A 51,999-nucleotide genomic window follows, 5' to 3' on the forward strand; every position below is an offset into this window, starting at 1 on the left:
CTGGGGGGGCCCCACGCACGCCGCCGGCCGGCCACGGCCGGACCGGTCGGCGGGGCCGCCCCGGCACGCCGCGCGACTCCGCTCCTCCCGGACCGGGACGCTCAGGACCAGGAGGCCGTCACCAGGAAGCGCTCGGCGGCGTCCAGATGGACCGCCGAGGCCAGCCAGGCGCGGGCGTACGCGTCGGAGGAGGCGTCCGTCAGCCGGCCGAAGGAGTCCCGCGGCCTGCGGTCCGCCTCGGCGGCCAGGCGCTCCGCGAGGTCGGCGGCCCCGGTGAGGCCCGCCCGGCGCATCGGCACCGCGAGGGCCGCCCGGTCCGCCGCCCGGGCCGCCTCGGCGACGGCGCGCCGCCCGCCCGCGACCCCGGCCTCCAGCAGCCGCCGGACCCGCCACAGCGGAGCGTCGGCCAGCGGGTCCGGCCCGACCGGCACCGGGGCGCCGCCGGCGGCCGGCTCCGGACGGGGGAAGTGGGCACCCTGGAGACGGTCGTAGCCCAGGTCCGCGCGGCCCCGCCACTCCTCCGGCAGCCGCAGCGAGTACGCCGCGTCCGGCACCGGCCCCACCGCCAGCGGGCGGAGCGTCGCCGCGCGCTCCGGGTCGGGGCGGCCCAGGACGCGCAGGGCGAGCCCGGCGTACCCGCCGATCCGGCGCAGATTGGCCGCGTGCGGCAGTTCCGGATGAGGGTGGGCCACGGCCAGCCGTACCACCGGGCCGCCGCCGAGGACCCGGGCCACCAAATGGTCGCCGGCCGCGCCGAGCACCTCCACGTCACAGCCGAGCAGGCCCGGTGCCGCGTCGCCCCCCGCCGCCGCGTCGAGCGCGGACGCCACCGCCTCCCGCACCGGCCGGGCGAAGAGCGCCGCGACGGGCTCCTCCGACCAGTCCACGCCCCGCACCGGCGTGGCGCGGACGCCCCGGCCGGCCCCGAGCCGCCCGTCGGCGGAGACGGTCGCACCGGCGATCAGCAACCCCCCGCGCGCCAGCCCGGCGTGATCGAGCACGGCCCCGCCGAGCGCGACCGACGCCGTCCCCGCCCCCTTCGCCCGGGAGACGCCGCCCGGCCGCACGTCGGACAGGGTGTGGAAGCCGCCGTCGGGACCGAGCAGATGGGTGGTCACCCCTCCGTAGCCGGTCGCGGAGAGCACCGGCTCCCGGCACAGCCCGAGCACGCGCAGGCTGCCGCCCTGCTCGTAGGCCCGGCGGGCGGTCCCCGCCATGTCCGGCCCCGCCGTGCCGGAGGCGAGCCCGGCGACCCCGGCGAGCAGCTCGCGGAAGGCCGCCGTCAGGTCGGAGAGCCGCTGCCCCCGGCTCTGTTCGCGCGCGTTCCGCAGGCCCCGTACGACCCTGAGCGCGGCGGCCTCGGCACGGGGGAGCCCGGCGATCCGCGCCGAGTGCGCGGCGCGCAGCAGTTCGGCCTGGACGACCGTGCCGCCGGCGGTGACGCCCGCCGCGAGGGCCTCGGCGGCGGCCTGCCAGAGGGCCGACACGGCACCGGCCTGGGCGGGCGTGAGCGACGGCGGGACCTCCCCGGAGGCGACCGCGATTGGACGGGGAGCCGCGCCGGACGCGGCCGCCGGGGACGGCGACCCGTCCGGCGGCTCCGGCGCCGGGGCCGGCGGTCCGGACTCGGGCGGGGCCGGCGCGTCGGCCGGGAGCGGGGCGCCCGGGGCCTCCGGATCCGCGAGCGGGGCCGCGCCCAGGACGGCCGCGCGGTGCAGGCAGCGCGGGGCCAGGAGACAGCTGCAGACCGCCTGGGCGGCCTCGGTCACCGCGCCCGACGGACCCGGCCGCAGGGTCACCAGCGTGTCCTCGCCGAACCGCACCTCCACCGCGCCGCCGGGACCCGCCACGGCGCGCCCGGCGCACTCGGCGACGGCGGCGTCGAGTTTCCCGCGCAGCCGCGCGGTCAACTGCTCGACGGCCTCGGCGAGGACCTCGGGGGCGACGGGCGGCAGGGGTTCGGGACTCAACGGGCTTCTCCTCGGAGGCGGTCGCCGACCCAGCGGGCGAGGGCGAGGGGGCTGAGGGCGGCCACCGGCATCCCGGCGGCGACGAGCCGGCGCGCCACCGGAACCGAGTAGCGGGGGGCTCCCGCGTCGTCGAGGGCGGCGCAGCCCAGCAGGTGCGCCCCGGAGGACGCCAGGGCGCGGACCTCGCCGAGGAGCCCGGAGAGCGGCGCGCCCTCCTCGAAGTCGCTGACCACGACGACGAGGGTGCGACTGGGCACGGTGATCAGCGTCCGGGCGTGCGCGAGGCCCGCGGCGATGTGGGTGCCGCCGCCGACCCGTACCTCCAGGAGCAGGGACAGCGGATCCCCGACCCGGTCGGTGAGGTCCACCACCTGCGTGGAGAAGGCCAGGAAGTGCGTGGACAGCGTCGGCACGCCGCCGAGGACCGCGGCCGTCAGGGCGGACCAGACGACGGACGCCTCCATCGAGCCCGAGACGTCGACCACGAGGATCAGCCGCCAGTCCGCCTCCTTGCCCGAGCGGGTGCCGAACACCGGGCGCTCCGGGACCACCACCACCCGCCCGTCGTCCAGCCGCCGGGTGTGCGCCAGGTTGGCCCGCAGGGTGCGGGCCAGGTCGAGGCGGCCACCGGGACGCCGGGTGGGCCGGGGCGAGGCCAGCCCGGACAGGGCCGGACGCACCCGCGTGGCCAGCTCCCTGGACAACTCGTCGACCAGCCGCTTCACCAGCGGGCGCAGCCGCGCGAGCCGGGCCTCGGGCATGCCGCCGGCCAGCGACAGCACGGAGGCGAGCAGCTCCACCGACGGACGCACCGCGGCGGGGTCCAACTGGGCCAGGACGTCGGAGCGGCCCGCGTCGGCCGCGTCCGCGAGGACCTCCTCGCGGACATCGGCCCCGAACAGGGCCTCCAGCTCCTCCGCCCACTCGCGGGCGGTCGGGAACGACGCTTCCCGGCCGCCGCCCGGCCCGCCCGCGCCGCCGTCGAGCCCGTCGGCGCCCTCGCCGCGGCCGTGGCCGTACAGCTCGTCCAGCGCGCGGGCGTAGCGGCGGGCCCGGTCGCTCAGCCGGTCCTCGTGGCGGCCGAGGAGCAGCCGCCACCGGTCGGCGGCCGCGAGCCCCCGTTCCGGCACCGGGAGCACCGGCCCCGCCGGGCCACCGGCGGACGGAGCCCTCCCCGGCGCGGAAGCCGGTACGGGAGCCGCCTCCACGGACGTCGGTACGGAGACGGTCTCCGCCGGCGTCGGTACGGGGGCGGTCTCCGCGCCGGGCGGCGCCAGGGCCTTCAGGGCCGCCAGGCCCGCCGCGTCCGCCGCCGCCCACAGCGAGAGGAGCTCGGGCGGGGCGTCCAGGGAGAGGTCGGGACGGTCGCCCAGCCGCTCGGTGACGGTGGCCAGCAGACGGTCGCGGGCGGCCGGCGACAGCACGTCGAAGCCGCCCCGCAGGGCCGGCAGACGATCGAGGAACTCCTCGTCGGCCAGCGTCTCGACCCGGTCGAGCAGCGGGTCGAGGGCGTCCGGGGACACCTGGAGCAGCGGCCCGGCGGCGGTGAGCAGACCGGTCAGCCGCTGCGCGAGCGCACGGCGCGCCCCGGGGCCCGCGGCACCGTCGATCCACCCCGCCGCCCGCTCCCCGAGCCCGGCGGCCGGGTCCAGGTCCAGCAGGACGCGGACCGCGAGGGCCGCGCCCTGGACGAGCGGCGAACCGTCCGCGGCGAGTCCGGTCAGCGCCCGGTCCAGGCGGAGGCCGAGCTGCCGCGCGGCCGTCCGGTCGGCGAGCGCGACCAGGGCCGCGGCGTCCGCGGGGGCGTCGCTCCCGGCGAGTCCGGGCAGCGCGCGGACGGCGGCCTCGACGAGTGCGCCGGCCAGCTCGCCCGCGGCGTCGCGGGTCTCCCGCGTGGTGCCCGGGTGGTGCCCGCGCCGGAGCGCCTCCAACAGGTCGAGGGCGCCGAGGAGTTCGGGCAGGCTCGCCGCCTCGGGCAGCACCGCCGAGGCTTCCCGCAGCCGCTCCTCGACCAGCTCGGGCAGGTCGCAGCGGGCGGCGGCGGCGAGCCCGGCGAGCACCTGCGCCGGGGTCGGCCCGCCGTCGGCCGCCTCGCGCCGCGCGGTCTCGCCCAGGGCGCCCGCGGCCGCCTGGGCAGCCGTCACCCCACGGGCCCCGGCCAGGTCGAGCCGCGCGGGCACCGAAGGCGTCCACGCCAGACGCCACTTGGTGCCCAGCGCCGTACCGTCCCCGGTCGTGGCCACGGCGACCGGCTCGCCGTACGAGGCGCCGATGACGAGGAGGCGCTGGAGCAGCACCTCGCGGCGCGCGTCCAGCGGCGACCGCAGGGGGTCCAGCCGCACCTCGCGGGGCTCGGGGTCGTCAGGGCGGGGCAGCCGCAGCCGGGCCAGCTCGTCCTCCACGGACGGGCCGAGGCCGGACCGGGGCGCGCGCGGGGTGAGCCGGCCCCGCCGGGTGCCGACGAACCCGGCCTCCAGGGCACGGGCCAGAGCCCGGCCCCGGCCGAGCGGTTCACCCTGCCCGAACACGGTGGTGACGGCCTCCAGCAGTTCACCGCGGCCCGGCGCGGGCAGCCCGCGCAGGGCGGCCAGGTCGCAGGCGACCCGCAGGGCCTCGGCGGCCTCGCCCGTACCGGCGGTGTGCCCCGCCCGGCGCAGCTCCCGGCACAGCCCCGTCAGCGCGGCGGCCGCCGCCTCCCGCAGCCGGTCCGGCGCGCCGCCCGCCTCGAACACGGCCTGCTGCCAGCGCGGGTCGCGGATGCCCGCCGGATACCCCGAGCGGGAATCCAGCAGGTCGAAGGAGTACGGGACGAAGGAGGTGACGGCCCTCCCGCCCGCTCCGTCCCCCGCGCCCGCCGGTCTCCCCCCGGCGGGTCCTCCTCCGGTCGGGTCACCTTCGGTCGGGTCGCTTCCGGCCGGCCCGCCCTCCTCCGTCTCCGCGAACGCGGCGGTCAGGGCCGGGGCGTGGAAGGCGCCGATCACGGCCGCGACCCGCCGGCCGCCCGCCCCCGCTCCGGCGATCACCCGGCGCATCCCGGCCTCGCGCGCCAGGTCGGTGGCGGGCACGGCGGCGTCGGCGCGCAGCGCCCAGCCCACGCCGAGCGCCGCCCGGCGCACCGCCTCGGGGGAGCAGCCGGGGGCGAGGACCTCGACGGCCCGGTCCCACAGGTCGTCGCCCTCCCGCCCGGTGCCGGCGGCGGTCAGCGCGTCGGCGAAGGAGCGGCGCCCCGGTCCGCCCGGCTCGGGGCGGTCCGCCCGGCCCGCCTCCGCCGACCAGCCGGGGTCGCCGAGGGGCAGGTCGCAGCAGACGACCTCGGCGCCCCGGGCCCGGGCCCACCGCACCGCCGCCAGCTCCGGCGAGAAGTCCGCGAACGGGTAGAAGGACAACCGCCCGCCCTCACCCGTCCCGGCCAGCGCGACCGGCGCGACCGTCTCGGGATCGGCGAGGTGCTCCAGCCACGGCTGGAAGTCGGCGGGCAGCTCCACGCAGACCACCTCGGCGTCCGCCGCGTCGAGCAGGGCGGGCACCACCGCGGCGAGCGCCGGGCTGTGGTGCCGCACCCCCAGCAGGTACGGCGTGCGCGACGCGGCCAGCGCGTCGACGGCCGCCCTGGGGTCGGGGAGGGTCAACGCAGGCTCCCGCGGAGGTCCCAGAGGCGGCGCCACATGGCCGAGCCGGTCTCGGCACGGCGGCGGACCGGTCCGTCCCAGTAGCCGAGCAGCCGGGCGTGGTCGGCCGGATCGTCCTTGCGGACGACGCCCAGGAGGTGGCCCGGCAGCAGGTCGAGGACGTCCCCGCCGGGCAGGTAGGCCGCCGAGAGCCCCAGCGAGGCCGCCACCTGCACCGCCTCGGCGGTGGACATGACGGTGCCCGGACGCTCCACGTCCCAGCCCTCGGTGGAGCGGCCCGAACGCAGGTCGCGGAAGACCGTCACCAGGGCGTCCAGGACGGCGTCGTCGACCCCGAACTCCGCCCCGGCCCGCCGCACCGCCGCGACCGCCTGACGCCGGATCAGGGTCGCCTCGGCGTCGGCGTCGGCGATCGGCTCCACGGTCTCGAAGTTGAAGCGGCGCTTGAGCGCGGCCGACATCTCGGAGACGCCCCGGTCCCGGAGGTTGGCGGTCGCGATCACGGTGAAGCCCGGCGCGGCGCTCACCACGGCGTCCTCGGTGGCGGTCAGCTCGGGGACGGTGACGCGGCGGTCGGACAGCAGGGACACGAGGGCGTCCTGCACCTCGGGCAGACAGCGGGTGATCTCCTCGACGCGCACCACCCGGCCGGTCCGCATGGCGGACAGCACGGGGGAGTCGACCAGGGCCTGCGGGGTGGGGCCCTGGGCGAGCAGCAGCGCGTAGTTCCACCCGTACCGGAAGGCGTCCTCGGTGGTGCCCGCCGTGCCCTGGACGGTGAGGGCGCTGGTGCCGCAGACGGCCGCGGCGAGCAGTTCGGACAGCATCGACTTGGCGGTGCCCGACTCACCGGTCAGGAGCAGACCGCGCTCACCGGCCAGGGTGACGACGCAGCGCTCCACGAGGGCCCGCTCGCCGACGAACTTCGGGCCGATCGCCAGCTTCGCGGGCAGCCCCTCGCGCCGCTCGGGCAGCGCGAGCTCGACGCCGTCGCTGCCGCAGACGAAGGTGACGACGGCACGCGGGGTGAGCAGCCAGCCGGGCGGACGGGGGCCCGGGTCCTGGGCGGCGAGGAAGGCGAGCTCGGCGGCGTGGCGCTCCTCGGCAGGCCGGACCTGCCGGGCGGGGGCGGACTCTTCGGTGACGGTCATGCGCGGTTCCTTCGGGACGGTGAGGGGGGGGAGGACGTGATCGGGTACGGGGGAGGGGCGGGGGCCCGAGAAGAGGGGGCGGCCCGGGCGGTTCGCGGGGACACGCGCGGGCACGGGGACACGCGCGGGCACGGGGGCTCGTGCGGGCACGGACCGGGGCCGCACGGGCCCCGTGTCCCTTGCCGCGGGCCCGCCGCGGCGGGCCCGGCGCGCCCGTCTCCGGAGGCGCCGGGTCCGCCGTGCGGCGGCGGCCCGGTCAGCGGCGCCGGCGGGTGCGCTTCACCTTCAGCTCCTCGAAGCGCGGCAGGTCGCCGTCGACGATCCGCCGCCACGCCCGGGCGTACAGCTCGGCGACCGGCTCGGCCGGCACCAGCAGCCCCAGCGCGGGCCGGCCGCCGGCCGGCACGCCGAACAGCGACAGCTTCCACTGCTCGACGGGGAGGACGGGCGCCGTCTGGTCCGCCCAGGCGCCCGGCAGGAACAGCGAGCGCCCCGCGCGGGCCCGGACCGCGGACACCACCAGGTCGGTGGCCGCGAGCTCGGCGCGCGCCGCCTTCAGCCGCGCCGGCTTCCACCCCGTCCACCGGGCCGTGTTCCGGTCGGTCGGGTCGGGCAGGGCCAGCAGCATCAGGTACAGCGTCGCCGCGTCGGCCCCCAGGCCGTACGCCTCCGCGGCCTCCGCCACGAGCGCGGGCACCGAACGCGACGGGTCCTGCGGCCACCACGTGCCGTCCTCGTCCGTCCCGCCCGCGGCGGGCGCGCCCGGGTCGGCCAGCAACCGGGCGAACGCCGGATCGTGGCAGCGGCGCAGCGCCGCCTCCACCGACGTCGGCCCCTGGTCCGGATCGCGCAACGCCACCAGGTACGGGTCCGATCCGGTGGAGTCCAGCAGCGACGTCCGCAGCGCCGGCAGCGGCTGCCCGTCGTGCGTCGCCATCAGCACCGCCCCGTACCGCTCGTGGTCGGGCGCCGTCTCCGTCGGGGCGCCCGCCACCCTCCGGAACTCCGCCAGGCTGGTGTAGCGCCCGACCGCGACGAGCAGATCGGGCGAGGCCAGCCGCTGCCGCACCGCCGTCAGCGCGCCCGGCAGCGCCGCCCGCAGCGGATCGCCCGCGGGCAGCCGGTGCGCCAGCCACGTCATCAGGCCCAGGGCGCCCGTCAGCACGGCTTCGGTGAAGGGATGCCCGGCAGGCTCCACCGGCTCCGGCCGGTCGTTCCGGATCCGCCACGCCACGTCCGTGCCCAGCTCGGGGGAGCCGGCCGGGTCCAGCAGCGCGGGCAGCGCCCGGGAGGCGGGCCAGCCGCCGCGCACCGCCCGCGTGGCCTCGGTCGTCAGCCAGTCGGGTACCTGCGCCCGGCGGCCGACGCGCGCGTTCCACACCTCCGCCGCGGCCGCCACGTCCGGGCCGTCGGTCCACAGCCGCGCCGGATCCTCGGGCAACAGGGCGGCCACGACCTCCTGGCGCACCTCCACCGGGAGGGCCCGCAGCTCGTCGCGGGCGTGCCCGGCCTCGACGACCTTCAGGCCGAGGGTCTTGCGCAGCTCCGCGGGCAGGAAGTTGCTCTCGTAGCGGTCGATCGCGGGCATGCCGGCCAGGACGAGCCCGGCGAGCGCCCGGGAGGCCCCGGTGAGCCGCCCGAACTCCTCGGCCGCCGCCGGCAGGAACGGCGCCTCGCCCCGCGCCCGCGCCTCCCTCAGGAACGCGGCCGCCCAGTCTGCACCCCGCGCGCGGTCACCGACGGGCCCGCTGCCGCGCACCGTGTACGGGCCGGGGACCTCGAACCGCCCGGCCGGGTCGTACAGCAGGGCGCCGAACTCCCGTCCGTCGGGGACGTCGTGGCTCTGCTCGGTGAGGCCGAGGGCCGCCCCGCCGCCGAGCGGGACCACGCTGCGGTGCGACATGTTCCGGTTCTGGCCGTCGGCGGTGGTCAGGTGCGGCTCGGCCAGGTGGAGCAGGACCCGCCGCCACTGGCCGGCGGATCCGGCCGCCGACAGGAGGCCGAGGGCGTCGGCCCGACCGAGCATCCCGAGCAGCGCGTCGCGGTGGCAGGGGTCCGTGCCGGGCGCGACGGCCCGGTAGGCGATCGCGGCGGGCCGGTCGAGGAGCGGCGTGAACGGCAGCCCGGACCAGGGCAGCGACGGCAGGTCGAAGTGGAGACGGCCGGGCACGGCCACCGCGTCCGTGTCGCCGATCGCCGCCGCCAGCCGCTCCAGGTACTGGTGGGCCACGTCCGAACCGGGGCCCGTCCGGTGGCGGCCGGAGCCCAGCACGCCGCCCAGCGCCTGGGCGAGGACCTGGTCGGCCGGACCCTCGACGCGCCGCGCCGCGACGGGCTCGGCCGCCGGGTCGAGGCGGGCGGCGATCGCGTCCAGGGCCTTCTGCTGCCGGACGGCGAAACGCAGCGCCTGCACCACGCCGGCGACGAGCTCGGGCGCGGTGATCCCCGGGAACGCGGCGCCCACGAGGGCGGTGACGTCCTCCGCGCGCTCCACGCCGACGGCCGCCTTCAGCAGGGCGCCGACGGTCTCCGCGTCGGCGTGGCGCAGCACAGCCGACCCCTGCGGGTCCCGGGCGCGCAGCGCGTACAGGAAGGGCAGCGGCGGGAGCACCGACGTCGCGGTCCGGAACAGTTCGCCCCGGCCGCTGTCGCTCGTCGCCGTGACGACGCCGTCCGGGTCGGTGAGCGACAGCGTCCGCCACTCCCGGGTCAGCGCGCGCGGACGGTCGTCGCCGGGGAACGTCAGGGCCGCGAGCGGCATGTCGGCCCCCTCCGGCAGGACCACCTCGCGCCCGGCGAGGTCGCCCGCGTGCCAGCCGTTCTCCGGCAGCCGCACCACGCGCCAGCCCAGCAGGCCGTCGACGGGCGCGCCCAGGGCGGAGCCCTCGACGGCCGGGGCGGGCCGCAGCCACGAGGAGAACGCGCCGAGCGTGGCACCCGGGGCGTGCGGCCGCAGCGCGTCGGCCAGGAAACCGGGCTGCGAGCGCCGCCCGTAGGTGCCCTCGACGGGGTCGTACTCGACCCAGCCGCTCTCGTCGGGACCGCTGCCGTTCTCGTACACCCAGTACGACGTCCCGTCGGAGATCACGGAGGCCTCCTCCGGGAGCCGCGTGTCCCCGGCGTGCAGGACGCCGCGCCCGGTGGTGCGGCCGCCGCCGGGCAGCGGAAGGCTGATCTGGGCGGACCGCAGCGACCAGCGGTTGACGCTCTCGTCGAGCGTGATCAGCCGGTCGGGCTCGGTGTGCCAGTACCCCTGGACCACGCCGCTGCTGTACACGCTCCAGAACACGAACAGGGCGCCGTCCACGTAGTGGAAGCCGAGGGAGCGGACCGAGGACGCGGCCGCGGCCGGGATGCGCAGGTCGTGCGTGAGGACGGTGGAGTCGGCGTCGATCACCCGGACCTGGGAGGCGTTCGCCACGATCAGGTACGGCCACGCCTCGACCACGGTCAGCCCCTCCGCGCCGGCCCGGCTCGGCGGCACCTCGGCCACCGTCCGCTCCCACTCCGGCCAGTGGAACTCCTCCCACAGCCCGCCGCGCAGGGTGCGCGCCAGCGTCTCGCCGAGGTCGGCGCCCGCCGCGGCCGCCACCTCGTCCGGCGCCAGGGCCAGGGCCTCGGACGGCAGCCACGACAGCGTGGACAGGGCGTGCGGTACGGCGGGGAGTCCGGCCGCCACCGACGTCCGGGCGACCCCCCGGAGCCAGCGGGCCAGCAGCACCCGCCCGCCCGCCGAAGCGGCCAGCCGGCGCATCACGTCCGCGCTGTGGCCGGAGCCGTTGAAGGAGTCCGCGCCCCGGTCGAAGGCCCGGTGGAAACGGGGGTCGGCGGCGAGCGCGGCCAGGTCCCGGGGCCGCTCGGACCGGTGCCAGTCCGTCAGGTCCAGCGCGACGCCGTACCGCTGCCGGCCGTCCTCCTCCGGGGTGGCCACGGGAACGTCCAGGGCGAGCAGCAGGTCCAGCAGATTGGTGTCCTCGACGCCGATCCGCACCTCGCGCCGGCCCTCGGGGCGGGCCGCCAGATCGGCGCGGATCCGCCCCGCCGCCCGCTCGACCAGCTCCAGCAGCGCCGTCGGGGTCGGCCGCGCGCCCCAGCCGCGGTGCCGGGCGGCGTGGAAGCGCTCCAGCCAGCCGGCGGCGCCGTCGGCGCACCGCTCCTCGGCGGGCAGGTCACCGTCGACGAGGCCCGCGTCGGCGCCGGACTCCGCGAGGATCTCCAGCCACAGCTCGCTCATGGCGCCGTCGTCCGACGGCGGGGTCAGCGTGAGCAGGGTGCCGCGGACCGCGGGCACCCGCCGGGCCAGCGCGACGAGCGCGCCGCGCTGCGCCTTCCACCAGCCCGTCGCCGCCCGCAGGGTGGCCGGCAGCGGCAGCAGTTCGGCGAGGTGGTCCTGCTCGGCCTCCGCGGCGGGCAGGCCGGCCGCGCGGGCGAGGCGCCGCAGCTCCGTGGCGGCCTGCGCGGACGGCGCGAGCCCGCCCGCGGTGCGGCGCACGCACAGCCGGCGGAACCGCTCGTACGCCTCCTCCGCCGAGAGGCGCGCCGACAGCTCCTTGCCGTAGCCGGCCAGCACCTTCACCGGCAGCGCGCCGGCGAGCGCGAACTCCAGGAAGACGGCGTCGAGCCGGTCCTCGTCGACCGGGAGGCCGTGCTGCGCCTCGCTGGTCCGCGCCCGGCCGAACAGCTGCCCCGCGTACGTGGTGTTCTCCACGGCGAGGAAGACGCGCGCGGCCTGCTCGTAGAAGACGGGGAGGAAATGGGGCACGGAGGCGGCGAGCCGCCCGGCGAGTTCGAGGCAGGCGTCGAGCGCCGCCTTGGGCTTGGTCTTCGCCTGCCGCGCGATCCGGTCCAGCTCGGGCACGACGGCGAGCGCGTGGTGTCCGTCCTCCGGGTGGTGCACCAGCACCCACTCGGGGAAGCCGAGCTCCTGACGCCGGCCCAGGCCCACCACGGCCGGTTCGGCGGCGGGTTCGAGGCCGAGGAAGCCCGCCGCCAGGTCCTCGGCGGCGCCGAGCTCGGCGGCGGTGAGCCGCACCACGACCCGGTCCTCGCCGAGCACCGGATGGCGGTAGGTCCGCGCGGTCAGCTCCACCGCGGCGGGCCCGGCCCCCGTGGCGTCGGCCGGGAGCACGGCCCCGGCGTTCAGCAGCTCCGTGTCGTTCGTCGCGGTCGTGCCGGTCACGCGTTCCCACCCTCTTCGATCGTGCGGCCGGCGTAGAGCGCGGCGGCCATGCGCATCCCCTCGGACCAGGCGACCGGTCCGACCTCGCCGAGCCGCACCGCGCGGCCGTCCTCGCCGTGCCAGCTGAGCCCGCCGGTCTCCGACTCCCCGTCCCAGTACGGCTCGCCGATCCACACCGACGCCTCCGTGCCGCGGCCGCCGTCGCGCACCTTGCAGGTGGCGTAGCCGCCGGAGACCCGGTAGCCGAGCCCGGTGGCCCGCGCGGCGAGCCCGAAGCGGGAGGCGAACTTCCCGCCCGCGTAGTCCCGCACCTCCGTCGCGTTCGCCGCGTGGATGGCGGGGCGCGTCCAGGTGGCGCGGTGGATCTGCTCGACGCGCTGGGTGATGCCCAGCTCGGCCGCGAACTCCCGCACGTCGTCCAGGTCGGGGAGGAGGACCGGATGCGGCACGGTGACCGTGCGCGGCGCCAGCCGCACCGTCTCGCCGTCCAGGTCGACGACCTTCAGCGCGCCGTCCCCAGACACGTCCCGCAGGAAGCCGACCTCGTCCGGGTCGTCCCCGACGACGGCCATGTCGCGCAGCGCGGACCGCCACGCCTCGTCCGGCCAGACCCGGGCGATCAGCGCGGTCGGCACCGGAAGCGAGGACACCATCCAGGCGTCCACCTGCGCCACGCACGCGTCCGCGTGCCGGTCCAGCCACTCGGAGAGCCGCCGCAGCCGGTCGACCTCCGGATCGTCCCGGAGCGCCTTCGGCACGGTCTTCAACTGCCGCCCCCCGGAACGGCGCGCGACCACGCGCCCGCCCTCGTCGAGGGTGACCTCGTACCCCTCACCCGCATCCAGCCACGCCATCAGCAGCGCCCCTCCACCCGTGCATCACTCGTCCCCGCAGCCTGCACCAGGGGCCGTTCGCCCCTGGACCGCGGTATGCGACCGACACTATGCGGCACCACTGACAACGCCTCCGCGCCCCCTGCCCGGAGAGAGGGGAGGGCGGGGGGCGGCGGCGGGGTGCCCGCCACCGTCGCGGAACCGTGTCCGCGACGGTGCTTGTGGTTGTGGTTCGCGACGGTGGTTGTGGTTCGCGACGGTGGCTGTGGCTGTGGCTGTGGCTGTGGCTGTGGTTCGTGGTTGTGGTCGTGGTTGTGGTCGTGGTTCGTGGCTGTGGTTGTGGTCGCGGCGCCCTGGCCACGACCACAGCCGGCAGGGGATCAGGCGGTGTGGAGCGTCAGACCGTAGCGTCCGAGGATCTCGTTGACCGGCTGGAACCAGGTCTCGCCGCCGGAGGAGCAGTTGCCCCAGCCGCCGGACGTCACGCCCTGGGCCTGGTCCCCGCTGATGAAGGAACCGCCGGAGTCACCGCCCTCGGCGCAGACGCTGGTCCTCGTCATCTGGTGGACGGCGCCCTGGCTGTAGTTGACGGTCTCGTTCTTGCCGAGGACGGTGCCGCAGTGCCAGTGCGTCGTGGAGCCCGAGCGGCAGATGGAGGTGCCCACGGGCACCTCGGCGGAGCCCCGTACGAGCCGGTCGGGGATGGTGCCCCAGCCCAGGACGACCGGTACCGTCCACCAGCCGCTGTGGACGCTCACGTACGCGTAGTCGTCCCCGGGGAACGAAGAGCCCTGGAAGGTCCCCATCGCGGACCCGTCCCAGCCCCGCACCGCGGCCCCCGCCCGGCCGCAGTGGCCCGCGGTCACGAAGCCGCCGTGCACGGAGAAGCCGATCGAGCAGCGGACGTTCCCGGTGTAGTAGGGATCGCCTCCGACGGTGCCCGCGGCGTAGGTGCGCGGTGCCCGCGCCGTCTCCGCGACGGTGACGGGTCCGCCCCGCCGGGCGCGGTCCACGAAGGCCCGTACGGCCGGGGTCTCCCGCTCGGCCCCGACGACGGTGACGACGACGCTGTTGGCACGGGGGTCCACGTGCCAGCCCGCCACCCCCGCGGGCGCGCGGCCCGCGTCCAGACGTTCCTTGGCCCGGTCGAGGGCGGCGGCGCTGTGCCGCACCAGGCGCGTCCCGACGCCCAGGGCGCGGACCCCGTTCTCCTTCGCGCGGTCGGTGACGGCGACGACGAGCCGTCCGGTGCCCGGGTCGAACCAGGAACCGCCGTACGCGTCGCCGGCGGCCCGCCGGGCGGCGGGCTCCACGGCCGTGGCCGCCTTCTCGGCGCGCAGCCGCGCCTCCGCCTGGGCGGCGGTCAGCCCGAAGTCCCGTCGCAGCGCGTCGAGCAGACCGGCGGAAGCGGGCGCGGACGCGGAAGCGGACGCCGGGGTGCCGGCCGGGGGAGGGGCGGCGCTCGCCACGCCGGCGTGGGCGGCGACCGGACCGAGGGTCAGGAGCAGGGCGGCGACGGCGACGCGCAGGGGGGTGGTGCGTTTCACGAGACCTCCTGGTGTGGGGGAGTCGAACGCATTGAGAGCGCTCTCAGAGAGCGCCGCGGGTCACGCTAGCGGGTCGGGCATTGTCAGGTCCAGACCAAGAAGGGGGCCGTCGTGCCGCCTCTCCGGCCGGAAGGTCCGCCCGGCGTGCCGGCCGGAGCGGAACGCGATTGTGATGTTTCAAGGGCTGCTGCGCGACCTGGACTTCGGGTGGGTTGCGCAATCCGGGTGGTATGCCGACGGGCACGTCCGCAGGGATCCGCCGACGGGGCAAGGGGCCGGTATGAGCACTCATGACGACGGGCGGAACGGCCCCGGCACCCCTTCCGGCCCCTCCGTGAACGCGAACGCGAACGTGAACGCGGGCACGGGCGCGGATACGGACACGGACAGCATCACGGTGGAGGCTCTGGGTTCCCTGTCCAAGGCCCTGGAGACCGTGGAGCGCGCCCGGGGCCACCTGTACGGCTTCCACCAGCTGACCGGCACCGCCGACTTCGAGCTCGACCGGGCGGTCGAGCTCCTGCGGGCCGCCGGGCACCACGCGTGGGCGGACCGGGTGGAGACCGAGATCCTGGGGCGCAACGTCATCCCGGACCACTGGACCTACCAGATCGTGGACGCCTACAACGAGACCTACTACGAGCCGTTCCGCACCCTGGAACGCGCGGCGGTCTCCGCCCTGGCCGGCGGCCGGGAACACCGCTTCGAAGCCCGCCTCAAGGCGGAGCGATGCAAAACCGACCGCCCCCAGGAACCCGACACGGCCGAATGAACGCGCCTGCTGAACACCCCCGCCCGGCGAGAGCGCCGGCGCGACAAGGTTTCTTCCCGGGGGCGAAGGGGTGCCTCGCCGAAGCGGAGCCCGCAACCGGCGGCGCATCTCGACTGGCCGGGCGAGAACCGGAACGGAATCCGTAAGGAGGATCTCCGCCCTCTCGGCCACCGCGCGGCTGCGACTCATGCGAAAAATCCTGATAAGGGTGATTTGCCGGGAAGGTCTTCGGGCACGGGAACCCCAGACGCGGAAACGGCCGACGACGAAGGACGACGTGCGATGGGCATGGTGAGCACCCTGTTCAAGCGGTGCCGCGGCATGATGCGGGAATCCGACGGCAAGGCCCTCCAGGACCCCGTCCGGCGGGCGGAGGGCCGCCGTCTCCAGGACCAGGCCCGCGCGGAGGCCGAACGGCGCCGCGGTCACGGGAGCGGGCGCCAGGGGAGCGGGGCCGCGGGGAAGCGCCCCGGCGCCCGCCCGGGTGATCCCGCCGATCCGGGGTAAGCGCCCGTCGCACCCCGAAGACCAGCGACGATCCACCCGGAAGGAAGAACCACGTGACCCAGAGCCCGACGCGGCACAGGACCCGTACGGTGGGCGTGGAGGAGGAGCTGCTGCTCGTCAGCGGCCGGACCGGCGAGCCGCTCGCCCTGTCGTCCGCCGTCCTCGCCGCGGCCGCCGGGAACGAGGCGGGAGACGTCTTCGAGAAGGAGCTGCACCAGGAGCAGCTGGAGTTCGCCACCCACCCCGTCAGCGACATGGGCGCCCTCCGCGAGGAGATCGTCCGCTGGCGCGGCGAGGCCGGTCGCCACGCCGAGGGCGTCGGCGCCCAGGTCGCCGCGCTGGCGACCTCACCGCTCCCCGTACAGCCCTCCCGGAACCTCGGGCGGCGGTACCGCTGGTTGGCCGACCAGTTCGCCCTGACCGCGGAGGAGCAGCTCACCGGAGGGTGCCACGTGCACGTCTCCGTCGAGTCGGACGAGGAAGGCGTCGCGGTCCTCGACCGGATCCGTACGTGGCTCCCGCTCCTGACGGCGATCAGCGCCAATTCCCCGTACTGGCAGGGCAAGGACACGGGGTACGCCAGCTACCGCAGCCGCGTCTGGTACCGGCTCCCCTCCGCGGGTCCGTACGAGCCGTTCGGCAGCGCGGCCGGCTACCACGCCCGCGTGCGCGACATGCTGTCCACCGGGGTCCTGCGCGACCAGGGCATGATCTACTTCGACGCCCGCCTCTCCCACAACTTCCCCACCGTCGAGATCCGCGTCGCCGACGTCTGCCTCGAACCCGACACCACGGTGCTGGTGGCCACCCTCGTCCGGGCCCTGGTCGAGACCGAGGCGCGGGCCTGGCGGTCGGGGGAGCCCGTGCCGCGCGTCCCGGTGGAACTGCTCCGGCTCGCCGCCTGGCAGGCCGCCCGCTCAGGGCCGGACGGCCCCCTGCTCGACCCCCGGACGCTGCGCCCGGTCCCGCCGGACGCCGCCTTCGACGTCCTCGTCGCGCACACCGAGGAAGCCCTGCGGGAGACCGGCGACCTCGACCGGGCACGCGCCGCCCTCAAGGACCTCCAGGTGCGAGGCGGCGGAGCCCGCCGCCAGCGCGAGCTCTTCGAAGGCGGCGGGGAACTCGGCGAGGTCGTCCGCGCCTGCGCCCGGATCACCACGCAGGACAGCGCCCCCGGAGCCGCGGCCTCCTGAACCAGAAGGAGGCCGCGGAACACCGCTCCTCCTCGCGCGGACGCCGGGACGCGCGGCCCGAACGTACGACGCCGAGGGCCAGGAGGGCGCGGGACCAACGACGAGCCCCGGCAGCGTCGCACCTCCAGCCGCCGGGACCGAGGGGAAGGCGGAACCGAGGAGAAACGGAACTCAGCGGAGTCGGAACCGAGCGGAGCCGGACCTGAGGGGAGTCGGAACCGAGGGGGGCGGAACCGAGCGGAGCCGGACCTGAAGGGAGGCGGGAGTGAGCGGAGCCGGACCTGCGGGGAGGCGGCGCGTGGCCGGCCCGGAACGCGTCCCCGGCGGCGCGAAGCCGCGTGAGGGAGCCATGCGCCCCCGACCCGTGCTCGTCTATGACGGAGACTGCGGTTTCTGTACGACCTCGGCGGAATTCGCCGAACGGCGTGTACGCCCCCGCTGCGACATCGTCCCGTGGCAGTTCACGGACCTCGACGCCCTCGGCGTCACCCGGGAGCGTGCCGAGTACGAGGTGCTGTGGGTGACCCCGGCCGGAGCGGTGGACGGAGGGGCCCGGGCCGTCGCCAAGGCCCTCCTGAGCGCGGGCGGCGTCTGGGCGCCGCTGGGCGCGACGCTCCTGCTGCCCGGTGTGCGGTGGGCGGCCCGGTACGCCTACCGCCTCGTCGCGGTCCACCGCCACCGCCTGCCGGGAGGGACGCCGGCCTGCGCCGCGCCCCGCCGTCCCTGACGCGCCGGCGCACGGCCACCGGTCGGCGGCACGCCGAGTCCGGGACCACCGACACCGCGGCTCCGCTCCCCTCGGAGCGATGACCGATCCCCGCGGATCACCGGGGAAGGGATCCGCGAAGGGCCCGCAGCCATCGATCGAGGACGGCGAAGTCTTCGCCGGTGAGGCCGCGGGAGGACGCGACGCGGTGGAGGAGGGCCGGGGCGGGGTGGTGGGCCGCAACCCAGTCCCGATCGGCGTCGGTGACCTCGTCGTCGACCCACACGAACGGGCGTCCGTCCGCCCACGCCACCAGGGTCCGGGTCTTCCAGTGGAGCCCGAACCACCGGTCCTCACGTTCCTCCGCGCCGGAGGCGGCCGGCCAGCGCACGACCGGCAGGGCCGGCAGGCCGAGCAGCGGCGCGAGGTCCGTGTTCGCCGCCTCCTCCCAGGTGGTGGCCCAGACCAGCTCACACGGCAGCGCCGCGAGCCGAGGCCCGACGCGCGGGTCGAGCCGCATCAGGTGCGCATCCGCCGCGGTGCCCGACGGCCCGCGCCGCGACCCGTCGCCGAACGGCAGGAGAGGCCCGTCGATATCCAGGAACAGCAGCGGACGGCGTTCTTCCTCGCGCTCATTCATGCCACAGTCTCTCCTGCCCGCTCGACCTCGATGGCACGTGCGAACTCTGGTCGGCCTTCCCGCACGCGATCGGGGCGGGACGCCCCCGTGAAAGGGGTGCCGGAACCCCCTCCCGGGCGTGGTTCGCGGGACGGGCGCTTGACCTCAAGCATGGTTGAGGGGCGAGGGTCGGGCCATGGACACACACGGGACGAAGACGCTTCTCTTCCGCAACACGATGCGCATCGGCGAGGGCCACCTGGAGGGTTTCCGCGAGGCGATCGCCGGCGCGGTGGAGTTCGCACGGCAGCACGGTCCACAGTTGATGGTGGAGACCTTCGTGGACGAGGAGCGGATGCTCGCCCACAGCTTCCAGCTCTACCGGGATTCCGACGCGGTCCGCACCCACTGGAAGCTGGCGGACCCGTACATCCAGGAGGTGATGAAGCACTGCACGGTGGAGCGCTTCGAGGTCTTCGGCGAGCCGGACGCCGACGTGGTGGCGGGTGTGCGATCGGCCCTCGGCGAGCAGTGCGAGCTGACGTTCAGCCCGCGCATCGCCGGCTTCGTCCGCTTCGCCGAGGAGCGACGGGCATAGCGACAGCGGTGCCGATGCCGGTGCCGGTGCCGATGCGGAGAGCGGCGAACCGCCGGACACCCGAGCCGGTGTCGTGCGAGGCCGGCCTGTCACCGCGCGCGGAATGCGGGCGCTGCCGAGGCCCGGCCGAAGGGGGGTGGCGCCGTTGATGCCGTCGTACGGCGGTGCGATGGGCGGCGGGAGTTCGCGGCCGTCGACGGCAAGGCGGACCTTGCTGGTCAGTCCGCCTCGGGACCGGCCGAGCGCCCGGCGCTCCTGCGGGCGAACCGCTCGCAGACGGTCTGCCGGGGTTCGTACAGCTCGGGCGGATCACGCCACGGACGGACGCGACCGTCACGAAACGGCTCAGCCGGTAGGCGGTCGGCAGTCCCATACGCCCGCACAGTGTGTCGATCCGGATCGTCGAACCGTCGACTCCCGCCTCCCGGAGGCGGCGCAACCGCGTACGCATCTCCGCCCGGTCCCGAGTCTCGACGACCACGTCCCACCGCCCCGCGTCCGGCGCGGCGTGCGCGGCAAGCCGCAGCCGGCCGGACCCGAGGCGGCCGGCTCGATCTCCGCGCGACCGGTGAGCTTCCTCCGGGCCGGTTCGTGAGGTGCCGACCGACGCGGGCCTTGCCGTCGACGGGGCGTTCGTTCCTCACCCCTTGACGGCCTCCGCGATCCGCAGGGCGGCCTGGGCGGGGGTGAGGCGGGTGGTGTCGACGACCTCGGCCTCGGCGTGCAGCCACGTACGGGCCGCCTCCGCGTAAGGCTCAAGGTGCCGGAGGCGGAACGGGGAGTCGGGACCGAGAACGGTGTCGCCCGCGATGCGCCCGCGGAGAGTCTCCTGGTCGGCGTGGAGGACGAAGTGCCGGACCGGGATGGCGTGCTGAGCGAGACCCGACCTGATCTCGCGCCAGTACTCCTCGACCAGGACGGTCATCGGAATCACCAGAGTGCCGCCGGTGTAGTCGAGAACGCGGCGGGCGGTCTCGACCACGAGCGGCCGCCACGGCGGCCAGTGCTGGAAGTTGTCGGTAGCGGGCAGACCCGGAGTGATGTCCATGAGCGTCTCGCCGACCTTCTCGGCATCGAACACCCTTGAATCCGGGAGGAGTTGCTGCACCAGCGCACTGGTCGTCGTCTTGCCCGCGCCATGGGTACCGTTGAGCCACACGATCATGAGACTCGACGCTAGCGCCGATCGGGCCGAGGGGACAGGCGCACCGGACAGAGGACCTGCGCCGGGACTGTCCGCGGAACGGCGGACCGACCACGTCCTGCCCGCCACGCCCCACCCCACCCCACCCCACCCCGCTCGGCCGGTATGGGCTGTCTTTCCGTGCCTGAAGAGGGCAGACTCCGATGCCGTGAAGATGGGGATCTCCGGTTTCGATCCGCTGTTCCTGGTCGGGGTCGACGCGATTCGCCAAGCGCACGGACCGCGCCTGGCGGCGCTGACGGGCAGGCTGCTGTCAGGGTTCGCGCTGGTGCGGTTCGCCGGGGACGGGGACTGGTACGCCGACTGTCCGGTGGTGCTGGACTTCGACGGCGTCCAAGTGGAGCTCTGCCACTGGAAGTTCGACGAACTCTCGATCGGCTGGGACACGATCGACACCGCGGCGGCCATCACTGGATGGGAGGAGGTCGAACTCACCCCGCAGTGGTCACACACCGATGAGCGCCTCGGACCGTTGGTCGGCCAGGAACTGGAGGAGGTGACGCTCCTCGAGTGGCGTCCGGCGGAGACGGAACGTGACCTGGCGGCCGGAACGGTGGCGGTGGAGTTCGCCTTCGCCGACGACCGCCTGCGGATCGTCAACGGCCTGGACGAGAACCGCATCGAGGTCGGTGCGGCCCACCCGTCCTACCTCCGGCACAGGCTGAGCCGCTGAGCCCTACGGAGGGGCCGGCCCACGGCCGATCTCGGTACGGTGTGCCGTGCCCCGCTGACGGAACGCCGCCCCACGGCTCGAGGAAACCGTCAGAGGTACGGGACGAAGGACGCGTCGGCACCCAGCGCGTTCACGCCTCCGCGGACGGTGCGGCGGAGTCGCTCGGTCTCGGTGACGAGGATGACGAGGGTGACGAGAGCGCCACGGGCGTCGCCGTCCCCCTCTTCCCTTCTCCCTCTCTACCGCTCGCCCGCGCCGTCGACCGCGTAGATCCGCTCTCGAAGCTGCTCGGCGGCCCAGTCCAGCCCGACGCCCAGGTCGAACCAGTGCCGGTCCTTGCGGACTCCGGGCGGTGCGAGGTTCACCGCCGCCCACGAGAAGACCCCCATGAGGACGGAACGACCGTGCTGCGCGGTGCGGACGGACAGCGCGAAGGGCGCGGCGAGTGCCGCGCGGGTCACCAGGACGGCCTGTTCGTCCTCGGAATGCCGACGCCCACCCGTGAGGAACCGGGGCGTTTCGAGGATCTTGACCCACTCGACGACCGCGTCCGCCACCTGCGCGCGCAACGACTCTTCGATGCCCCTTCGGACGGCGGCCGCGGGATCGTCGCCGAGCCAGCCGAGCCAGTGATCGGGATCGGTGAGCTTGCCGAAGTCGTCCTGCGGCACCCCGTGGCGGGGATTCTCCTGGTACTCGCCCGTCAGCTTCCCGTCGCCGTCCACCAACCACGCGCCGCGGATCGCCTCGGGCGGCACGTAGCCGTTCGGGTCGTCGATGTACGTCGGATCGATCTCGGCGACGCTGCCCCCTGGGTTCTCCGCGGCAGCGGCCACCAGCGCCGGATCGGCCGGTATGCCCCTGCTGCGCCCCCGCCACCCGAAACGTCCCATGCTCGTCCCTGCCCCTCACCCTCGCCTGCCCGGTCGCCCGTGATTGTGCCGCATCTGGTCAGGACCGCATCGGACGGGTGCGGGTGGCGGGCGACCATCGAGAGGAGAGGGGTCCCGGCGAACGGAGAAGGACGCCGAGGCGGCCGGTACCGCCCCGCGCGCGAGGACGGCCGCGAGCCCAGGGGCAGCACCGCCCCCCACCGCAACCACTCCCACCCCCGCCCCCGCCACAACCAACCCACCGCCGCCACAACCACCCCGCTCCACCCCACGGCTCACTCCAGCACCCACATCACCGCCACGGCGACGAGAAGGGAGTCGATCCGGTCGAGGAGGCCGCCGGAGCCGGGCAGCCACCGGCCGGCGTCCTTGGCGCGGGCGCCCCGCTTGACCATCGACTCCAGCAGGTCCCCGAGCGGGCCGCCGACCGCCACGGCCACCGCCGTCCGCCACGTCAGGCAGGACAGCACGGCCAGCACGAGGAGACCGGCCGCGGCCCCGGCCAGCGTGCCGCTCCACCGCTTGGCGGGCGATAGCGGGGAGAGCCGCGGGCCACCGAGACGGCGACCCGCCGCGTACGCGACGACGTCGGCGACCGACACGGCCACGAACAGGACGAGACCGAGGGCGCCGGACGGTACGAGACCGGCCAGGGCACCCAGCCACACGAGCCCCAGCAGCCCCGCCGCCAGGCGACGGAGCCCGTGCTCCGCGTCCCCCGAGAGCAGCGGCACCCCGGCAATCGCCAGCGCCCCGACCGCCGCCGCCCGGAGCACCTCCCCGGGGGCCAGCCACGCGGTCAGGACGAGTCCGACGACCGCCGCGCCCAGCACCACCCGGTCCACCGGGCCCAGCCGGAGCAGCCCGCCGTACTCCACCACCGCGACCACGCCGACCACGGCCGCAAGCACCGCGATCCCCGGCGGTCCGAGCCAGAACGCGGCGGTCACCAGGGGCACTCCGAGCGCCCACGCGCACCAGCGGACCATCAGCTCGCGGCGTCGGGTCGCCGCCACCGCGACGCCTCCGACCGCCAGTGCCCCGCCGAGGTACGGCACGAGACCGGCGACCGTCGTCACCGGGAGGCCCGCCCCACCGCGCCCGCCACCACCGCGTCGTACACCGTCGCGCCCGCCACCGCCGCGTCCGACGCCATCGCGCCCGATACCGCCGCGTCCGGCACCACCGCCCCCGTCACCATCGCGTCCGGCGCGCGCAGCGCCTCCAGGGCGCTCCGGCACGCCGCCACGATCCGCGCGTTCTCCGCCGTGTCGCGGACGGCGATCCGTACGGTCCGCCCCTCGTACACCGGGGACATCGGCGACAGATCCCGCAGGAACACGTCGTGCCGCCGGCACTCGCGCACCAGCCGCGCCGCGCTCGGCCCGCCCGACGGCAGGCTCACCGTGAGGAAGTTCGCCACCCCCTCGTCGACCGACGAGAAGCCGTCCAACTCCCTCAGTCCGTCGGCGAGTTCCCGGCGCAGAGCATGAGTGCGGGCCCAGCGCTCCGCGTAGTACGCGGGGTCGCGCAGCGCCGTCACGGCAGCCAGTTGGGCCGGCAGGCTCACGGGCCACGGCGGCGTCCAGCGGCGCAGTTCCCCGGCCGTCTCCGGACCAGCCACCAGGTACGCGGCCCGCATCCCCGACAGCGCGTACATCTTCGACAGCGAGGTGCAGACCACGACCCGGGCGTCGGTCGAGGCGAGCCCGGCGAGCGAGTCCGCCGGATCGACATAGCCCAGGTACGCCTCGTCGATCCACCACCGGGTCCGCGCGGGCGAGGCCTCGATCACCGCGCGCAGCGCGTCGGCCGGGACGTGGCGACCGGTCGGGTTGTTCGGATTGACCACCACCACGAGGTCGTACCGTCCGTCGCCGGTCGCGGCGGCGAGCCGGGCGGGATCGAGCAGCCACCCGTCCTCCCGGCGCAGCCGGAGCCGGTCGACCCGGCAGCCGATCACCCGCTCGGTGACGTGGGCGTACTCCCCGTAACCCGGATCCAGCAGGAGCACCCGGCTCCCCGGCGACAGCCACCTCCCGAACGCCCGGAAGATCAGATCGGACGAACCCGCCCCGACGACCAGCGACTCCACCGGCAGCCCGCGGACCCCGGCGATCTCCGCGAGCAGCCCCTCCGCACCCGTCGGCGGCGAGGTCCGGGCCGCCCACCCCGGATCCTCCGAAAGGACCGCGCGGACCGCCGGGGACGGCGGGAACCAGGCGTCCAACACGTCGGCGGCGACCACCTCGTGACGACGGGTCAGCGTCCGGAAGTCGGTGCCGATCGCCGAGAAGAACGCACCGCCGTGCTCACAGCCGTCCGCACGCGGCGCGAACGGCACGTCGAGCCGCCAGTCGAGGCCCGCCCGCAACCGCTCCAGGGTCCGGCCGTGGCGCTCCGCGACCGTCCTCGTCAGCTCGGCCACGGAACCGCTGAGGACCTCGAACGAGACCGCGCCCGCGCGGACCGAGCGCCCCACCGGCCGCAACCCGGCGGCGAGGTACATGTCCAGCAGCTCCGTCCGCCCCATCGCCACCACCCGGCGGCCGCCCCGCGCCGCGACCCAGCGCAGCGCCCCGTACATGAGCAGCGGCGCCGCCGCGGTGGACCGCCAGCGCTCCTCGACGGTCAGGACGCGGATCTCGAACGGCGCCTCCTCGCTCAGGACCGGCAACTCCTCGCGCGTCAGGTACTTGTCGAGGGAATAGCGGCCGACCCACGGCGGGGTGAGGCTGACGAAACCGATCCGCGTCTCGCCGCGCGCGGCCACGAGATAGACGTTGTCCCCGTCGAGCCCGTCGCTCAGCCTCCCCGACGGATCCACCGGATGCTGCCCGAGCTCCTCCGCGTACACCCGGTGGCGCAGTTCGTGGATCCAGTCGTGATCCCGAGGCGTGGCAGTGCGCAGCTGCAGGGCATGGTCCATGCGTATGTCCCCCTGAGAAGGTCCGGCGTTCGCGCCCCAGCATGGAGGACCCCGGCGAACGGCACCTGAGTACGGGTACTCAGTCGGGAAGCAGGGGAGTTGGGATCGGTCCAGGTCATGGGCCGGGTACATGGGGCGGCTCCATGGTCGGATCCGTGGGTCGGCTCCATGGTCGGATGCATGGGCGGATCCGTGGGCCGGATCCGTGGGCGGGGCCAGGCGCCCCTGTCGGGCCTCGGGCCTCGGGCATCAGGCATACGAACGGCGTCGCTTCCAGCTCCTGACGCCCACGCAACCGCTGGAACCCCAGCCCCGGCGCGACAAGCTGGAAGCCGCCCGCCCGATCACGATCGGGGACAACGTCTGGCTCGGCGGCGGCGCCATCGTCTGCCCCGGTGTGACGATCGGCGACAACGGCGTCATCGGCGCCGGCTCGGTCGTCACCAAGGATGTCCCCGCGAACGTCGTCGTGGTCGGAAGCCCCGTCCGCCCGCCGTCCCCGCGGTGCCGCCGTACGGAATCCACGCACACGATGGTGCCGGCACCGTTCCCGCGCGTGTCGCCCGCCGCGAGGAATCCGGGCGACACGGCCCGGCGTAGGTCTCATTGAGGAGGCCGCGCCACCGCGCGTAGCACTTGAGACGGACGCCGCGCCCCCATCGAGACGGAGATCGTCCCCGATGCGGAACCCCCGCCCACCGGCGCCGTCTTGACCCTCGCACCGGCTCGAACGGCGAGCCGGCGGAGGGAGGAACCGATGACAGGTCAGGTCAGCGAGCGGTCGGCGAAGGCGTCCGCGCCCGAGTACCAGGGAGCCCTGGGGTCCCTGTCGGTGAACGCCTCGCTCCCCGACGTGCTCGACGAGGGCCTGCGGGGAGCGCGCGCGGCCGAGCGGGCCGGAGACCTCCACGAGGCGGCCCGCTGCCGGCTGGCCGTCGCGGAGGCGTGCCGCAGGCTCGGGCGGATCGACGAGGCCGACCGGGCGTGGAAGGCGAGTTACCGCGCGGCGCGCTCGGCCGGCCACGAAGGGGCGATGGCCTGGGCGCTGTGGAGCGGGGGCACGCTGGCCCGGCAGCGCGGCGCGTTCCGGCTGGCGTACCGGCTGCTGAAGCTGGCCTCCGAGGCGGGCGAGCGCGGCGGGGACGTCGTCGCCCGGGGCTACTCGCTGGCCGGACTCGCCGAGACCGGACGCATCCAGGGCGACTACGAGGCCGTGGCGCGCCTGCACGAGCAACTGCTGACGGAGGCACGCCGCCGCGGCGAGGCCCGGCACACGGTCTGGGCGCTGGAGGGCATCGCGCAGATGCACCGCAACACCGGCCGCTTCGACGAGGCCCTCGCCCTCTTCGAGGAGGCGGCCGAGACGGCGGAACGCGCCGAGGACCGGCGCGGCTGGGCGTGGGCCCTGAGGGGCATCGCCGACGTGGTGTCCGTCCGCGACGGGGACGTCGAACGCGCCCTGACGCTGCTGTCGCGGGCGGAGGAGGCCTGCCGCGAGATACGGCTGCGCAGCGCGCTCGCCTACAACCGCAAGATGCGCGGCAACGTCCTGTACCGGGCGGGCCGGTACGCCGAGGCCCGCGAACCGTACGCCCGCGCCCTCGCGGAGTTCCGCGCGATGGACGAGCCGCGCGGAACCGCGCTGGCGCGGCTGGGGCTGGTGAAGACCGACGCCCGCCTCGGTCGCGACGCCGCCCGCACCGCCGCCGAACTGGCGGCGCTGCGCACGTCCCTGGAGCACATCGGACTCCTCCACGCCCGGGAACTGGTGGACGGGGCCGCCGCCGAACTGGGCATCGAACGGCTTCCGGAACCCGCCGGAGACGCCTCGGGAACGGACGACCGGCCGACACTGCCGCACACCGGCGCGGAAGCACTCCGGACGGCCGACCCGGAGAGCCTGCGATGACCACCCTCCCGACGCCCGCGACCCGACCCTTCCCGGCCGCCGCCGCGGCCCGACCCCTCCCGTCCGCCGGTACGACGGGTGCCGCGACCCGGCCCTTCCCGTCCGCCGGCGCGACGGATGCCGCGGCCCGGCCGGGCACGCCCGGCGTGCGGAGCGGTGGCTCCGGGACGGACGGCGAGGGTCTGGCGCCGGGCTCTCCCGGCCCGGACGCGTCGGCGACCGACGTCCTGCGGCGCTGCCGCGCACTGGTCCGGCCGGCTCTGGTGGACGCGGTCGGCCGGCTGCACCCCTGGACCGGCGAGATGGCGGCGTACGCCCTGGGCTGGAGCGGCACCGACGGGACCCCGGACCCCGACGGCTCCGAGGGCAAGGGGGTACGGCAGGCCCTCGCCGTCCTCGGGGCCGAGGCCGTCGGAGCCGACGCGGCCCACGGCGTCCCGGGCGCCGTGGCCGTCGAACTCGTCCACACCTTCTCCCTGCTCCACGACGACATCATGGACGCCGACGCCCTGCGCAGACGGCGCCCGGCCGTGTGGAAGAGCTACGGGACGGGCCCGGCCGTACTGGCCGGCGACGCGCTCCTCGCCCAGGCGGTGACGGGACTCGCCGAGGCCCGGTGCGACCACGCGGCGGCCGCGGTCCGCCACCTCTGCGGCACCCTGAACGCCCTCGTGTCCGGCCAGGCGGAAGACCTGCGGTTCGAGCACCGGCCCTGGCACGGGCCGGGCGCGGTCACACCGGAGCGGTACCGGACGATGGCCGAACACAAGACGGGCGCCCTGCTGGGGTGCGCACTCGCCCTCGGCGCGGTCCTCGGCGGCGCCCCCGAACCGACCGTGACCGCGCTCGACCGCGCCGGACGCCACCTCGGCCTCGCCTTCCAGACGGTGGACGACGTCCTCGGCATCTGGGGCGACCCGGAGAAGACCGGGAAACCCGTCCACGCCGACCTGCGCCGGGGAAAGAAGACCTACCCGGTCCTCGCCGCCCTGGCCCACGGAGGCCCGGCCGCGCGGGAACTCGCGGCGCTGCTCGCCTCGCCCCGGCAGATCGACGACGCGACGGCCGCGCACCTCGCCGCACTCGTCGAGGAGGCCGGCGGCCGCACCGCCGCCCACGAGGAGGCACACCGCCGACTGGACACCGCCCACCGCATCCTGCGCGACACCGCGCTGACCCCCGAGGCCGCCCGGCAACTGGACGCGCTGTGCACCGACCTGCTGGACCGCGCCTGGTGAACCCCGCCCGGTGAATCCCGCCGACCGCCTCCGCCGTCGACCTTCACGGCACCCCCGGTGGTGGCGGAGGCGTGGTCGGAAGTCGGCCACCGGATACCAGACACCGGTAGACGACCATGACGGCGACCATCTCGCCCGGCTCGATCAGCCGCCGCAGCGACGACTACGGCCGGCACTCGCGCATCAGCACTCGCTGGACCCTGGTGGCCGCCCTCCGGCACGACGACGGCGTGAACCGCGGCATGAGCGGGCCGGCTCCGTGTCTGCGCGGGACGGGAGCGGGCACACGGAAGCCATGACCGTTCACAAGAGAGGCTTTCTCGTCCTCGACGGCACCGACCCGGAACCCCTCGCCCGCTTCTACGCCGCCCTCCTCGACGGCACCGTCGAGCCGAGCGGCGCCGACCACGACCTGCTGCTGATCTCCGGCACCGACGGAGTCGCCCTCGGTATCCGCCGCGCCCCCGACCACATACCACCGAGCTGGCCCCGCCCGGAGGACTCCCAGCAGTCCCACCTGTGGATCCTCGTCGCCCCCGAAGCGCTCGACGAGGCCGAGCGCGAAGCGGTCTCCCTGGGCGCCCGCCCGGTGACCGCCGAACACAACGGCAGCCGGACGGACCGGCGCACCGACGCGCGCCGCTTCATGGATCCGGCCGGACACGCCTTCGTCCTCGCCGCGCACGACGCTTCCCCATGACCCGGAACGGGTCGTGCACAACCGCGTAGGAACTGACACCGTCCCCAGAACGACGAACGACGAACGACGAACGACGAACGACGAGCGACAGACGACAGACGACAGACGACGGACTGGGCGACCGAGGTCACGACAAAGACCCCGGTCGCCCTGACGCGTCTCCTGCCGATCCGGTTGCGTGATCACGATCACCGTGGTCGTGGGGTTCCCGTGTCAACCGGGGACCCAGCGGCAGACGTATGCGGGGTGTAGTCGGAGATGCGGGAGTCGTTCGTTGACGGTCGAGGAGTTCGAAGAGTTCTACGCCCATGCGGTGGCGCGGCTCACGGGTCAGTTGTACGTGATGCTGGGCGATCTGCACGAGGCGCAGGACGTCGTGCAGGAGGCCTTCGTCAAAGGCTGGAACAGGCGGCGGCAGCTGGACCGGGACGGACAGCCGGAGGCATGGATCCGTACGGTCGCCTGGCGGCTCGCGGTCAGCCGCTGGCGGTTCCGCAGACGCACGGCCGAGGCGTGGCGGCGCGACGCCGTGTCGCCCGTGGTGGTGGAGGGACCCGAACCCGACCACCTCGTCCTCGTCGAGGCGATGAGGGGGCTGCCGCAGCAGCAACGGCGCACCCTCGCCCTGTACTACCTGTGCGACCTGAGCGTCGACCAGGTCGCCGCCGAGACGGGCCTGTCGACCGGCACCGTCAAGACCCACCTCTCCCGCGGCCGGGCCGCGCTCGCCCACCGCATCGAGGACCCCGCAGCCCCCGTACCGCCCGCCCGTCCAGCGAGGAGGCACCCGATGCATGACCCCCACGGTCCGTCGCAGGACCCCGCCCGCGACCCGTCCCGCACCCCCTCCCCGGATCCGCTGAAGGCGCTCTTCGAGCAGGCGGCCGAGGCGGGCCGGGCCCGCGCCACGTACGCGCCGGCGGGCGAGATCAGTGCCCGGGGCCGCCGCGTCCACCGCCGCAGGCTCGCGGTGCTCGCCGCGGGAGCCTGCCTGGTCGTGGGTGGTGGCGGAGTCGCGCTGGGCGCCCTGCTGGCAGGCTCGCCCCAGCCTGTCCTTCCCGCGACGAGCCCGTCCGTGATCGGACCGGTCCCCGCCAACACGGCCACCGGTCCGGCCCCCACCCTCCCGCCGACGACGCAAGCCCCGTCCGCCGGTGCCACCACCCCGCCCGCCGGCAACCCCACGTCCATGAGCACCACCCGGCCCGGCGCCTCCACGACCACCACTCCGCCGGGAGGCGCCGGGTAGCCCCCGGCCACCCCACCAGGAGACGCCGGTCAGACCCCGCCCGCCCCAGGGACCGTCATCGCATCGAGGCCGTCCCGCGCCCCGTCATGCCCTCGAAGGATTGCGGCCCCTCATGACAACGACAGAAGACGAGCTTCAGGATGCCCCTGCGGCACGTGACGCCCAGCAGGTTCAGGGCGTGCGCGCCGCTCCCCGAGCCCCTCGAGAACACGACGCGCAAGGCACGCATGACGCACGAGGCACACGTCCCCGCGCGCTCCGCCTGATCTCCCTCCGCCTGATCTCCCTCCGCCTCGACGCCGCCGACCGCGACGTCCTCGCCCTCTACCTCCTCACCCGGGTCGCCCTCCTCCTGACCGCCTACTGCACCGCCTGGCTCTTTCCCCGCGACCCCGAGGCCCGCCTGCCCGGCTCCTTCGCCGTGGTCGTCGGGCGGTGGGACTGGAACCACTACCTGCACATCGCCCGCGACGGCTACTTCCCCGACGACCCCGCCGCCCGCCCCGAGCAGGGGGACAACAGGGAGGCGTTCTTCCCCGGCTTCCCGCTCGCCCTTCGGGCGGCGCGCCTCCTGGTCGGCGACTGGACCGCCGCCGGACTCGCCGTCTCCCTGCTCGCCGGGGCCGTCGCGGTCCTCGCGCTCGGCCGCGTCGCCCGCCACCACCTGCCCGAGACGGCCGACTCCCGCCGTGCCGTCCTGCTGCTCCTCGTCTCGCCGTGCGCCGTCTTCCTCGCCGTCGGCTACACCGAGTCGCTGTTCCTCGCCTTCGCCCTCCCGGCCTGGCTCGCCGCACGCCGCGACGCCTGGCGGCTCGCCTCGCTCCTCGCGGCCGGTGCCACCACCGTCCGCGTGACCGGCCTCTTCCTGGTCGCCGCGCTCGTCGTCCACTTCGCCCGCACGGCCCGCCGCCGGGGCGCGGCCCGCACGTTCCCCTGGCTGGCGGTGCCTGTGCTCCCGCCGCTGCTGTACGCCTGGTACCTGCACGGCCACACCGGGGACTGGATGGCGTGGAAGCACGCTCAGGAGCGCGGCTGGTACCGGCAGTTCCACGCCCCGTGGGAGTCCTGGAGCACCACCTGGGACGCCGCCTTCGGCCACGGCTACACCACCCCGTACGCGCTCCTGTGGCAGGCCGAACTCGTCGCCATGCTGGTCGGGATCGTCGCCGTCGTCCTGCTCGCGCGTGCCCGCCGCTGGCCCGAGGCCGTCTACATCGAGCTCAGCCTCTGGGCGCTCGGCACCTCGTACTGGTACATGTCCGTCCCCCGCGCCACACTGCTGTGGTGGCCGCTGTGGATAGGCATCGCCTCCTGGACACTGAGAGCCCCCGGGAGGACGGCCGCCTGGTTGTGCCTGTCCGCCCCGCTCTCCGTCACCCTCGCCGTGACCTACTTCTCAGGACGCTGGGCAGGCTGAACCCCCCGACGGGCTACCCGGTTGCGAGAAGGCCGCGCAGGTGGGTACGGCCCCAGACCCGTCCTGAGCGCACGACCAGGACCTCTCCGCACCGAGGCGTCTCGTCTGCCGGAGCTGCGGGACGGCGAAGGAAGGAAGGCATGCGCGAGCACGGCCAGGGTGACCCAGCCGGACCAGGACGGGCAGCGGCGGCCGGTGCCGCGTTCCTCCAGCACGGTGCGCGGCCTCGGTTCGCCGCCGTAGATCTCGTCTCCCGCGGCCCGGGCGGGCCCGATGCCGGCATCGAGGAATCGGGTGACCACGCGAGCGGCCGGCTCCGGCGTGGCCGCGAACTCCGTATCGTCACCGAGGCCGGCGGCCCGGCAGCGGTCGGTACCGGAGGTCCGGGAACGCGGAGCATACAGTTCCCCAACCGCTGCGACGTGCCTGCGGCGGCCGGCGCGGACCGGGCGGACGGCGACCTGGACGCTCTCGACCCTGCCCGCGCTGTCGGTGTCTTTCTTCATGTCGCCGGCCCCGTCGGCCACCAGTACCGCCTCGCCGTCGTACGGGTGCTCCCCACGTCCTCACCCACCTCGTCGTGGACCTGGTCGGCATCCCGCTTCGCCCCCCCGAGCAGGTGCCGCATGTCGCCCGAGGCCCTGCCCTCGGCCCACTCGGCGATGGTCCGGCAGTTCTTGCGCGGCAGGTCCGACAACAGGCCGAGTACCGACTTCAGGGCCCGGCGCCGGGATCCGACCCGTGCGAAGTCCCGGTGTCCGGCTCATCAGGTCCTCGAACGCCTCCTGCCGTCAGGCAGGGTCTACGCTGTGATGTGCGGCCACCGTGTGATCGTCTGCTTTCGCACACCGATGATCAACGGTTGCCGCGCCCGTCTCCACACCGCGTCAGGCCGCGCAGCGTCTGCCTGCCGCCCTGTGTATCGGAGGGCTTGTGCGACGTGGCGAAGTCTGGTGGGTCCAGTTCGACGAGCGGAGATTGGTCGTACTGCTGTCAGGAGACGACGCGTCAGGGTTCCAGGTGATGCAGGTCGTCGCTCCGGCGGGCCTCGACATCAGCGGCCTGGGCATCGAAGTGGCGGTCGGCGCCGATGAAGGGCTGCCGCTCGAAGGCGTGCTGCGGCTCGCGCTCCCGCGTCCGGGCTTCACCCCGTGCACGTGGCTGACCACCGTGTCCCGGGACGACCTGCTGGAGCGGGCGGCCGTCCTGTCCTCCAGGAAGCTCAGCGAGATCGACGATGCCCTCCGACTCGCCGAACAAGCACAGGAGCCGACCCCGGCGACGGCCGCGAAGCTCAACGAGATGAGGGATGCCCTCCGCTGCGGTGAACTCGGGTAGACGGAGAAGCAGCCGACGCCTGTGTCACCAGATTCCGTGTTCCAGCTCCTCGAGTGCGATGTTCCACTGCGACCCCTCATCGGCGAAGGGGGTGGGATCGAAGGCGCCGACCACCTGCTTGAAACGTGCCGCGAGTTCCTCTGGATCGGCCCCGTTGTCGTGATCCGCCTCAAGCTTGCGGAACTCGATGAGTGTGAACAGCAGAGACTCCACGTTCCGGTGGAGTTCGGCGTACCCGGGGCCTGCCTCAGAGAAGGCGTAGACCTTTCCGGATTCGGGATCCAGCGCCACAAGCGACTCGAAGAGGTATCCGATCGCCCACCATGCCCGACTCTCCGGCGGGCAGGGAGCGCCGTGATGGCTGAGCAGGCTCCCCACGGAGACGGAATCCAGATCCGGGGGATAGGGATTCGGAACTGACTCCCGAGAGACGAAGACCTCGGAATGCGGGATTCCGACAGTGCTCAGCAGGTTGGCCGAGTGCGCTTCGAGAAATCCCTGAAGGGCCTGGGGAAGGTAGGTGATGTTCTCCAGACCGTACGCCGCAGCCATCTGGCAGGGGGTCACGAACCTGTCTCGCATCCGTTCTTCCCCTGTGGTCCGTTCTTCCCCTGTCGGCCGCCCGGCCTCATCCCCACATGCCATAGCCGATCTCCTCGAACAAATGCGGCCATTCGCCCTCCTCGTCGGCGAACGGGGTGGGGTCGACAGCCGTGATCTCCTGCCGCATGCGGGCGAGAACAGCATTGCGTGCCGCCTCCTCGTCACGCCCGATACCCCGGTAGTGCGCCTTGCCGCGTTCCAGCACCATGAGCGCGTGGACAAGGGACGAGACGTCCGCGTGCATGGGGCGAGGTTCCGGCTCTCCCTCGGAGAAGGCATAGATCATGCCGGTCTCAGGAGCGATCGCGACCATGGCGTACAGGAAACCGCCGATCTCTTCCCAGTGCTCGGCCCCGGGCGGGCACTCGACGCCGTACCTGGCGAAGGCCGCCTTGACGCTCGGGCCGTAGGCGACACGCTGAAGGGCGCTGCCGTCAAGGTCGAGCCTGGGAGAGAAGAAGGTGCTCTCGGGCAAGCCGACGGTAGCCAGGAAGCCGGCCGTCGGCGCGTGCAGGTGTGCACCCGGGACGCGGGGAAAATAGGTGACAGCCCTGAGTCCGAGCCGGTGGACGACCTCGGTGGGGGAAATGTCGGTCAGCATCGCTTCTTCAGCTCTCCCGGAGACGACGCGCGGAGCAGGGCACGCGACGGCCACGGCTGACATCGGCGGCCGTCAGGATCGATCGTTTCGCGATCGCCACCGAGGATGCCGTCCCGGGCACGGCCCTTGCCTGACACTACTCGCAACCAAGGTCCTGCCCGAACAAACGCTTCGTGCCTCTGCGGGATCTTCCTGATGCCGCGACTGGCTCGTCCTCGGCATGCTCGCCGATACGGCCCTCGGCCTCGACCCGGTCTCCGGCACGGTCCACGCCCTCGGCGACGGCCCGGCCCGGAGGATGACGTACAAGCCCCTCCACCGGAGCGTGGAATCCCTCGTCTACGACCTCACCGAGTTCGAGGCCCTGCGCCAGGCCCTGGGCGAGCACGACGAGAACGACGAGAACGACGAGAACACCGAGGAGCGCGTGGACGCCCTGCGCGCCCGGATCACCGCATGCGACCCGCTGCCGTTCGCGGATGAGGAATCGCAGCGGCACCTCATCTTCGAGGAGGTCGTCGACGGCATCTGGTAGCCGTTCTCACCGGACCCGAAAGCCAGCACCGAAGACCCGACCGCGCAGGCGGAAACCGTGAACGCCCTTCGGCTGTCGACGAGGGCGACTTCAGAGAACGGCCGGTGGGCCCAGGCAACATGGAACACCGATGGGAAGGAACAACGCTGCTGCGACGTGAGAACCGCAGTGACGACCGCTCCCCATGCCTCGTATCGTTCGGCGCGTGAGCATGTTCGAGGTTTCCGCCGAGTGCTCCGAGCTCGTTGTTCGTAGCCCGGAGACGCCGTCGACGTACGTCCGGCTCTTCGACTGGGCCCGTTTGGACGAGCACGAGGCCGCCTTCGCGATGGAGGCCGTGGCGGATGGGCTGCACGCGCGGCTCGACTCGGTGAGCGTCTCGGTGTGGGACAGCGCCGGAGACCTGACCGAGTTCCTGGACGCCTTGGCGGATGACTTCCGGGGTTGGGAAGGGAAGAGGACGTGGGTGACCAACCAGCTCGCCCTGACGGCGACGTTCCACGCCGGCGGCCACGTCCAGCTCCGCTGGGACCTGCGCCCCGGGGTCTTCGCCGAGGATTCGTGGACGTGTTCTGTGACGACGACCCTCGAAGCAGGCGAGCAGATGTCGAGACTCTCCTCCGACCTGCGGAGCTTCCTCCACCAGGGATAGACCCGCCGCGCCATCGTCACGAGAGCGGGCTGCTCCCCGGTGTCACCGACCGGCCCACTGTCCGGCTCGGGCATGGGCTCGGACACGGGCTCGGGTTCGGGCACGGGCTCCGACTCGGGCTCGGGTGATAACGCGACGACATCCGCGAAGCGTTCCTCGTCCCCGGCTGCGCTCTGAGCTGTTGGCGGCGCCTGGAATCGGTGCGACAGCACTTCCGAGCCACGGTTGCGGTCAGCGGCTCCTCAGTCCCGTCCGGTCGTTTCGGAGCGGGTTCGAGGCCAGACCTGTGAGCCCCACACCGACGAGCATGACGGCACAGACGACGACGGTGACGGTGGCGCTCTGCAGGTCGACGAGCGCGCCCAGCACGTTGTTCATCAGCAACAGGGCCAGACTCTGCACAAGTGCCAGTACCGCCTGGATCCGCGACAAATGGGAGTCGGGTGATGACGCGAGGATCAGCGGCACGATGTGCGTGGAGAAGGTCCCGTTACCGATTCCGATGACCAGGCTGCCGGCGACGGCCACGGCCGCGCTGGAGGAGAGACCGACCGCGAGAACGCCCACACCCGCCAGGATCAGCGCGCTCGCCGCCATCAGGCCAGGCCGCCCCAGCGGGCCGCGCTTCACCACCACCAGGGTGACCGCCACCATGCCCACGCCCTGTGCTCCGAACACCAGCCCGGCGGCTCCCGCACCCCACTCCTCCTCGCGTGCGAGCAGGGGGACCAGCAGGGACAGCACGGGCAGCAGGAACCCGGCAGCTGCCCCGGTGAGCCACAGACCCGGACGCAGCACCGGATGGGAGAAGGCCACCTTCACCCCGCTCACGGCTTCCTTCAGGAGACTGTCCGTCTTCGGAGCCGGAGGCACGTCGTGCCGGGGTCGTACGGCAATCAGGACCACCAGAGTGAAGGCGAAGGTGACCGCGTTGACGAAGGCGGCGCCCGCGAACCCGGCCAGGCCGACCAGCACGCCGGCCAGCGGACCGCCTCCCATGTTGATCACCTGGCCGCCGGCCTGCCTGAGGGACAACGCACGGGGCAGCTGAGCCTTGGCCACCAACCGGCGGGGCATGGACCCTGAAGCCGGCAGGTAAAACGCGTCGACGACACCGACCACAACGCCCGTTGCGATGAGCAACAAGGGCGTGGCCCCCAGGGAGTAGGAGACAGCCGCGAGAATGATCGAGAAGATCAGCATGGCCGCGTCGCCGGTGAGCAGCACACGGCGTGCGCTGACACGGTCGCTGACCGCCCCTCCGACGAGGAGGAACAGGACGCGGGGCAGCGTGATCGCGCTCAGGACCAACGCCGCGACGCTCCCGCCGTACTCGCCGGCTGCCCAGCCGAGGGCGAAGTAGAAGACCGAATTGCCCACGAGCGACACCAGGATGCCGACGAGCCACAGTGTGTACGCCCGGGGCAGCCGGCCCTGGCCCTGCCCTTCGTCACCCGCCTCCGGGACCGGGGCGACACCGGCTTCCACGGTCTCCTCGGCCGCCTCATCATTGGCCGCCATTGGGTCCCCCGATCGATTTGACGATGACGATGATCACGGGGCGACGGTGCCACACGGCACTGACATTCAGGCCCACTCGTCGTGGTGCCCGCCGCGGGGAGAACTGCTGGACACCGCTGGACACTGCTGGAGATCCGCTCGCTCCGGTCGACCTCCGAGTCGATTTCGTCAGGAGTTCTAGTGCCCCAGTGCGGTTTCGTGATCTATCCGCTCGCTTCGCGGGCTGAGCTCGTCGACAGTGGCTGCGCCTGGCCATTGCCTGATGGTGTCTGCGCCGGCTCGATCAGTGCAGCAGCCTGGCCGGGGACACGACTGGCGGGTCGAGGACGGTGCTGAAGAGGTGGCGGATCTCCGGAACGGCAGCGGGATCGGGATGCTGACCCAGGAGTGATGGTGCGGTTCGGGCGATCGGTCGGGGGTCGCGTCAGCGGCGACGGCGGCCAGGAAAGCCGGCGTAAGCATGGCGAGCGTGACGCGCCTGTGCCATGAGGTCCAGTGCCTCGCCTGGTAGCGGTCCAGACCGACTTGGCCTTTGGCGGGCTGGAAGCACTCTTCGACGCTCCAGCGAGGGCCGGCCACGCGGACGAGTTCGGTCAGGGGCACTGCAGTGGACGACCAGCACAGGTGGAGGGCGAGCTCCCTCGTGGCGGGGCTGCGGCGGATCAGCAGATGGAGACGTTCGCCGGTGCCGATATGGATCCAGGCAGTCGGAGCAGCGCGGCCCCTTCGCGCCGTTGTCGGTGCTCTGCCGGTGCCGGGCAGCGTCAGGGAGACGGTCGGCGACCGTGTCCGCACGAATCGGCGTGCGGCCGGAGTTGGCCCGGACCCGGACGGAGCGGGCGACGGCCGGAACGTAACCGGTTCTTCGTGCCTCCAAGGCGGCACGAAGCTGTGTGCCCCGCCCGTATGCCTCGTCGCCGGTCACTCATGGTGCCTCCACCTCGGCGTCCAGTGCGGCGGCGATCAGCACCCCACCATCGCTGCCGAGGCGGGCGAGGGCGTGAACCCGGACTTCGTCACGGACCGCATCAGCATCCCAGCGGGCAGTGCGCAGCAGACGCCGCATCGGCCCGGGACGAGCGTGACCAACCTGTTCGGCACGCCCCCAGCAGTTCTTCCGCTCCACGCCGGAGAGCAGTCCGAGGAGGTACGCGCGGGCGGTGGCCCGCGGCTCCACCTGCCCGAACCGCCCCGCCATCCGGCCCATGATCCGGTCGAAATTGGAGTACTGGTCGCTCCCGGCCAGGGCCTTGGGGCCGACCGACGCGGGGCGCCGGGCGCGCGCCGGACAGCGGTCGGCCGCGAGCCGACCCGGGGCATGAGGTCTCGTGAGCATCCTCAGCGCTCACGGATCCTTGACCACCACCAGCCGCCCACCGTGAAGGCGTTCGCCGGCCCGGGATTCGGCAGGGTGCGGCGCTCGAACTCGTCGTCGATACGAGCAACCAGTCGGCCGAGGTCGCGCCGGGCACCGCCAGGGAGGTGAAGCATGACCTCTTCGAGATCATCGCGGGCGTACTCCACCTCCAGTCCGGGCTGCCAGATCTGGGGTGCCTTCAAGTAACGGCCGGGCTGTCCGAACGTCCACTCGAAGCGGGCGAGCGCGTCAGCGACCGCACCAGGCCACATCCGCTCGTCCTCGACGCGGCGGACGGCTGCGCGAGTCTTCGCGGAAACGTCCCGGATCCGCCGCACTACAACGTGTCCGCGAGGCCGCCACAGCTCGGCGCGGACGGCCTTCGGGCGCCTACGCGGCATCGCCCTTTCTGATCAGCATGTCGTCATCCTGCCACTTGTGGAGTCGGATCCGTATGCGTGATCGAGCCCTTGGCCATTTGGGAGGGTTGACTTCTCACTGATACGCACGCGTGCTTCGGGTACCGGGCGATGCCGAAACCACCGGCTAGCGTTCGCCTGAAACCTGCGCGGCCAGACCGGCGGTTCCTCTGCGGTCGCCGCCGACTGTCAGGTCGGCGGTCCTGGATCCGTTCGGGCGAGGAGCCAGGTGCAGGCTTCCACGACGGTGCCGGCGGTGTGTTCGGGGCGCGGGCCGCCGGGGTGGGTGCGGCCGTGGGAGATCCAGAGGGTGCGCAGTCCGGCGGCGTTTCCTCCCGCGATGTCGGCCGTCAGCGAGTCGCCCACGACCCACACGTCCCCCGTGGGGGCGCCGAGCTGGGCGAGGGCGGCGTGGAAGAGGGCGGGATCGGGTTTGCGGATCCCGTGGTCGGAGGAGACCACGACCGTCGGCAGCAGGTCGGTGAGGCGTGCGGCGGCGAGTTTGGCGTGCTGAGCGTCGTGATCGCCGTTGGTGACCACGGCGAGTCGCCAGCCGCGGGCGGCCAGGGCCCGGACGGCGGCGTTCACCGCGGGACGGTACGGGACGAGCCGGGGCGTGCGACGGCGAAAGGCGGCGTAGTGCTCCTCGACGGTGCCGGGCAGGCCGTGACGGGCTTTGGCGAGGGCGAAGAACGCGCGGCGGCGCCCGGAGTGCGTGGCGTCCGCCTCGTGAAGCCAGTCTTCAGGGAGGGCGTGGGCGGCGGAGAACTCCTTGGCCCAGGCGGTGAAGGCGGCGGCGCGGTCGGTGAGGGTGTCGTCCAGGTCGAACAGCGCGGTGGGTCGCATGGTGAGGTCCGTCCAGGGTCGTGGCTCACCAGGCGTGGGGGCCGGTGAGTTCGGTGACGGGCTGACGAGCGGCCCGGGGGATGTGAAGCAGGGCGCGGGCCCGGTGGACGGCCCTGAGCTGGTCGGCCGCGGCCGGGCCCCAGTCGAACAGCTCCACCGCCTGCTCGGGGGTGGCCAGGACGCGGACGTACGTGCGGCCGGTGGCCGGGTCGACCGGCGGCGCGCCGACGCGTGCGAGCACCGCGGCGTACCGCACACGCGCACAGGGCCCGCCGGGATCGGACAGGTAGCCGAGGTACACGGCACCGGTCACTTCCGTCGCGGCCTCTTCCCGGGCTCCACGCACGAGGGTGGCCTCGGAGTCGCCGGCATCCTCGGGGCCCGGAGCACCGCCGGGCAGGCGGGCCGCTCCGGTGTCGGGATCGAGGAGCACGAGGACACGGCCGTCCGGGGCGAAGGCCCAGGCGCGGGACCGGCGGACGGCGAGGCCTTCGGGGACCGGGCGGGGACGGAAGGGGAAGTGGTGGCGGGCTCGGGCGGTGCGCAGGACGCCGACCCGGTCGAGGACGGTGGGGGCGATCGGCAGCCCGTCCTCGAGGAACGCGGGACCGGCGCCGGCGATGCGGGCGCGGAGCGCGGACAGGGCGCGGCGGGCGTCGCCCGGAGCCATCAGAGCGGGCAGGTCGGCGGGTTCGACGAACTCCACGGCCGCGATCTCGCCCGGTGCGGGCCGGATCGCCGTGATTTGCTCCTCGTCCCAGACGCCGCCGTCGAAGACGTGCAGGAGCTCGCCCGGGAACTTCATGGCGGGCGACACGGCGCGGCCGGCGGGGGAGACCCAGTCGACGGCCAGTCCTCGGGTGACGGTCGCCGTGACGCCGAGCTCCTCCTCCATCTCCCGGGCAGCGCCCTGGGCAGGGGACTCGCCCTTGTCGACGGCGCCGCCGGGCAGCAGGCAGGTGGGACGGTAGGTCACACGCTGGACCAGGACCTGCCCCCGCAGGTCGGTGATCAGCACGGAGGTTCCGGCCCACAGGGCGGCCGAGGCACGCAGCGCCCCGTACGACTCCTCCCTCATCGTGACCCCGGGACGCTCGTCGGGCGCGGACGTCGCAGTCATCTCTCTCCCGTCATGTCGTGATGGCGTGATGGCGTGATGTCGTGGGCCTGGGCCCGTGGGGTTACTGGTTCCGGTCTGCCCGTACGCGGTGTGAAGGCTTCAGGGCGAGGCGGGCCGCGGAGCGAACGGGGCGGGCGCGAGGGCGACGGTCATCCACGGAACCGCCTCGTCGCGAAAGGAGTGTCCGACGGGCTCGGTGCCGCTGCGCCGACGGCTGGATCGGTCCGCCCCGGTGAGATGCCTGAGGCGTCTGAGGTATCTGAGGTGCCTGGGGTTTTCGAGAGTGCTGAGGGGGAGAGAGGGGGCGTCTGGTTGGGGCGGCGGGATGAAGCGGGCATGGAACTCCTTGTCCGTCTCCGTCGGGCCGGGCCGAGGAGCACGGGTGGGGTCGTGACGAGAAGGGACCTCATCGAGGCCGGGATGGATCGGTCGTGAGTTCCGAGGCGACCGGGCCGCCGCGGGTGAGGCCGTGACGGGTGAAGTACTCGGTGGCGAGGACGCGGTCGCGTCGCGGGGCGTCGGTGCGGGACAGCAGGGCCGGAAGCGGTCGCTCGCCCTCGAACTGGCTGAGGTGCGAGCGGATGGCGGCCCATTTGCGGTCGAGCCAGGCCGTCACGTCCACGACGGCGGTCACGTACTCGTCGGGTACGGCCAACAGGGTTTTCCCGACCCCGCTCAGCAGCGGTCCGAGGTCGGCGATCCCGGACCGGGGGTGGGTGGCCGCGTAGAAGGCGGCGGGCCGCCAAGGAGCGCCGGCGTCGGGGTACAGGTGCGGCAGGCCGGCGGCTTCGACGGCGAGGAGCGTGATCTGGTGGGTGCGCCGGTGATCCGGGTGCCCTGTCAGCTGGCCCAGGGCGTCGTGACCGACGACGATGTCGGGCTTGAAGTCGCGCAGATGGGCGACGAGACGGCCGACGGCCTCGTCGAGGGGCGCGTCGACGAGACGGGGCCTCCCGGGAGCCGCTTCCGGATTGCGGGCGTCGCCGTAGCCGAGCAGCCGTGGAGGACCGGCGCCCAGGACGGCGAGGGCGTCGGCCAGCTCGGGCACCCGGCGGCTCCCCGGCGCCCAGGTGGCGGTGACGACGCCGGTACGCGCCCCGGCGGCGTGGTGCTGCGCGAGCACGCCGCCGGCCAGGAGGCTCTCGTCGTCCGGGTGCGCGAAGACTCCCAGCAGGGAGGGCGGGGACGGGGCCTTCATGGCGAAGAAACCTCCTCGGAGGGGTGGACGGGCGGGAGAGGTCAGACGATCGGCGGCCGCCCCGCGGCGGTGAGCCGGTACACAGTGCGCCAGCTCATGGGGCGCCGCCGCTGCGTGCGCCGGGTCGCCCACCCTTCGCGCATGCCGCGCAGCGTGTCGCCCAGCCCGCCGCCGCGCACGGCCCGGAACAAGGTGATCGTGGTCCACACGCTCAGGTGGAGGGGGGCGAGGAGGGCGGGGAGGTTGCGGTGGGCGATCCAGATCCGGTTGCGGGCGGCGAGCCGGTGGTACAGCGCGTGGCGGGCCGGTGCGGTGAGCCGGTGGTACAGCGCGTGGCGGGCCGGTGCGGTGAGCGGATGGTGCATGCGGATCGATGCCGCGTACCAGCCGCTCCAGCCCGCCGCGTACAACCGCCAGGCCAGGTCGAGCCCCTCGTGGTACAGGAACAGGCTGCCCTCCCAGCCGCCCACCTGGTCGAAGGCGTCGCGCCGGATCAGGACGACGCCCTCGGCCATCGAGGTGACCCGCCCCGGCCGCCCCGGGGCCGAGACGCGCAGCCGGGGAACCCAGCGGCGCGGCGTGGTCGCATCGTCCGGACCCGTCAGCCGGGGCTGCGTCCAGGCGGCTTCGGGGTGCTGCTCGGCCTCGGCGACGAGACGGGCGAGGACGTCGGGGCGGGGGAAGACGGCGTCGTTGTCGAGGAAGAACAGCCACTCGGCCGGGTCTCCCGCCGTACGGAGTGCGTCGGCGCCGGCGTTGCGGCCGCCGGGGACGCCGACGTTCTCGGGCAGGCACACGGTGAGCGCGCCCGGCGGTACGACTTCGGGGCGGCAGCCGTTGCCGACCACGGCCACCCGGACGTCGACGCCGCTCTGCGCGAGGAGCGTCGCCTGCGCGGCGGCCTCTTCGTCCGGGCGGTCGTTCATGGTCAGAACGACCACGTCGACGCGTGGGCGGGGCATGGGTTCCTCCAGCCGGTAGGGGGGTGGGTGTTGCGGGCGGGACGTGGGGTGGGGACGCCGGCAGGCTTCTCGGCCCGGCGTGGTTCTTGGATCGGCGCGCGCTCATCGGATCGGCGGGCGATGAGCGGGGGCGGGAGAGAGGACCCGACCGGAGGAGGTCCGCGAACTCGCGGCAGCGCACGCGCGCGGTGAACGCAGACCCCCTCGGACGGCGCGGAGACGACGCACAGCCGGCCCGTGCCCGTACATCGTCCGAGCACGCGCCCCCGCCACCCCCACCACCTCCGCGCCCGAAAGCGCGATCTGGAAGGCGCAGACCGCGGCCAGAAATGCGCGGCGCATCCGCGCGACGTCCTCGGCGGCACCCGGAGCGGTGAACACCGGTGTGGTCATGTCCCGTCACCTCGTTTCGCGTCGTTCTGTTCAACGGCCGTGAACAGGTGACTGTCACGACCATCCCGCGGGCACCGACCGCGCGGTGCCCCTTCTCGCCCGGCGCCGACTCAGAACAGGGGCCGCTGTTCCGCTTCCACGGCCGTGGACGGCTTCTTGGGCCGCAGCCCCGCGACCGCGTCCAGTTCGAGCAGCGTGCGCCACCGGCCGGCGGCGCACCCTTCGTCCAGCAGCCGGGCCAGCACCTGGGCGGTGACCTCGACGTCCGGCATCGCCCGGTGCCGTCCGGCCGGTCGGGGGACGCCGTAGTGGCCGAGCAGGGCGTCCAGTCCGTAGGAGCCGAGACCGGGCACCACGGCCTTGGCCAGGCGCAGCGTGTCCAGCAGCGGCGTGGCAGCAAGCACGGGGCAGTGCTCCGCCTGGCGGGCGATGATCCCGGCCTCCGTGGAAGCGTGGTGGGCGACCAGCCGGTACGGCGGCGCGGTCAGGTACGCGTCGAGCCGCGCCATCACCTCGGCGGCCGGGACCGCCGAGGAAAGCATCCGCCGCGTGATGCCCTTGAGGCGGACGTCCAGGGCGGTCACAGGGACGTCGGCGGGTGGGCGCATCAGCTCCTCGAACCGCCCGACCTCCTCCAGCCGACCGCCCGCGGGGCGCAGCGTCAGTGCGGCGACCTCGATCGGTTCGGCGGGCCGGCCCGCCGGGGTGAGCCCTTCGAAATCGATCACCACGAGCGTCGTGGCGGCGAAGCGGGCATCTTTCAGCAGCGCGTCCACGGTGTTCACCTCCCGCCCGGTCGCTGCCGGTCCGCGGCCGTCGCCCCGGTGCCGGTGGGGCACGCACCGCGCAGGACCAGGACCGCGAGCTGGTCCGCATCGAACCTGTCCGCCTGTTCCCACGGCCCGGCCAGCACGCGGATCTCGTCCTCGTCCAGCGCGATGCCCCGCCGCTCGGGCGGGGTGTGCGCGGCCACCGGCGTGATGACGACGACCGCGCCGCCCGGGCGCAGCCGCTCGCCGAGACCGCGAAGGACGGACGTGCGGTCCGTGAGGAACGGGACCACGAGGCGGAGCACGACCAGGTCGTAGCCGCCGGGGTGGAGATCCACCGGGTCGTCACGCTCGACGTCCCCGCAGATCCAGCGCACCCTGTCGGCGTCCGGATGCCGCTCACGGGCACGGGCGATCGCGCTGTCGGCGTAGTCGACCGCGTCCACGCCGTAGCCCAGCGACGTCAGGAAGACCGACAGGTCACCGGTCCCGCAGCCCACTTCCAGGGCCCGCCCGCCGTCCCCCGGGGCGGGGACGTGTTCGCTCAGGAGCCGGCGCTCCTTGTCCCCGAGCCGCCGGAAACCCTTGCCGTCGCTGTAATGCTCTTCCCACTCGGCGCGTGCGACGTACACCAACGGACCTCTCCTCGTGCGGTGGGGATGGCGATGACGGTGGCGGTGGCGGTGGCGGTGGCGGTGGCGGGCAGGTTCGGGCGACGGCCGGTCGTCCGGGCCGCACCGGCAGGCGAGGGTACGGTTCCCGCCTCTGCGCGGGCGGAGTACGGAGCTCATGGGATGTCCTGCGGAGCGGCCGGGGGAACCTTCGTCATCCGCATCAGCGCGGGGTCGCGCCGGAAGCCGAGCTGTTCGTACAAGGAGGCGGCCATCTCGCTCGTGTGCAGCTCGTAGAGGGTGACGCCGTCGCGCTCCGGGTGCTCCAGCAGAGTGGTGAGGTCGGAACGCAGCCGGGTGATCTCGGCCGCGTCACGCGGCGCCGCCGCCCTCGCTACCGCCTTTGCGACAGCCGACGGACCAGGGACAACATCAGCAACAGGGCCAGGGCCAGGGCCGGGATTCATCACGAGGCTCCTCCGGGACGGGCGTACGGCCAGGTGGTGCCCGTTCGCAGGCGGACGAGGGTGCGACGGCCGCGTTCGACGAGTTCCGGGTCCCCGGTCCGCGTGCCGAAGGCGATGCCGGAGACCGAGTCCAGGGCGGCGGCCGCGGCCAGATGTGCTTCCTCCGCACCGGTCGGCCGGCGGCCGTAACCGGCGAAGAAGGCGGTGGCCAGGTCTTCCCGGCCGTCGAGGTGACCGAGGAGCCGGGCGAAGTCCCGTACCCGAGGCTGGGGTTCGCTGCGCTCGAAGTCGATGACGCGCACCGTGCCGTCGGCGTCGAGGAGGAGGTTGCGCGGTTGCAGATCGCCGTGGGTCACCACCGGCGCGAGCGGCCCGAAGGTCCGGGCCACGGCGACGGCCGTACGGACACGCTCCTCGTCGCCCGGTTCCAGCAGCGTCCGTGCCGCCTCCAGGTGGCGCTCCATCCGGTCGTACGGCCCCACGGGCGCGACGCCGTCCCCCGCCGCGGTGAGGGGGGACGCGTGGATGCGGGCCGCGAGCGCGCCGATCGCCTCGAACACCGCGCGTTCCTCGGCACCGGTCAGCACCATGCCGTGCAGGGACCGGCCCCCGACCGCCGTCACCACGATCGCCCGTAGCTCCGGGTCGGCGGCTACGAGACGGGGGCCGGCGTCACCCAGGCGGGGCACCCATCCGCGCAACGCGGCCACCTCGCGGCGGTGGAACTTCTCGCTCTGGTGGACCTTCACGAACCACGCACCACCCGCCGCCCCGCGCGCGCGGAACACCCGGCTGTTCTCCCGGGCCCAGGACACGTCCGTCCAGGTGGCGATGCGGCCGACCGCGCGCTCGGTGAAATCCCTCACCGCCGCGCCCGGTCCGGCCTCGGCAGGCCCCGGTCCTGGCCCCGGCCCCGATTCCAGTCCCAGTCCCAGTCCCGGTCCTGGCCCCGGCGCTGGTCCCAGTCCCGGCCCCGGCCCCGGGACGAGGCGGAGGCGGTCGAGTGCCGGGTCGTGGCCGATCGGGTCGCCCGGCTCCTGGAAGTGGAGCGCCATCGCGGCGCCGGCCCGGTAGGCGTCCAGTCCGGCGCGGCAGTACGCCACCATCGGCTCCGGCAGCGCGTCGAACGCGAACCAGTCCATCCCGTCGCACACGTGCGGTTCCATGATCTTCGGGGTGCCGTCCCAGCGGCGCACCTCGAACAGGACGCCGATCCGGGCGTGTCCGGACGGCGCGCGGTGGTGCACGGTGACCGCGGCGCGTACGTCGGCGGGGTCCACGGCGAGACCGGTCTCCTCACGGGTCTCGCGGACCAGCGCGGTGACGGCGTCCTCGAAGGGGCCGTCCACGTGCCCGGAAGGCAGGTGCCACAGCCCTGCCGCGTAGACACCGCCCGCACGGCGCGACAGCAGCACCTCCGGTCCGTCCTTCCCCTCCCGGACCGCGAGCAGGTGCACGTCGACCGGGACCGCGTGCCGGCCGCCGCTCACCGGGACCCGCCCGGGCGGCGCGCGAGCAGCACCGTGAACACCGCGTCCTCGACGAGCCCCGCCCCGGCGGCGTGCCGTTCCAACAACTGCCGGGCCTCGGCCTCGAACTCGGCGTGCCGCTCCGCGAACTGCGCCGCGCCGGCGAAACTGGTGCTCCGCAGGTACCCGAGCACCCTCTCGGGCGTCCAGGCGCGGCGGACCGGAAAGCGGTACGTGGTGACCTCGCTGAACGCCGACTCGGCAAGAGCGTCCTCGTGGGGGTGGTCCGGTTCCTTGTGGAGCGAGGCGCCGGCGCGGCGTTCGGCACCGAGGAAGGACTGGAGGAGGGCGCGCAGCTCCCTCGTCCACGGCGCCTCGTGGGTCCACAGACTGCCGTCCCCCATGATCGCCACGGTGGCCGCGGGCGTGGTGACCCGGTCGGCCGTCGCCAGGACCTTCGGGAGGTCCATCCAGTGGGCGGCTCGCGCGCAGGTGACCAGGTCGGCCCGGTAGCCGTCGTGGGGCGGGACGAAGTCCTGGGCGCTCACCCGGTGGAAGCCGGCGTCACGCCCCGCCAGGAGCGGGGCGAGGACCCTGGCGGCCTCGTCGAGCATGCCGCGGCTGGAGTCGACCAGGTCCACGCGGCCGATCCGGGGAACGGACGGCAGGAGGGCGGCCGGTACCTGCCCGGTGCCGGTGCCGAGGTCGAGCAGCACGGGCCGCTCGACCTCCTCGACCGTCCCGGCGAGGAGAAGGGCCGCTTCGGCGGGAAGCCCCGGCCGGTGGAGGACGTAGTGCGGCGCGGTGGCACGGAACAGGTCCTCGGGCTCCTCGCGCGCTTCGGCCGTCGCCTCTTCCAGCAGCACGCGCAGCGCGGCCGCGTCGGCCTGGAGCCGCTGTTCGTCCTGGCGGCCCTGGTTGAGGAACCTCCAGGGCATGGGACCCCCGGGCGCCGGGTCGCCTTCCCGGTAGCGGGGCAGAACGTGCGAGTGCAGATGGGGAACGGCGTTGCCGAGGGTGGAGTAGTTGAGCTTCAGCGGCTCGTAGAACGCCGTCAGGGCCCTGCCGAGAGCGAGAGTGTCGCGCCAGTAGGCGGCGGCATCGGCCTCGGGCAGATCGGTGGGCTCGGTCACGTGCGGCGGGCCGCGGTGGATGAGCACGCAGTAGCCGCGCACGTGCCCCGGGCGCCACAGATAGGCGTTGGCGACTTCGCCACGGCGCAGCAGGATGCCCCAGCCGATGTCGTCGGAGGCGTAGTCGTTGCGGCACATGGGGCATTCGTCCCCTGCGATGCGGGACGGGAAGTCCTCCGGCCAGCCGCTCGGAGACGGGGCGGCGGGAGTGGCGGGGGAGAGCGCTTCGTGATCGTGGCGCATGAACGACTCCGTTCGGAGCGGCGGTTTCTGGACGCTGACGTTTTCTGGCGGAACCGGGCCGATCGCCGAAGGCGACCAGGGGGGCGCCGGTCCTCGGCCGCCCGTGCGCCCGGGCGCCGGGGAAAGCCCGGAGGGCGCGCGGCCCAGGCGTTTCTTCCGGGCCGTCTCGCGGAGGGCGGCGAACGGGTGCTGCGGCGTCGGGCGGTGGACGGAGGAGGCCACAGCGGACCGGCCGGAACGAGGCGGAGCGCGGTTCCGGCGAGCAGCGCCGCGCGCCCCGGGAAGACGGTGACGAGGACCACGCCCGCGGCACTGCCGCCGTCGGCGGCGACGCCCGTCACCGGGTCGGGACCGGCGCCGCCGGAGCGGGCCCCGCGCCCTGCCGCGGCGCGCGGCCCACGCGACGCCATCGCACCGAAGTCGCTCATCGCGCCCACTCCAGCTCGGTGTACGTACGCCCTGCCCGGATGCCCTCGATCGCGGCACGGGCGTACGGAACGATCGGCTCCGGCAGGTCCTTGGCGCTCCACCACCGCCAGGCGACGCACTTGTCCGGCTCCCGCAGCTCCGGAGTGCCCTCCCAGCGCCGGGCCCGGAAGAAGAGCTGGACGCGGGGCGGGGAGGCGGGCCGCTCCCGCATGTGCACGGTGTGGACGAGCTCGACGTCGGCCGGGTCGATCACCAGCCCCGCCTCCTCGTACGCCTCCCGCACGAGGCACGCGGTCGCGGTCTCCGCCTCGCAGTGACCCGCCAGCGCGTGCCACGATCCGCCCGCGTACACCGAGTCCGGGTGCCGAAGTCCCAGGAGAACCCGGTCGTCGTGCTCCAGGTAGAGGTGGACGCCGACGACGTGCAACAGCCTCCCGGACGGTTCCGCCACCGACTCCGCGCCTTCGGCTCCCGGGCCTTCCGCGGGCGCGGGATGCTCGGCGGCGTGCCGTTCCAGGAGGGCCCTGGTCGTCTCCAGCATCGTCATGTACGGAAACTTCTCGGGCGTCACCCACGCGAGCATCACGCCCTCGGTCAGGCGCAGCCGGGCCGGATCGCCGCTCCAGAGACCGGTGAACAGCTGGATCGGAACCCGGGTGCCGTCGGTGCCGGTGACGTTCTCGACCGCGTACGGCTCCAGGCCGGCGACGGTGAGGCCGGCCTCCTCCGCCAGCTCGCGGACGATCGTGTCGCGCAGGGTGCGGTCCTGCGGCTCCCGGCCGCCGCCGAGCAACGACCAGCACCCCGGCTCCCAGATCCACGGCTTGTTCGCATCGCGCAGATGCAGCAGATACCGGCCGTGGCCGTCGTGGACGATCGCGGAGGCGTTCACCGGCACGATCGCGCCGTCCGGAGCGGAGGCGGCGAGCTTGCCGCGCAGCGACGGGGAGGACACCTCCTCGAACGGCAGCCACACCGCGCCCGTCACCTCCTCGGTTCGCAGGGTGAGTCCGGGCGCGTCGTCGGCGAGGCGGAAGACGAACCGGAAGTCGTAGTGCCGATGGCCCGGTTCCCCCTTCACCGGGCCGGGAGCGATGTCGTGGACGTCGATGTCGACCGGCCCGTCCCGGAACTCGGGAGCCGGAACGAGGGCGGAAGCGGGGATCCCCGTCTCCTCCTCGACCTCCCGCAGGGCCGCGGCCGGCAGCGTGCCGTCGGTGGCTTCGACGTGCCCGCCCGGGCAGAGCACCAGCCCTCCGGACGCCTTGTGGCGGATGTGGAGGACGCGCCGGTGCCGGTCGATCACCACCGCGCTGCAGGTGACATGGCCGGGAAGAGCGGACCGCTCGGTCGGATCGCCGCTGGCCTCCAGGGCGTCCAGCAGTTCGGCCAGCACGCCGCGCTCGTCGGGGTTCCGGTCCAGATAGGCGGCGAGCAGGGTGCGCATGTGGGTGAGGGAGGGCGGCATGTCAGACCTCGCAGGTGGGGGAATCTGTCCACGGGAACCGCCCCCGAAGACCGACGCCGGTGTCATGGCGGGGGCGCCCTTCATCGGACGTTCCGGCCGCGGCGAAGTCCGGGACCAGGACGGAGCGGTCCCCGTGCTGAGGCTGAGGGAGCCGCTGAAGGAGGGTGGGGAGGGGGCGCATCGCGGCCTCCTGCGGGGCGAGTGGGGATGTCGGATAACTCAACGACGCCGGACGCCCGTACGAGCACACAGAATTCGGACAGCGTTCGAACCCCGGAATTGAGCGAAAACCCGTTCGTGTGCCGTGCACCGATCCCCACGGGACAGGGGAGCGACTGATGCCACAGGTGGCCGAAACGCCGAGGGAGCATCGTCGTGTGAGCGCCGGGCGCCGACGGACGGCAGAGGTTGCCGACGCGGATGGACCGGGCTGTCTCCTCGGGTCGTTGTCCTCGCGGATCCGCAGGCCGGGCGCGTTGTGCGCTTCCCGGCGCCGGGCGACGGGCGTGGCGCCGGAGGGCGGGCGTGGCGCCGGGGGGGCGGGAGCGGCGGGTTCCGGCGCATCCGTTCCGTGTCGGTGTCCGGAAGAGGGGGTGCCGGGCGGGGGCGGTTTCGGCTCGTGGGGGTCGAGTTCGGGCGTCGGTCGGCTCAGTGGTTCAATATATCTTGATCGTTGAGATAGTTAACCGTCGAGACTTTTCCGGGGAGTTCTCCATGTCCACACCCGCGCGCTGGGTGGCCAGACTGCTGCCGCTGCTGGTGCTCGTCGTCTGGCTCGCCGTCGGAGGCGGACTCGGTCCCTACGCGGGGAAGCTCGGAGAGGTGGCCACCAACGACCAGGCCGCCTTCCTGCCCCGCAGCGCCGAGTCGACGCAGGTCCTCCAGGCACAGGAGGCCTTCCGTCAGGAGGAGACCCTGCCCGCCCTGGTCCTCTGGACCGCCGAGGGCGGCGGCCCCGTCGAACCGTCCGCGCGGGCCGCCGCCACCCGGGCCCTGGCCTCCCTCCAGGGCACCGAGGGCGTCGTCGGCGCCCCCTCCCCGGCCTTCCCCTCCGAGGACGGGGAAGCGCTGCGGGGAGTCGTCCAGCTGCGGCCCGACCTCGGCGACGAGCTGCCCGCCGTCCTGGACGGGATCGACGCGGCGGCGACCGCCGTACCGGGCACCGACGTCCGGATCGGCGGCCCCGCCGCGACCCAGGCCGACCTCGGGGACGCGTTCGCCGGCATCGACGGCCTCCTGCTCGTCGTCGCCCTGGTGACCGTCCTGGTGATCCTGCTCCTGGTGTACCGCAGCGTTCTGCTGCCGCTGCTGATCATCGTCGGCGCCGTCCTCGCCCTCGGTCTGGCCTGCGCCGTCGTCTACGTCCTCGCCGACCACGACGTCGTCCGGGTCGACGGCCAGGTGCAGGGCATCCTGTCCATCCTGGTCATCGGCGCGGCCACCGACTACGCCCTGCTGCTCGCCGCCCGCTACCGGGAGGAGCTGGCGGCACGGGACGGCGACCGCGTCCCCGCCATACGCGCCGCCCTCAAGCAGTCCTTCGGCCCGATCGTGGCCAGCGCCGCCACGGTCGCGCTGGGCCTGCTCGCCCTGCTCTTCAGCGACCTCACCAACAACCGCGCCCTCGGCCCCGTCGGCGCCATCGGCATCGTCTGCGCCGTCCTGAGCGCGGTGACGTTCCTCCCCGCCGTCCTGGTGCTCCTCGGCCGGGCCGCGTACTGGCCCGCCCGCCCCAAGGCCGCCGCGGACGGCGAGGCGGCCCACCCCGTCTGGCGCAAGGTCGCGGCGCTCGTCGACCGCGCGCCGCGCAAGGTCTGGGCCGGCTCCCTCGCGGCCCTCGTCGCCTGCGCCGCGTTCTCCTTCACCCTCGACTCCAAGGGCGTCCCGCTCGACGAGATCTTCGTCAAGGACGCCCCCTCGGTCGCCGCCCAGGAGCGCCTGGGCGAGCACTTCCCCGGCGGCGCCGGCAACCCCGCCGTCGTCATCGCCGACGCCGGTGCCGCGGAGCGGGTGCGGACCGCCGCCGAACGCGTCGACGGGGTCGACTCCGCCACCCTCTTCGCCGTCCCCGGCGGCCCGCGGCCGCTCGTCGCGGACGGGCGCGTCCGGGTCGACGTGACCCTCGCCGAAGCCGCGGACTCCGACGCCGCCAAGGAGACCGTGGCCGCCCTGCGGACCGCCCTGCACGCGGTGCCCGGCGCCGACGCCCTCGTCGGCGGGTACACCGCCCAGCAGTACGACACCCAGGTCACGGCCGAGCGCGACCGGAAGCTCATCGTCCCCGTCGTCCTGGCGATCATCCTGGTGATCCTGGTCGGCCTGCTGCGCTCGCTGCTGCTGCCGGTGCTCCTGGTGGCGACGGTCGCGCTCAACTTCCTGGCGACGCTGGGCGTCTCCGCCCTGGTCTTCGAGCACCTCCTCGGATTCACCGGGACCGACTCCGCCGTCCCCCTGTACGGCTTCGTCTTCCTGGTCGCCCTCGGCGTCGACTACAACATCTTCCTCATGTCGCGGGTGCGCGAGGAGACGGAGCTGCACGGCACCCGCGAGGGCCTGCGCAGGGGACTGGTCGCCACCGGAGGGGTCATCACGTCGGCCGGCGTCGTCCTCGCCGCCACCTTCGCCGCGCTGGGCGTGATCCCGCTGGCGTTCCTCGTCCAGATCGCCTTCATCGTGGCCTTCGGCGTCCTGCTCGACACCCTCGTCGTCCGGTCGCTCCTGGTCCCGGCCCTCGTCCGGGACATCGGCCCCGCGGTCTGGTGGCCCGGCGCCCTCCGCCACCGCCCCTGACCCGGTCCGGCCGCCCCGCCCCCGTACGGCTCCGCCCGCCCGTCCCGGCGCACGAGGCGGGCGGGCGGACGCGCAGCGACGCCGAGCGGGCGGAACGGCCAAGGGGCCGCACACCGGAAGGACGGTGTGCGGCCCCGGGCGGGAACGGCGAGGGTGTC

General features: G+C 74.3%; 39 protein-coding genes and 4 pseudogenes. 16 read left to right on the forward strand and 27 right to left on the reverse strand.

Going from position 1 to position 51,999, the window contains the following annotated elements:
- Window positions 1-101: 101 nt before the first annotated feature.
- The 6 genes from AB0E83_RS21210 to AB0E83_RS21235 form a co-directional block, all read right to left on the reverse strand.
- The gene (locus tag AB0E83_RS21210; protein WP_362113866.1) at window positions 102-1,970 is read right to left on the reverse strand and encodes a hypothetical protein; all 1,869 of its coding nucleotides are present in this window, start codon (window positions 1,968-1,970) and stop codon (window positions 102-104) included.
- Window positions 1,967-5,599: a DUF5682 family protein gene (locus AB0E83_RS21215; protein WP_362113869.1), complete on the reverse strand. Its 3,633-nt coding sequence runs from the start codon at window positions 5,597-5,599 to the stop codon at window positions 1,967-1,969. The genes AB0E83_RS21210 and AB0E83_RS21215 overlap by 4 nt, the downstream gene beginning before the upstream one ends.
- Window positions 5,596-6,750 (reverse strand): AAA family ATPase, encoded by a 1,155-nt coding sequence (locus AB0E83_RS21220; RefSeq protein WP_362113872.1) that lies wholly within the window; start codon window positions 6,748-6,750, stop codon window positions 5,596-5,598. The genes AB0E83_RS21215 and AB0E83_RS21220 overlap by 4 nt, the downstream gene beginning before the upstream one ends.
- Before the next feature lie 256 nt (window positions 6,751-7,006).
- Window positions 7,007-11,929, reverse strand: coding sequence for a DNA-binding protein (locus tag AB0E83_RS21225; RefSeq protein WP_362113875.1), 4,923 nt, complete (start codon window positions 11,927-11,929; stop codon window positions 7,007-7,009).
- Window positions 11,926-12,783, reverse strand: a complete 858-nt coding sequence (locus tag AB0E83_RS21230; protein WP_362113878.1) for a DUF4132 domain-containing protein — start codon at window positions 12,781-12,783, stop codon at window positions 11,926-11,928. Before AB0E83_RS21230 ends, AB0E83_RS21225 begins: the two co-directional genes overlap by 4 nt.
- Before the next feature lie 359 nt (window positions 12,784-13,142).
- Window positions 13,143-14,309, reverse strand: a complete 1,167-nt coding sequence (locus AB0E83_RS21235) for a S1 family peptidase (protein WP_362113881.1) — start codon at window positions 14,307-14,309, stop codon at window positions 13,143-13,145.
- A gap of 280 nt (window positions 14,310-14,589) precedes the next feature.
- On the opposite strand from AB0E83_RS21235, the gene AB0E83_RS21240 reads away from it, so the two are divergent.
- The 3 genes from AB0E83_RS21240 to AB0E83_RS21250 all read left to right on the forward strand — a co-directional run bounded on the left by AB0E83_RS21240 (window position 14,590) and on the right by AB0E83_RS21250 (window position 17,508).
- Window positions 14,590-15,081 carry a hypothetical protein gene (locus AB0E83_RS21240; RefSeq protein WP_362113884.1) on the forward strand — a complete coding sequence of 164 codons (492 nt, stop codon included), beginning with the start codon at window positions 14,590-14,592 and terminating at the stop codon, window positions 15,079-15,081.
- Window positions 15,082-15,641: 560 nt separating this feature from the next.
- The gene (locus tag AB0E83_RS21245) at window positions 15,642-16,781 is read left to right on the forward strand and encodes a glutamate--cysteine ligase (RefSeq protein ID WP_362113887.1); all 1,140 of its coding nucleotides are present in this window, start codon (window positions 15,642-15,644) and stop codon (window positions 16,779-16,781) included.
- Window positions 16,782-17,130: 349 nt separating this feature from the next.
- Complete coding sequence (locus tag AB0E83_RS21250; RefSeq protein ID WP_362113890.1) at window positions 17,131-17,508, forward strand: DUF393 domain-containing protein; 378 nt, start codon at window positions 17,131-17,133, stop codon at window positions 17,506-17,508.
- Window positions 17,509-17,605: 97 nt separating this feature from the next.
- Here the strand turns inward: AB0E83_RS21250 and AB0E83_RS21255 are convergent, their stop codons facing one another.
- Window positions 17,606-18,127, reverse strand: coding sequence for an HAD domain-containing protein (locus tag AB0E83_RS21255; protein WP_362113893.1), 522 nt, complete (start codon window positions 18,125-18,127; stop codon window positions 17,606-17,608).
- Between the two features lie 175 nt (window positions 18,128-18,302).
- Here AB0E83_RS21255 and AB0E83_RS21260 point away from each other — a divergent pair, with 175 nt between their 5' ends.
- The gene (locus AB0E83_RS21260) at window positions 18,303-18,704 is read left to right on the forward strand and encodes a hypothetical protein (protein WP_362113895.1); all 402 of its coding nucleotides are present in this window, start codon (window positions 18,303-18,305) and stop codon (window positions 18,702-18,704) included.
- Between the two features lie 640 nt (window positions 18,705-19,344).
- Here the strand turns inward: AB0E83_RS21260 and AB0E83_RS21265 are convergent.
- Window positions 19,345-19,869, reverse strand: coding sequence for an AAA family ATPase (locus AB0E83_RS21265; RefSeq protein WP_362113898.1), 525 nt, complete (start codon window positions 19,867-19,869; stop codon window positions 19,345-19,347).
- Between the two features lie 193 nt (window positions 19,870-20,062).
- Between AB0E83_RS21265 and AB0E83_RS21270 the strand changes: the two genes are divergently transcribed.
- Window positions 20,063-20,581, forward strand: coding sequence for a hypothetical protein (locus AB0E83_RS21270; protein WP_362113969.1), 519 nt, complete (start codon window positions 20,063-20,065; stop codon window positions 20,579-20,581).
- Window positions 20,582-20,820: 239 nt separating this feature from the next.
- Here AB0E83_RS21270 and AB0E83_RS21275 read toward each other — a convergent pair whose 3' ends face one another.
- The 3 genes from AB0E83_RS21275 to AB0E83_RS21285 form a co-directional block, all read right to left on the reverse strand.
- On the reverse strand, window positions 20,821-21,474 hold the full coding sequence (locus tag AB0E83_RS21275; RefSeq protein ID WP_362113901.1) for a hypothetical protein: 654 nt from the start codon (window positions 21,472-21,474) through the stop codon (window positions 20,821-20,823).
- 275 nt (window positions 21,475-21,749) lie between these two features.
- On the reverse strand, window positions 21,750-22,553 hold the full coding sequence (locus AB0E83_RS21280) for a phosphatidate cytidylyltransferase (RefSeq protein ID WP_362113904.1): 804 nt from the start codon (window positions 22,551-22,553) through the stop codon (window positions 21,750-21,752).
- A complete protein-coding gene (locus AB0E83_RS21285) occupies window positions 22,550-24,403 on the reverse strand; it encodes an aminotransferase class I/II-fold pyridoxal phosphate-dependent enzyme (RefSeq protein ID WP_362113906.1) in 1,854 nt (617 codons plus the stop codon). The genes AB0E83_RS21280 and AB0E83_RS21285 overlap by 4 nt, the downstream gene beginning before the upstream one ends.
- A gap of 274 nt (window positions 24,404-24,677) precedes the next feature.
- On the opposite strand from AB0E83_RS21285, the pseudogene AB0E83_RS21290 reads away from it, so the two are divergent.
- The 7 genes and pseudogenes from AB0E83_RS21290 to AB0E83_RS21320 form a co-directional block, all read left to right on the forward strand.
- Window positions 24,678-25,013 (forward strand): annotated as a pseudogene (locus AB0E83_RS21290) (DapH/DapD/GlmU-related protein); the annotation flags it as partial.
- Between the two features lie 147 nt (window positions 25,014-25,160).
- Window positions 25,161-26,312 carry a tetratricopeptide repeat protein gene (locus AB0E83_RS21295; protein WP_362113909.1) on the forward strand — a complete coding sequence of 384 codons (1,152 nt, stop codon included), beginning with the start codon at window positions 25,161-25,163 and terminating at the stop codon, window positions 26,310-26,312.
- Complete coding sequence (locus AB0E83_RS21300; protein ID WP_362113912.1) at window positions 26,309-27,550, forward strand: polyprenyl synthetase family protein; 1,242 nt, start codon at window positions 26,309-26,311, stop codon at window positions 27,548-27,550. The genes AB0E83_RS21295 and AB0E83_RS21300 overlap by 4 nt, the downstream gene beginning before the upstream one ends.
- A gap of 116 nt (window positions 27,551-27,666) precedes the next feature.
- The gene (locus tag AB0E83_RS21305; protein ID WP_362113915.1) at window positions 27,667-27,849 is read left to right on the forward strand and encodes a hypothetical protein; all 183 of its coding nucleotides are present in this window, start codon (window positions 27,667-27,669) and stop codon (window positions 27,847-27,849) included.
- Window positions 27,846-28,250 carry a VOC family protein gene (locus AB0E83_RS21310; protein WP_362113918.1) on the forward strand — a complete coding sequence of 135 codons (405 nt, stop codon included), beginning with the start codon at window positions 27,846-27,848 and terminating at the stop codon, window positions 28,248-28,250. The genes AB0E83_RS21305 and AB0E83_RS21310 overlap by 4 nt, the downstream gene beginning before the upstream one ends.
- Before the next feature lie 274 nt (window positions 28,251-28,524).
- A pseudogene (locus AB0E83_RS21315) lies at window positions 28,525-28,998 on the forward strand (SigE family RNA polymerase sigma factor); the annotation flags it as partial.
- Between the two features lie 763 nt (window positions 28,999-29,761).
- The gene (locus AB0E83_RS21320) at window positions 29,762-30,916 is read left to right on the forward strand and encodes a mannosyltransferase family protein (RefSeq protein ID WP_362113972.1); all 1,155 of its coding nucleotides are present in this window, start codon (window positions 29,762-29,764) and stop codon (window positions 30,914-30,916) included.
- A 191-nt stretch (window positions 30,917-31,107) separates the two neighbouring features.
- On the opposite strand, the pseudogene AB0E83_RS21325 reads toward AB0E83_RS21320, so the two are convergent.
- Window positions 31,108-31,634, reverse strand: a pseudogene (locus AB0E83_RS21325) (transposase); the annotation flags it as partial.
- A gap of 215 nt (window positions 31,635-31,849) precedes the next feature.
- Here AB0E83_RS21325 and AB0E83_RS21330 point away from each other — a divergent pair.
- The gene (locus AB0E83_RS21330; protein WP_362113921.1) at window positions 31,850-32,254 is read left to right on the forward strand and encodes a type II toxin-antitoxin system PemK/MazF family toxin; all 405 of its coding nucleotides are present in this window, start codon (window positions 31,850-31,852) and stop codon (window positions 32,252-32,254) included.
- 24 nt (window positions 32,255-32,278) lie between these two features.
- On the opposite strand, the gene AB0E83_RS21335 is transcribed toward AB0E83_RS21330, so the two are convergent.
- Both AB0E83_RS21335 and AB0E83_RS21340 read right to left on the reverse strand, forming a co-directional pair.
- Entirely contained in the window at window positions 32,279-32,836 is a 558-nt protein-coding gene (locus AB0E83_RS21335) for an SUKH-4 family immunity protein (protein ID WP_362113924.1), read from the reverse strand.
- A gap of 46 nt (window positions 32,837-32,882) precedes the next feature.
- Window positions 32,883-33,458: an SUKH-4 family immunity protein gene (locus tag AB0E83_RS21340; RefSeq protein WP_362113927.1), complete on the reverse strand. Its 576-nt coding sequence runs from the start codon at window positions 33,456-33,458 to the stop codon at window positions 32,883-32,885.
- A gap of 208 nt (window positions 33,459-33,666) precedes the next feature.
- Between AB0E83_RS21340 and AB0E83_RS21345 the strand changes: the two are divergent.
- Window positions 33,667-33,993, forward strand: a pseudogene (locus AB0E83_RS21345) (SUKH-4 family immunity protein); the annotation flags it as partial.
- A gap of 211 nt (window positions 33,994-34,204) precedes the next feature.
- Complete coding sequence (locus AB0E83_RS21350) at window positions 34,205-34,645, forward strand: DUF6228 family protein (RefSeq protein ID WP_362113975.1); 441 nt, start codon at window positions 34,205-34,207, stop codon at window positions 34,643-34,645.
- A gap of 231 nt (window positions 34,646-34,876) precedes the next feature.
- Here the strand turns inward: AB0E83_RS21350 and AB0E83_RS21355 are convergent, their stop codons facing one another.
- From AB0E83_RS21355 to AB0E83_RS21415, 13 genes are all read right to left on the reverse strand, one after another.
- Window positions 34,877-36,166: an MFS transporter gene (locus AB0E83_RS21355; RefSeq protein WP_362113930.1), complete on the reverse strand. Its 1,290-nt coding sequence runs from the start codon at window positions 36,164-36,166 to the stop codon at window positions 34,877-34,879.
- Between the two features lie 925 nt (window positions 36,167-37,091).
- On the reverse strand, window positions 37,092-37,502 hold the full coding sequence (locus AB0E83_RS21360; protein WP_362113933.1) for a transposase: 411 nt from the start codon (window positions 37,500-37,502) through the stop codon (window positions 37,092-37,094).
- A gap of 2 nt (window positions 37,503-37,504) precedes the next feature.
- Window positions 37,505-37,861, reverse strand: coding sequence for a hypothetical protein (locus tag AB0E83_RS21365; RefSeq protein WP_362113936.1), 357 nt, complete (start codon window positions 37,859-37,861; stop codon window positions 37,505-37,507).
- Between the two features lie 270 nt (window positions 37,862-38,131).
- Window positions 38,132-38,788 (reverse strand): HAD family hydrolase, encoded by a 657-nt coding sequence (locus AB0E83_RS21370; protein WP_362113939.1) that lies wholly within the window; start codon window positions 38,786-38,788, stop codon window positions 38,132-38,134.
- Between the two features lie 25 nt (window positions 38,789-38,813).
- Complete coding sequence (locus AB0E83_RS21375; RefSeq protein ID WP_362113942.1) at window positions 38,814-39,908, reverse strand: NUDIX domain-containing protein; 1,095 nt, start codon at window positions 39,906-39,908, stop codon at window positions 38,814-38,816.
- Between the two features lie 406 nt (window positions 39,909-40,314).
- Window positions 40,315-41,106 (reverse strand): PIG-L deacetylase family protein, encoded by a 792-nt coding sequence (locus tag AB0E83_RS21380; protein ID WP_362113945.1) that lies wholly within the window; start codon window positions 41,104-41,106, stop codon window positions 40,315-40,317.
- A gap of 41 nt (window positions 41,107-41,147) precedes the next feature.
- A complete protein-coding gene (locus AB0E83_RS21385; RefSeq protein ID WP_362113948.1) occupies window positions 41,148-42,068 on the reverse strand; it encodes a glycosyltransferase family 2 protein in 921 nt (306 codons plus the stop codon).
- A 503-nt stretch (window positions 42,069-42,571) separates the two neighbouring features.
- A complete protein-coding gene (locus tag AB0E83_RS21390) occupies window positions 42,572-43,237 on the reverse strand; it encodes a 3'-5' exonuclease (RefSeq protein WP_362113951.1) in 666 nt (221 codons plus the stop codon).
- A 5-nt stretch (window positions 43,238-43,242) separates the two neighbouring features.
- Window positions 43,243-43,863 (reverse strand): class I SAM-dependent methyltransferase, encoded by a 621-nt coding sequence (locus AB0E83_RS21395; RefSeq protein WP_362113978.1) that lies wholly within the window; start codon window positions 43,861-43,863, stop codon window positions 43,243-43,245.
- 155 nt (window positions 43,864-44,018) lie between these two features.
- Window positions 44,019-44,309 (reverse strand): hypothetical protein, encoded by a 291-nt coding sequence (locus tag AB0E83_RS21400; protein WP_362113954.1) that lies wholly within the window; start codon window positions 44,307-44,309, stop codon window positions 44,019-44,021.
- Window positions 44,309-45,799, reverse strand: coding sequence for a phosphotransferase (locus tag AB0E83_RS21405; protein WP_362113957.1), 1,491 nt, complete (start codon window positions 45,797-45,799; stop codon window positions 44,309-44,311). Before AB0E83_RS21405 ends, AB0E83_RS21400 begins: the two co-directional genes overlap by 1 nt.
- Window positions 45,796-47,154, reverse strand: a complete 1,359-nt coding sequence (locus tag AB0E83_RS21410; RefSeq protein ID WP_362113960.1) for a methyltransferase domain-containing protein — start codon at window positions 47,152-47,154, stop codon at window positions 45,796-45,798. The genes AB0E83_RS21405 and AB0E83_RS21410 overlap by 4 nt, the downstream gene beginning before the upstream one ends.
- Window positions 47,155-47,578: 424 nt before the next feature.
- Window positions 47,579-49,051, reverse strand: coding sequence for an NUDIX domain-containing protein (locus tag AB0E83_RS21415; RefSeq protein WP_362113963.1), 1,473 nt, complete (start codon window positions 49,049-49,051; stop codon window positions 47,579-47,581).
- A gap of 714 nt (window positions 49,052-49,765) precedes the next feature.
- On the opposite strand from AB0E83_RS21415, the gene AB0E83_RS21420 reads away from it, so the two are divergent.
- Complete coding sequence (locus AB0E83_RS21420) at window positions 49,766-51,841, forward strand: MMPL family transporter (RefSeq protein WP_362113966.1); 2,076 nt, start codon at window positions 49,766-49,768, stop codon at window positions 51,839-51,841.
- Window positions 51,842-51,999 lie beyond the last annotated feature (158 nt).

This window comes from Streptomyces sp. NPDC035033, from assembly GCF_040636735.1.
In the GTDB taxonomy this organism is placed as follows: domain Bacteria; phylum Actinomycetota; class Actinomycetes; order Streptomycetales; family Streptomycetaceae; genus Streptomyces.

Coding starts and splice junctions, on each gene's coding strand:
- AB0E83_RS21220 (WP_362113872.1), bottom strand. CDS start 6,750: ATGACCGTCACCGAAGAGTCCGCCCCCGCCCGGCAGGTCCGGCCTGCC.
- AB0E83_RS21230 (WP_362113878.1), bottom strand. CDS start 12,783: ATGGCGTGGCTGGATGCGGGTGAGGGGTACGAGGTCACCCTCGACGAG.
- AB0E83_RS21240 (WP_362113884.1), top strand. CDS start 14,590: ATGAGCACTCATGACGACGGGCGGAACGGCCCCGGCACCCCTTCCGGC.
- AB0E83_RS21250 (WP_362113890.1), top strand. CDS start 17,131: ATGCGCCCCCGACCCGTGCTCGTCTATGACGGAGACTGCGGTTTCTGT.
- AB0E83_RS21255 (WP_362113893.1), bottom strand. CDS start 18,127: ATGAATGAGCGCGAGGAAGAACGCCGTCCGCTGCTGTTCCTGGATATC.
- AB0E83_RS21260 (WP_362113895.1), top strand. CDS start 18,303: ATGGACACACACGGGACGAAGACGCTTCTCTTCCGCAACACGATGCGC.
- AB0E83_RS21265 (WP_362113898.1), bottom strand. CDS start 19,869: ATGATCGTGTGGCTCAACGGTACCCATGGCGCGGGCAAGACGACGACC.
- AB0E83_RS21270 (WP_362113969.1), top strand. CDS start 20,063: ATGGGGATCTCCGGTTTCGATCCGCTGTTCCTGGTCGGGGTCGACGCG.
- AB0E83_RS21275 (WP_362113901.1), bottom strand. CDS start 21,474: ATGGGACGTTTCGGGTGGCGGGGGCGCAGCAGGGGCATACCGGCCGAT.
- AB0E83_RS21285 (WP_362113906.1), bottom strand. CDS start 24,403: ATGGACCATGCCCTGCAGCTGCGCACTGCCACGCCTCGGGATCACGAC.
- AB0E83_RS21295 (WP_362113909.1), top strand. CDS start 25,161: ATGACAGGTCAGGTCAGCGAGCGGTCGGCGAAGGCGTCCGCGCCCGAG.
- AB0E83_RS21300 (WP_362113912.1), top strand. CDS start 26,309: ATGACCACCCTCCCGACGCCCGCGACCCGACCCTTCCCGGCCGCCGCC.
- AB0E83_RS21305 (WP_362113915.1), top strand. CDS start 27,667: ATGACGGCGACCATCTCGCCCGGCTCGATCAGCCGCCGCAGCGACGAC.
- AB0E83_RS21310 (WP_362113918.1), top strand. CDS start 27,846: ATGACCGTTCACAAGAGAGGCTTTCTCGTCCTCGACGGCACCGACCCG.
- AB0E83_RS21335 (WP_362113924.1), bottom strand. CDS start 32,836: ATGCGAGACAGGTTCGTGACCCCCTGCCAGATGGCTGCGGCGTACGGT.
- AB0E83_RS21340 (WP_362113927.1), bottom strand. CDS start 33,458: ATGCTGACCGACATTTCCCCCACCGAGGTCGTCCACCGGCTCGGACTC.
- AB0E83_RS21350 (WP_362113975.1), top strand. CDS start 34,205: ATGTTCGAGGTTTCCGCCGAGTGCTCCGAGCTCGTTGTTCGTAGCCCG.
- AB0E83_RS21355 (WP_362113930.1), bottom strand. CDS start 36,166: ATGGCGGCCAATGATGAGGCGGCCGAGGAGACCGTGGAAGCCGGTGTC.
- AB0E83_RS21360 (WP_362113933.1), bottom strand. CDS start 37,502: ATGCTCACGAGACCTCATGCCCCGGGTCGGCTCGCGGCCGACCGCTGT.
- AB0E83_RS21370 (WP_362113939.1), bottom strand. CDS start 38,788: ATGCGACCCACCGCGCTGTTCGACCTGGACGACACCCTCACCGACCGC.
- AB0E83_RS21375 (WP_362113942.1), bottom strand. CDS start 39,908: ATGACTGCGACGTCCGCGCCCGACGAGCGTCCCGGGGTCACGATGAGG.
- AB0E83_RS21380 (WP_362113945.1), bottom strand. CDS start 41,106: ATGAAGGCCCCGTCCCCGCCCTCCCTGCTGGGAGTCTTCGCGCACCCG.
- AB0E83_RS21385 (WP_362113948.1), bottom strand. CDS start 42,068: ATGCCCCGCCCACGCGTCGACGTGGTCGTTCTGACCATGAACGACCGC.
- AB0E83_RS21400 (WP_362113954.1), bottom strand. CDS start 44,309: ATGAATCCCGGCCCTGGCCCTGGCCCTGTTGCTGATGTTGTCCCTGGT.
- AB0E83_RS21410 (WP_362113960.1), bottom strand. CDS start 47,154: ATGCGCCACGATCACGAAGCGCTCTCCCCCGCCACTCCCGCCGCCCCG.
- AB0E83_RS21415 (WP_362113963.1), bottom strand. CDS start 49,051: ATGCCGCCCTCCCTCACCCACATGCGCACCCTGCTCGCCGCCTATCTG.
- AB0E83_RS21420 (WP_362113966.1), top strand. CDS start 49,766: ATGTCCACACCCGCGCGCTGGGTGGCCAGACTGCTGCCGCTGCTGGTG.